Source organism: Mesorhizobium sp. P2_A8 (assembly GCF_056404935.1).
Genome location: NZ_JBFUDB010000001.1, coordinates 112,512 through 166,967, shown reverse-complemented (window position 1 = coordinate 166,967; position 54,456 = coordinate 112,512). Strand labels below are relative to the sequence as shown.

The window sequence follows — 54,456 nt, the reverse complement described above, 5'->3', positions numbered from 1 at the left end:
TTTCAGGCAATTTCCGTTACTTGACCGCACCAAATGTCAGGCCGCGCACCAGCTGCTTCTGGCTGAACCAGCCCATGATCAGGATCGGCGCGATGGCCAGTGTCGAGGCAGCCGAAAGCTTGGCCCAGAACAGGCCTTGCGGGCTGGAGAAGGAACTGATGAAGGCGGTGAGCGGTGCTGCCTCGGTGGTGGTCAGCCGGATCGTCCAGAACGCTTCGTTCCAGGCCAGGATGATGTTCAAGAGCATGGTCGAGGCGATGCCCGGCACCGCCATCGGCGTCAGCACATAAACGATCTCGTTCCACAGCGATGCGCCGTCCATGCGTGCTGCTTCCAGGATCTCGCCCGGGATTTCGCGGAAATAAGTGTAGAGCATCCACACCACGATCGGCAGGTTGATCAGCATCAGCATGACCATCAGACCGATGCGGCTGTCGAGCAGCCCGAGGTTGCGGAAGATCAGGTAGATCGGGAACAGCACGGCGACCGCCGGCATCATCTTGGTGGAGAGCATCCACATCAGGATGTCCTTGGTCCGCTTGGTCGGCGAGAACGCCATCGACCATGCAGCCGGTATGGCAACCAGCAAGGCCAGGATCGTCGAACCGACCGAGAGCAGCACCGAATTCAGGAAGAACTTGAAGTAGCCGCTCTGCGCCTGAACCTCGGTGTAGCTCTCGAACGTCCCGGACGGGATCAGGTTGAAGCCCTGGATGGCTTCCTGCTCCGACTTGAACGAGGTGATGATCGTATAGAGGATCGGGAAGAAGATCAGCAGCGCGACGATCCAGGCGGCAACGGTCGCGATTGTCTTGTGCTGGGTGGTGACTGAGCGTGCCATCGTATCCTCCCTTACTTGTCCAGGTTCTTGCCGACGGCGCGCATGGCGAAGAAGGCAACGATGTTGGCGAGAATGACAGCGATGATGCCGCCGGCGGATGCCTGGCCGATTTTGAACTCCAGCAAGGCCTTCTGGTAGACGAGGAAGGGCAGGTTGGTGGAGGCGTATCCAGGGCCACCGTTGGTGGTGACGAGGATCTCGGCATAGACCGACAAAAGGAAGATCGTCTGGATCAGGATGACGACGGTGATGGCGCGCGACATGTGCGGCAGCGTCAGATAGATGAAGCGGCTGATGAAGCCGGCGCCGTCCATCTCGGCCGCCTCTTTCTGCTCACCATCGAGCGACTGCAGGGCCGTCAGCAGGATGAGCGTCGCGAAAGGCAGCCATTGCCAGGCGACGATGATGATGATCGCCAGCATCGGATGCTGCCCGAACCAGTCGATCGGCTGGGCGCCGAAGAAGCGCGCGATGTCGGCAAAGACCCCGTATTGCGGGTGCATGATCATGTTCTTCCAGACCAATGCTGCCACCGGCGGCATGACGAAGAACGGCGAGATGACGAGGATGCGGACGATGCCTTGTCCCCACATCGGCTGATCGATCAGCAGCGCCAGCAGGATGCCGCCGATCACCGTGATCAGAAGCACACTGACCACAAGGGTGAGGGTGTTGAGGATCGATTGCAGGAATGCCGGGTTGGAATAGAACAGCGCGTAGTTCGAGAAGCCGACGAACCCGTCGCGGATAGGATTGAGCGGGTTGTACTGCTGGAATGAGAACCACAGCGTGAGCGCCAGTGGAATAACCATCCAGACCAGCAGCAGGACGACAGATGGCGCCATCATGAAACGGGCAAGCGAACGGGTCTGCTGAGTAGCCATGACGGTCACCCTTCAATGGTCAGACTGAATTTTCAGAGGCGTTAAAGGCGGCCGCCCGAACTGGGACTCGGGCGGCCGTTGCCGGTCAGGAAGGCGACCGGCATTCGGCACCGGGAGGAGCCTTACTTGATATAACCACCTTCGGTCATCGTTGCGGTGGCGGCGTCCTGTGCCTGCTTCAAGGCGTCGTCGACGCTCGACTGGCCGGCAAGAGCCGCCGAGAAGAGCTGGCCGACAGTGGTGCCAAGCCCCTGGAACTCAGGGATGGCGACGAACTGGACACCGACATAGGGCACCGGCTTGACGGTCGGATGCGTCGGGTCGGCGGCGTTGATCGAGTCCAGCGTCATCTTGGCGAACGGAGCGGCCTTCTGGTACTCGGCATTGGCGTAGAGCGAGGAGCGCGTGCCCGGAGGAACGTTGGCCCAGCCTTCTTTCGAAGCGACCAGTTCAGCGTAGTGCTTGCTGGTTGCCCAGGACACGAACTTCTGTGCCGCGTCAGCCTTCTGCGTGCCGGCGGGAATGGCCAGCGACCACGCCCACAGCCAGTTGCCGCGCTTGCCCAGGCCATTGTCGGGAGCGAGAGCATAACCGACCTTGTCGGCGACGGTGGAGGCCTTCGGGTCAGAGACGAAGGAGGCGGCGACGGTGGCGTCGATCCACATGCCGCACTTGCCCTGCTGGAACAGCGCCAGGTTTTCGTTGAAGCCGTTGGACGATGCACCCTCGGGGCCGTCGGCCTTCATCAGGTCGACATAGAACTGCAGTGTGTTCTTCCATTCAGGCTGGTCGAACTGCGGCTTCCAGTTCTCGTCGAACCAGCGTGCGCCGAAGGAGTTCGACATGGCGGTCAGGAACGCCATGTTCTCGCCCCAGCCGGCCTTGCCGCGCAGGCAGACGCCGTTCACGCCATTGGCGCGGTCGGTCATCTTATCGGCGGCCTGCTTGATGAAGTCCCAGGTCGGCGCGTCGGGCATCTTCAGCCCGGCCTTTTCCATCAGGTCCTTGCGGTACATGACGAAGGAGCTTTCGCCGTAGAAGGGCGCGGCATAGAGCTTGCCGTCAACCGAAAGACCGCCGGCGATGGCCGGGATGATGTCCTTGGCGTCATAGTCGTCGCCGAGCTTGTCGAGCGGCAAAAGCCAGCTCTGCTTGGCCCAGATCGGAACTTCATAGGTGCCGATTGTCATCACGTCATACTGGCCGCCCTTGGTGGCGATGTCGGTGGTGACGCGCTCGCGCAGCACGTTCTCTTCGAGCGTGACCCAGTTGAGCTGGATGTCTGGGTTAGCCTTGGTGAAGTCTTCCGTCAGCTTTTGCATGCGGACCATATCGCCATTGTTGACGGTGGCGATGGTGATGGATTCGGCATGTGCGGCGAACGCAAGAGCGCTGGCCGACAACAAGCCCAGGGTGAGCGTGCGAAGTTTCATCAAATTCCTCCCATAAACCAAGATGAGCATTTGCCTTGGCTATGAGCAATTACTCACTTGGCGTTAATTATGTCAAGCCGGATTCGATGCTGCAGCGCAGCACATCGGTGATGGCGACGGACAATGGGTGCGTGGAAATTGCCAAGACAATCTCGCCGGCCGCCGGGTGTTCAGGCGGCAGGACAGAGGTCGGCAGGAATGGATTGCCGGAGGGGCTCGCCTGTCAGCAGGCGATCTCGGTCAGCAGCCAGTCGCGGAAGGCGCGGATCTTCGGCACGTTGCGGCGCGCTTCCGGATAGACCAGCCAATAGGCGTGGCCATCGTCACCGACCAGATCGAAAGGCTGGATCAGGCGCCCGTCGGCCAGTTCCGCCTTGAACAGCGCCCTGGTCAGGATCGCCACGCCATGACCGGCGATTGCCGCATTGGCCTCGTAGGCCTGCGCTCCCATGCTGCTGCCAGGCCGTTTGGCAAGGTCGTGCGAGTGCACGCCGGCGGCCGAAAACCACTCCGTCCACCAGATGTCGCCGGGATCGAGGATCGGCAGCCGCAAGAGGTCGGCCGGCTCTTTGACGCCGCCGATGCTCGCCGCGAGCTTCGGGCTCAGCATCGGCGTGAAATCGGCATCGAGCAGCTTGAAGGCTTCCAGACCCGGCCATTTGCCGCCGCCCGAGCGGATGGCAAGATCGACATCCTCGCGGGCGAAGTCGGTCAGCCGGCTCGACGTCTCCAGCCGCACGGCAAGGGAGGGATGAGCGATCTGGAACGAGCCCAGATGGTGCGCCAGCCAGTTCGAGGCAAAGGTCAGCACCGTGGTGACGCACAGCAACCCGTCGGCGCCGGCGCGCGCCGCGGCGTAGGCCTGGCCGAGAATGGCGAAGGCCTCGCCGACAGCCGGCGCGAGACGCTGTCCGGCCTCGGTCAGCACGATCTGTCGCGGCCGGCGCAGGAAAAGCGCGGCGCCGACGCGCTCTTCCAGCACCTTGATCTGATAGCTCACCGCTGCCTGTGTCATGGCCAGTTCCTCGGCGGCCTTGGTGAAGGAAAGATGCCGTGCCACCGCGTCGAACACCCTGATCGCTTGCAGCGGGGGGAGCTGGGAAACCTGTCGCGAGCTGAGGTCAGGCATAAGGCCTCCTTATGGGCCATGATCGATGTTCGATTGGCAAAGGCGGCCGGCAAGACCGACATTCAGTGTCAACCCGTCATTGGGGTTTCAGGATAGCGAAGGTTGACGATCATGACCATGGCGCAGCAAAAGTGCACTCCCGCTCCGGACCACCGCTGGATTTCGTGGCTGACGGATGGATTCGGCTGGTTCTCGATAAAAAAGAGGGCGCATCTCGACATCAGGGACCTGTCGCCGCATCTGCAGCGCGACCTCGGTTTTCTCGATGGCAACGACCCTTTCGGGCGGAGCAAATAGCCCGGCTGACTTTATCCCAAATCGGGTGTGGCGTCGGGGTTCGGCTTACAGGCTGGCCAGCAGGGCGGCCGCCGTCCGCTCATCGGTGATGAGGCCGTTGATCAGCCGCCGGTTGGCCGCCGCCAGGATGCCCGGCAGTTTTCGTTCACCCATCGCCAGTGCGATGACCAGCGACTTTTCGCGCGATGGCAGCGAAGCCGACGACACCCGATCATTGGTGATGCCTTCGATCATGCGGCCTTCGCGATCGAACACCCAGCCGACGATTTCGGCGATGCCGCCGGCCTTCTGCAGTGCCTTCAGCTCAATTTCCGAAATGAAGCCGTCCTCGTAGAGCGGCGCCTTGGGACCGAGATCGCCAATGCCGATGAAGGTGACGTCGGCCTCGGCGGCCAGCGCCAGCGTCGGCTGGATCATCGGCTGGTTGAGCAGCATCTCGCGCTCCTCCGGCGAAGAGGCAATGACCGGCAGCGGCATCGGGAAGGACCGCGCCTTGACCCTGTCGGCCATGGTGAAAATGACGTTGTAGAAGGCGGCCGAGCCGTCCGGCGAGATGTTTCCGGTCAAAGACACCACCTTGTGCTGCGGGCATTCCATCGGCGGCAGCTGTTCGATCGCCGCTTTCAGCGTGCGCCCGGTGCCGATCGCCATGACGATCGGCGTCGGTGAGCGCAGCCGCCGCTCGATCTCGGCGGCGGCCGCCTCGGCGATGCCGATGGTGGTGGAGGATGAATTGGGATCGCTCGGCACCACCTCGACCAGGTCGAGCGCGAAACGGGATTTCAGCCGCGCCGCCAGATCGAGGCAATTGGCGATCGGATGGTCGACACGGACCTTGATCAAGCCTTCCGACACCGCCAGCGACACCAGCCGCTGCGCCGTCTGCCGCGAAATGCCGAGCGTGGTTGCGATCTGGTCCTGCGTGTTGCCGGCAACATAATAAAGCCAGCCGGCGCGCGCCGCGTCGTCCAGCCTGTTGCTGCCGCCATCCTGCCGGGTATTCACGTCCTGCCTCCCGAAACCGCCGGTGATGAGAGCGGTCCGCTCCTACTCTTGCAGGGAACGGGCTGCTGCGCAATTGTCAATCTCCAGGGCAATTGCTTGCGCCCGTCGGCATATAGGCGGCTAGGGATTTTCTCCGTCGACGATATCTGCGTCGACAATGAAGCGCCGTTGCGGTTCCGAAAGGCGGCACGTTCTGCGGTCCCGAAGGTTTATCTCCCGGTGCAAACCCTTTAAGGGATCGCAAAAAGGAGTGCTGCATGACACCGAAAGCGGTTTTCTGGGATATGGACGGCACGCTGGTCGACAGCGAACCGCTGCACGAGGCCGCCTTGGTGTCGGCGATGCGCAATGCCGGCCTCGTGCCGCCGGCCGACCTGCATGAGCGGGTGCTCGGTGTCGCTGCCTGGCCGGTCTATGAGATGATGCGCAACGAGTTCGGCCTGGATCTGCCGTTCGACGACTGGATCATCCGCAAATACGAGCATTATCTGCCGCTGGTCGAGAGCTTGCAGCCGCGTCCCGGCGCGATCGAGATATTCAACGAGCTGCGGGCAAGGGGCGTGGCGCAAGCCGTGGTGTCGAATTCGGACCGGATGATCGTCGACGCCAACCTGCGCATGGTCGGCCTGACCTATCCCGGCATGAAGACGATCAGCCGCAATGACGTGCGCGAGGGCAAGCCGCACGCCGAACCGTTCCTGCGCGCCGCGTATCTCGCTGGCGTCGATCCTGCACAATCCGTGGCCATCGACGACAGCTGGCCGGGCGCCATGGCGGGACTGGCGGCGGGCATGAAGACGATCTTCTGGCCGGAAAAGCCGATGCAAGGACCGTCCGGTGCTATCGTCGTCAACAGCGCCGAGGAGTTGCGGGCCGAGCTGATTTAGCTCGCCCTGGCGGCCCACTCGATCTCACCGCGATGCTTTTCGAAATGGGCCCTTGCCGGCTGCAAGTGTGATATTCTAGTACTAGAATATGCTGACCAACGCCGAGTTTGCCCTCATATCCCTGCTCGCCGAAAGACCGCTGCACGGCTACGCCATAGAGCAGATGGTCGAACAGCGCGGGATGCGTCACTGGACGGAGATCGGCTTTTCATCGATCTATTTTCTGCTGAAGAAGCTTGAGGCGCGGGGCCTGGTCGAGACTTTGGAAGCCGCGCCATCCAGCCGCCGAACGCCAAGGACCTACCGGCCCACGGAAGAAGGCGAGCGGGCGCATCGCGAAGAAGCGCGCCGGGCCCTCGCCGAACCCGATCGGCCGTTCTCGGCGCTTCCCCTCGGACTTGCAAATTGGCCGGCGCTGCCGCCGGAGGAGGCCATTGCGGCCTTACACGCGCGGCGTGATGCCCTCGACATCCGGCTGAACGAGCTCAACGCCAGAAGGCAGGCGCAGGAGCCGCTGCCGACCTTCGTGCGCGCCATGTTCGACTACAGCACCACGATGATCGCGGCCGAGCGCAACTGGCTGGCTGAAACCATCCCCCTGCTCGCGGAGACATCCATGGAAAAGATCGATCTCAAGAAACGGTACAAAGTGCTCTACAGCGGCTCTGTCGGAGAGTTCACCGTCATCGACGTGCCCCCGCTCAACTATTTCATGATCGACGGCTTCGGCGATCCCAATGTGGAGCCGCAATACAAGGAGGCCGTCGAGGCGCTTTACGCGGCCTCCTATACACTCAAGTTCATGAGCAGGGATGCCCTGGGCAAGGACTATGTCGTGCCGCCATTGGAAGGATTGTGGTGGGCCGAAGACTACGGCCACTTCCTGTCAGGCCGGAAGGATCGGTGGTCGTGGACGATGATGATCATGGTGCCGGATTTCATTGAACAGGCTATGGCAGGGAAGGCCGTCATCCAGGCACGGGAAAAGAAAGGGCTGCCGGCATTGTCGAAACTGCGCTTCGCGCGGCTCGAGGAAGGAAGGGCCATACAGACCCTGCATATCGGTTCCTATGCCGACGAAGGGCCAATACTTCAAAGGCTGCACGAGGAGTTCATCCCGGCAAACGGCTTGGTCGAAGCCGGGCTTCACCACGAGATCTACCTCGGCGACCCGCGCAAGACACCGGCCGAGAAGCTCAAGACCCTGCTTCGTCAGCCTGTGCGGCCTGCCACCTGACAGAAAGTGAGAGGGTCTGCGAAGCAGACCGGCAAGGGCTGATGTGGCCGGTCGAATTCTCTACCGGAAAATCAGTTGCGGTAGACCGGCTCCTGCTCGTCGAGGATCGCCTTCAACTCGCTGAGATGACGTTCGGCCTGGCCGGGATAGTCGTCCATCTCGCTTGCCGCCTTCTCGGCGATCGCGTCGGACAGCGTGCGCAGCGGGCGGCCGGTCCACAGCGCCTTGATGTATGTCTCGGCGGCGCGCTCGAAATAGAACATGCGGTTGAAGGCGTCGGCGACGCTATCGCCGATGACCAGCACGCCGTGATTGCCCATCACCATCACCTTGACCTTGGGATCGACGAGAAGCTGCGAGCAGCGTTCGCCCTCTTCCTCGAAGGCCAGCCCGCCATAATGGGCGTCGACGACATGGCGGTTGAAGAACATCGCCGAATTCTGATCGATCGGTGGCAAGGTCGAGTCGGCCAGCGACGCCAGCACCGTGGCATGGACCGAATGGACATGCATGACGCAGCGCGCGTGGCGGACATTGCGATGGATGGCTCCGTGCAGCCCCCACGCCGTCGGATCGGGCGCGTCGGGGCCGGAAAGCGTGTCTGGATCGTTGGCGTCGATCAGCAGCAGGTCGCTCGCCTTGATGCGCGAGAAATGCACCTGGTTGGGGTTCATCAGGAACCGGGTGCCGTCGTCGTTGACCGCCAGCGAGAAATGATTGGCCACCGCCTCGTGCATGTTGAGCCGCGCCGTCCAGCGAAAGGCACAAGCGAGATCGACGCGCTCTTCATAGAAGGGCAGGTTGGTCAGCATTTCCTTTTGCAGGCGGGCGATGCTCATCGAGGACACTCCGTGAAAGAGTGGAGAATGCCGCGCCCGGCTTGGGCTCGCAACCGCTTTCGCTTGGTGCAGAGACCGACGCCGGACGCCGAGGTTCTTGCCTACGCCGCCGTGCTGGTAGCGGTGCCGGCCCGCAAGCCGCCATGCTCGACGATGAAATCGATCACCTCCTGCAGCCCCTTGCCGCGCGACAGGTCGGTGAAGCCGAACGGCCGCTTGCCGCGCATGCGGCCGGCGTCGCTCTCCATGACATCGAGATTGACGTTCACATAGGGTGCCAGATCGCTCTTGTTGATGACAAGGAAATCGGAGCGGGTGATCGCCGGCCCGCCCTTGCGCGGGATTTCCTCGCCCTGGCAGACCGAGATGACATAGAGCGTCAGGTCGGCCAGATCAGGCGAGAAGGTAGCGGCGAGGTTGTCGCCACCAGATTCGATGAAGACGATGTCGAGATCCGGGAACTTCTTGTTCATCTCGGCGATCGCCTGCAGGTTGATCGAGGCGTCCTCGCGGATGGCGGTGTGTGGGCAGCCGCCGGTCTCGACACCCATGATGCGATCCTCGGGCAGCGCCTGCAGCCTCGCCAGCATCATGGCGTCTTCCTTGGTGTAGATGTCGTTGGTCACCACGGCGATCGAGAACTCGTTGCGCAGCGCCTTGCACAGCTTTTCGGTCAGCGTCGTCTTGCCGGAACCGACCGGGCCGCCAATGCCGACGCGCAGCGGGCCATTTGTCTGTGTCATGCGGGAAACTCCGTGATGGCGAGGATGGCAAAGCCGAGCCCGATCAGCAGGCACAGCGGCGAGTAATAGCTGAGGTCGAGCCGCGCGAAAGGCTGTTCCGGCGCCAGCCGGCGCCACCATGGCGTGAAGCCGGCAATGCCGCGTCCCAGGAACACCAGCCCGATGAGCAGCGAGGTGGCGGCGAGGCCTTGCCTGGGAAAGGGCGAGGCAAAGACACCTTCCAACGCCAGCGGCCACAGCGTCGCCAGGCACAGGCACGCCGCAACCGCGAAACTGGCAAACGGCGCCGGCATTTCATCGACGCCGCGAAAGCCGACGACGGCGCGTGCACAGGAGGCCGCATCCCGACCCGGCCAGATGCCGCCAATACCCCAATAGACATGCAGCGCGGTGATCAGCAGCAGGACAAAGGATAGCGCAAAGGCGAGAAAAATCATGAACGGAACAATCGCGAATACTGGGTTTCGTGCTTCATCGCCATGACGTCGGAGACAAGGGCGCAGCCGCCGAGATCGTCCAATGTCGAGCGCGCGGCGCGGTCGGCGGTCGACAAGGCCAGCGGCTCGAAGCCGGCAAGCAGCGCGGTCGCTCCGCTCTGACCGACGACGCCGAGCCGGATCGCCGCCTGGACGAGGTTGGAGAAGAACGCCTGCAGGAAGGCGGACTGCGCGTCCTGAAGCGCGATGCCGTTGCCGCCGGCAATGGCGCCGACGGCGACGCAATAGGCGCATTCGGCCGGCAAGCGCTCAAGCACGGAGTTGGGCCAGGCCGCTGCCGCCTTCAGGAAGGCCGCACCTTGCAGCATGGTTTCCGTATGGCGTTCGCGCGATCCGGCCAGAGCCTCGGCGAGCGCCGCAATCTCGTCGAGATCACCGTCGTTGCGCGCGCGGCGCCAGCTCTCGGCGAACAGCACGGCGTCGTTCCAGCCCGAGCCCATCTCGACCAGCGTTTCCAGCCAGTCGGCGAGGGTTTTCGCATCGGTAATCAGCCCGTCATGCACCGCGCGTTCGAGACCATGGCTGTAGGAAAAGCCGCCGACCGGAAAGGCCGGCGACAGCCACGCCATCAGCCGCAAGAGCGCGATGTTCGATGGCTGGTCAATCATGATCGTGGTGGTGGCCAGCGTGACTGTGCGAATGGGAATGCGACTCGCTATGGCTGTGCGCTTCGCCGTGGCCGTGTGCGTGCGCCTCCGCATGGGCGTGACCATGATCGTGGCCGTGCCCACCGCCATGGCCGGAGTAGGCGCCGCGTACCGGCCGGAACGGCTCCGAGACGTCAGTCACCGCAGCGCCGAGCCCTTCCAGCATCGCCTTGATGACATGGTCGCGCAGGATGAGGATGCGCCCGGCCTCGATGCTCGCGGCGAGATGGCGGTTGCCGATGTGCCAGGCGAGTTCGGCCAGATGCACGCCATCACGGGCGCGGATGTCGTAAACTTCTTCCGGCGCGGCGATGATCTCGATATGGCCGCCATCCTCCAGCACCAGGCGATCGCCATCGTTCAGGGAGACAGGCTCGGGCAGGTCGACCAGCACCTTGCTGCCGTCGGCCAGTTCGATCGCCCGGCGGCGCAGATGCCGCTCGTCATGGGCGAGAACGGCACGGCCGGACGGCGCCGTGGCTCCGGCCCTGCCGGCACTCAGCACCGAGACGGCGCGCGGGAATTTGGTGAAGTCGGTGTTGAGGTTGAGCTTCATTTCAGGGAGCCTCCGTTGGCCTGCGCCCTCGCGCGGGCGGGCCGCGCCAGCACGCGGTCGAAATAGGCGCTGACGCGCCCGGATTCGATTGGAAATCGCCCGCCGCGGGCCCAGCCGCCCATATCGCCGAGCAGCACGTCGACCGCCGAAAACCGGTCGCCCAGCGCAAACGGCCGGTCGCCGAGCCGCCGGTCGAGCGCCTTGAGCTCCGAGGCAAAATCATAAGCCGCCGCAGGGCCGACATCGACCCGCACCTCCTTCGGCAGCAGAAAGCGATGGCGCAGCTTGTTCCACAATGGCGCTTCGAATTCCGATTGGGCGAAATGCATCCAGGAATCCATCTCGGCACGCCCGGCGAGACCCGGATCCGCGCCCATGCCCTTGTCCGCGTGCTTGTCGGCGAGATAGACGCAGATCGCCGCCGAATCCGTCACCGTGAGATCGCCATCGATCAGGATCGGCACCTTGCCCGAGGGGTTGAGCGCATAGGCTTCCGGCGAGCGCAGCTTGACCTCGACGAATTCATAGGGCTGCCCGAGTTCCTCGAGCATCCAGAGAACGCGACTGACCCGGGATCCACGCGATCCGACGGCCTTGTACATGCGCAAACCTGCCTTTCTCGGGAAGCCTAGACTATCCCTCACATCATCCCAATGCCGCTCAGACGATCGTGTCGAAGAGCCGCAGGATGAACGATATCTGATAGACGAGCGCCGCCGCGACGAAAGCGATGTGGAAGCGGCGGTCGCGCACCAGGATCGCGGCGATGCAAAGCGCGACGAAGACCGGCGTGCGAAACAGGTACTCGCTGCCGAAGCGGGCGAAATGCTCCGGTCCCTTGAGCAGCGTGTCGACCACGTCGAGCAGATAGGTCGCCGCCAGCAGGCCGAAGAACCAGGCCCGGCGCGAATAGAAGAAATCCTCGTAGCTGGTGTAGTCCAGCATCGAATCCGGAAACAACAGCGCGCAGAGCAGGAACAGCGTGATCGCGTAGAAGATGATGAAAAGGTACTTGCCGAAGGTCCACGACTCGATGGCGTAGAGGCCGAACTCCCACCACCTGAAATGCACCAACATCAGAAGCACCGAGCCGACCCAGGCCAGATGCACGGGATAGAGTTTGTACTGGCCCGGATGCTGAACGATGCGCGCCAGCCCCGACAACAGGCGGGTGACGCCAAGCCCGATCACCATGCCCATGACGATGCGGATATGCGGGAAGATGTCGTGGGCGGAGGCGATCTCGGTGGCCATGCTTGATCACAACGGAGCTGTTCGTCGGCCGCATATTGCTGCGTCCCACCGGGGGCCGCAACGGATATCGCGCCGGTCGGCCCGCTAGCCAATTTCGCATCAGAACAGAAAATACCGCTGCGCCATCGGCAGCACGGTTGCTGGCTCGCAGGTCAGCAGTTCGCCGTCGGCGCGGACCTCGTAGGTCTCGGGATCGATCTCGACATTGGGCATGGCGTCGTTGAGCACCATCGAATGCTTGCCGATGCCGCCGCGGGTGTTTTCGACCGCGACGAACTGCTTGTCGACGCCGAGCCTGCCATGCAGCCCAGACTCGAGCGCCGCCTTGGAGACGAAGGTCACCGACGAGTTGGTCCTGGCCTTGCCATAGGCGCCGAACATCGGCCGGTAGTGCATCGGCTGCGGCGTCGGGATCGAGGCATTGGGATCGCCCATCGGTGCGGCGGCGATCATGCCGCCGATCAGCACCATGTCCGGCTTGACGCCGAAGAAGGCCGGGTTCCACAGCACCAGGTCGGCGCGTTTTCCCACCGCGATCGAGCCGATGTCCTTCGACAGCCCATGCGCGATGGCTGGATTGATGGTGTATTTGGCGATGTAGCGGCGGACGCGGAAATTGTCGTTGTTGCCGGTTTCCTGGGGCAGCGAGCCGCGCTGGCGCTTCATCTTGTCGGCGGTCTGCCAGGTCCGGATCGCCACCTCGCCGACGCGGCCCATGGCCTGAGAGTCCGACGAGATGATCGAGAAGGCGCCGATGTCGTGCAGGATGTCTTCCGCCGCGATGGTCTCCTTGCGGATGCGGCTTTCGGCAAAGGCGATGTCCTCGGGGATCGACGGCGAAAGGTGGTGGCAGACCATCAGCATGTCGAGGTGCTCCGACAGCGTGTTGACCGTGTAGGGCCGTGTCGGATTGGTCGAGGACGGGATGACGTTGGGCAGGCCACAGACCTTGATGATGTCAGGCGCATGGCCGCCGCCGGCGCCCTCAGTGTGGAAGGCGTGAATGGTGCGGCCCTTGATCGCCGCAACCGTGTTTTCGACAAAGCCGGATTCGTTCAGCGTGTCGGTGTGGATCATCACCTGCACATCATACTCGTCGGCGACCGACAGGCAGCAGTCGATAGCCGCCGGCGTGGTGCCCCAGTCCTCGTGCAGCTTCAGCGAACAGGCGCCGCCCAGCACCATTTCTTCCAGCGCGGCCGGCAGCGACGCGTTGCCCTTGCCCGACAGGCCGATGTTCATCGGGAAGGCATCGAAGGACTGGATCATACGGGCCATGTGCCAAGGCCCCGGCGTGCAGGTCGTCGCCAGCGTGCCATGCGCCGGACCGGTACCGCCGCCGAGCATGGTGGTGATGCCGCTCATCAGCGCTTCCTCGATCTGCTGCGGGCAGATGAAGTGGATATGCGCGTCGAAGCCGCCGGCGGTCAGGATCTTGCCTTCGCCGGCGATGATCTCGGTGCCGGGGCCGATGATGATGGTGACGCCATCCTGCATGTCCGGATTGCCGGCCTTGCCGATCGCGGCGATGCGGCCGTCGCTCAGGCCGATATCGGCCTTGAAGATGCCGGCGCTGGCATCGACAACCAGCGCGTTGGTGATGACGGTATCGACCGCGCCTTGCGCGCGTGACACCTGGCTCTGGCCCATGCCGTCGCGGATCACCTTGCCGCCGCCGAATTTCACCTCTTCGCCGTGAATGGTGAGATCCTTCTCGACCTCGATGAACAATTCGGTGTCGGCAAGCCGCACCCTGTCGCCGACCGTCGGGCCATACATCTGCGCATAGGCGGCGCGGGTAATTCTGGCCATCAGCGATTGCTCCCGAAATGCGGCTTGCCAAAATGCGGTTTGCCAAAATGCCGTTGGATTGAAGCCCGGCTGCACATTGTCGCCATCCAATGGTCACGCAATGACCCGCTGGGCGACACCTTCTGATCCCATTTGGCGGTTGAGGTTAGGGGGTCACCCCAACACGACCGTTTGCCAAATCGATGGAAGGAAAATCCATGCGCAAAACAATATTGATTACCGCCGCCGCCACGCTGATGCTGGCGGGCGCCGCCAGTGCCCAGCAGCAGCCCGCTCCGGCCACGCCTGCTCCAGCCGCGCCCCAGGCTCAGCCGGCCGTGCCGACGATCCAGAGCGTCAAGATCGTCGACATCACCGAGCTGCCGAAGGACACCCAGACGCAGGTCAACCAGGTGATCGCCCAGCGCGGCGATGACGGCCTGCAGAAACTGCGCAGCTCGATCGACGCCACGCCCAAGGTCAAGTCGGCGCTCGAAGCCAAGGGGCTCAGCTCGGCGCAGGTCATCGCCGCCAGCATGGAACCCAATGGCGCGCTGACCCTGATCACCAAGAAGGCGAGCTGACAAGGCGCTGCGGCGGGCCGGCGCCCGGTCCCGCCGCATCGGCAAGGGAACCGTGGCAGGGCTGGATTCGTTTGGCTGCGTGAGTGCTGAAACGAATCTCGAAAGTGAGCGATGACCATCACCACCTTGCCCGAAGGCCGATGGCTGCATGCCATTGCGGCGACTGCGTTTCTTGCGGCGAGTCTTCCCCAGGCGCTGAATGCGCAGGGACTTGAAAGCCCGGAGACCGTCAACCGCATCGTCGGCTCGCAGGTCAAGCAGGAAGAGGCCAACGCCACCGCCGAAGCCGGCAACGTCAACAGCGCAATCGACCGGACGCGCCAAAACATCGGCACGGTGCGCAAGACGTCCAAGCTCGACAAGGTCGATATCGTGTTCCTCACCGATGCCGCGCGCAGCGAAGGCGGCCCGCCGCCAGTGATCGAGAGCAAGGTCAAGCAGCATCAGGACGATATCGCGGAACTGCGCAAGGAGATCGAGGCCAACGCCCTGCTGTTCAACGCCATCGAGTCGCGGCGCGTGCTTGCGCAGGATATTCTCGCCGTCGAATTCGATGCTCCTGGAAAGATCGTAATCTACGCCGCGGCCAAGCCGTCGAACTAGAGCAGTTCCAGGAAAGGCGTGGAACGGCTTTCGGTCCGGAATTGCGTCAAAACAGAGAGATAGAACGGCTTGGCGTTTCCGTGAAACGGCGACCCGCCCTAGGCCGAAAGCGCCGCTTGTCGTTGCTTCAAAACCGCTCGACGCTTTTAGGCGACAGGCATGAGACACCATCGATCTCACAGCTTGCCCATCACCTTCTGCTGAAATCCATAGACCTCGCGCTTGCCGCCGAGCGGCACCAGCGTTACGTCACGCTCCTGGCCGGGCTCGAAGCGCATGGCCGTGCCGGCGGCGATGTCGAGGCGCATGCCGTGCGCCCGGTCGCGATCGAATTTCAGCCCCTCATTGGTCTCGATGAAATGGTAGTGGCTGCCGACCTGGATTGGCCGGTCACCACAGTTGGCCACTTTCAGGATGACGGTCGGCAGGCCCTTGTTGAGCTCGATGTCGCCGTCCCTGGTGATGACTTCGCCCGGAATCATCGTGCCTCACACGACGCCGAAGGCGAGGCCGACGCCGATCGCGGCGCAGGCCGCACCGGCGGCCCGGGCCAAGCCACGGAACCTGATGCCGAGGCCAAGGCCGGCGGCGATGCCGACGGCATGCAGCACCGCGGTGGTGATGGCAAAGCCGGCCATGTATTCGAGCCCACCGGCACTCTCAGGCACCTCGGTGCCATGGGCGTGGCCGTGGAACAGCGCGAACAGGCCGATGATGGCGACGCCGGCCGATACGGGCAACTGGACCGCCAGCGCCACCAGCAGCCCAAGTGCCACGACGGAGGCCAGTATGGCCGGTTCGACGAAGGGCAGTGGCATATGCAGCATGCCGAACGCGCCGCCAACCAGCATGACGCCGACGAAAGCCGCCGGCCAGGCCCAGATTGCCTTGCCGCCTTTCAGCGCCGCCCACAGGCCGACCGCGATCATCACTGTCATATGATCGAGGCCGGAGAGCGGGTGCATGAAGCCGGCCATGAAGGAGGAGGTCGTGCCGATACCGACATGGGCATAGGCCGGCATGGCGGCGGCCAGCAGCAGGATCGCCGACAGGCATAGGCGTTTGGCGGACATCATTCTATGTGCCTTTCGTTTGCTGTGTCGTGGTGCTCACGCGGCCTTGCGCGGACCACACCCTTCGACTTTGAGAACACGCTTGGTCGAAGCGGGATATTTCTTCAGCATCGCCGCCGGGCGGATCGGCCGCGCCGAAAAATTGCCGCCGCAATTGGGGCAGGTACCGCCCAACACGTGTTCCACGCAGTCGGCGCAAAAGGTGCACTCGAAGGTACAGATCAGCGCGCCGGCCGCCTCGGGCGGCAGGTCCTTGTCGCAGCATTCGCAATTGGGGCGCAGCTCGAGCATCTTTTTTCTCTCCTCACCTCACCGGACAGGTTCGTGCACGGTCACCAGCTTGGTCCCGTCTGGGAACGTCGCCTCGACCTGCACGTCATGGATCATCTCGGCGATGCCTTCCATGACCTGCGCGCGGGTGACGACATGGGCGCCGGCCTCCATCAGTTCGGCGACCGGGCGACCGTCGCGGGCGCCCTCGACGACGAAATCGCTGATCAGCGCGATCGTTTCCGGATGATTGAGCTTGACGCCGCGTTCGAGCCGCTTGCGCGCCACGACCGCCGCCATGGCGATCAGCAGCTTGTCCTTTTCCCTCGGCGTCAGGTTCATGCGTTTCCCTGGACTGGCATAGACAGACTCACAGTGACCATAATTTAGGCAGCCCCGCCCTTCCGTTGAGCAATTCGACGAGAGGAACCAGCCGTTGGCGCAGCTGATAGCCGTCCCCGGCGTAGAGCCTCGCAAGAAGCTTGCCAGATTGCTTCACGCTCCAGACGCTGGCGCTGCCCTGGTCGCCGACGATCGCCAGAACCGGATCGAGCAGCGCCTCCGCCCGCGGCGACACCAGCAGCAGCGTCGCCATGGCTATCGCGCCACCGGCAACCACCGGGCGGTCGAGCATGGCCGCGATATCGGGTCCGATGCGGAAATCCTCGGCATGAATGAGTTCGCCATCCCTGCGGACACGCCAGCGGTCATGGAAATGGCCCTGTGTGGCGCGTTCGCCCATCGCCAGGCGGCCGAAGACGGTGGCCTCCAGCACCAGCGCCTCGGCGCCGACGGCAAGCTCGACGTCGAGCGTGCGGGCAAACGCTGCCCGGTCGAAGACGATGGTTTCCTGCGGCAACCAGGCGATGCGGCCGTTTTCGCCGACCGACAAATTGACCCGCACTTCGGCCCGGTCGGATGCGGCCTTGTAGATCTTCTCGCAAGCTTGGGTCGTGATCGACGCCGAAGCAGCCTCGCCGACGTCCACCTCCCATCCGAGACGGTCGCCGCCGGTCATCCCGCCGGCGGTGTTGATCAGCACTGCCTCGAGCGGATCGGCCGAGACGGTCGGCATCCTTATTTTGGCGGCACCATCCTGATAGAGGCGCCGCAGGCGCGTGCGACCCTCGCCGACAGCACAGGAAAGCCGCGCCAAGCCCGCAACCCGCTGCGTCGAAATCCTGCCATCTTCGATCGTATCCATGCCAGCACGTTAAGCACTCAGGCGGCTTTGTCGATATATGGCTCGATATAGCTTGTTGCTTGACAACGTTTCGGTTTCTATAGAGGGAACCACCTTGGTACGGTCATGCAGCGCTTGGCGGGGGTATAGAGCGAAGACGGCGGCTTGATGCCAGGAAAAAAAGGGGCGCTGCTCAATTGGCGTCGGGAAACGCGACATAGTGGGGAAGAAACCGAATGGCCGACCAGCTGGCAACGGATATCATCGCGAAGATCAAGGCCCATGCCGAGCCGGGCGGCGAGGAAATCACCGCCAACACTGAATTGACCTCGCTTGGTATCCATTCGCTCGAGCTGACGGAGATCATCTTCGATCTCGAGGAAGAATATGGCATCGAGATCGAGATGAACACGGTCGATGCCTGGAGCAATCTGAAGAATGTCGGCGACATGGTCGAAGCTGTTCGCGCGCTGATCGCGAAAAAAGCTTGAACTGAATGCGGCAGCGCGTCGTCATTACCGGCATGGGTGGCATTTGCGGGCTCGGCACCAACGCGCCCGCGATCTGGAACGAGATGCGCGCCGGCCGCTCGGCGATCGGCCAGATCACCAGTCCACAGCTGCATGACCTGAAGATCAAGGTCGGCTGCGAAATCAAGACGCTCCCCGATCATGGCATCGAGCGCAAGCAATTGGTGTCGATGGACCGCTTCAGCCTGCTGGCGGTGATCGCGGCCAGGGAGGCCATGCAACAGTCCGGTCTGGTCTCGAACGAAGCCACCACCTATCGGATGGGGACTGTCGTCGGTGTTGGCGTCTGCGGCTGGGAGGCGATCGAGGAGAGCTATCGCGCCATCCTGGTCGAGGGCAAGAACCGCGCCGGCATCTTCACCGTGCCAAGGGTAATGCCCAGTGCGGCCTCCGGCCAGGTCAGCATGAGCCTCGGCCTGCGCGGTCCGGTTTTCGGCGTCACGTCGGCCTGCTCATCGTCCAACCACGCCATCGCCTCGGCGGTCGACCAGATCAGGCTCGGCCGCGCCGACGTGATGGTCGCCGGCGGTACCGATGCGCCGCTGGTCTGGGGTATCCTGAAGGGCTGGGAAGCGTTGCGGGTGCTGGCGCCCGATACTTGCCGGCCATTCTCGGCCGATCGCCAGGGCCTGTCGCTCGGTGAAGGCGCCGGCATGGCGGTGCTGGAAAGCTATGAGCATGCCATGGCGCGCGGCGCCACCATCCTTGCCGAAATAGCCGGCGCCGGCCTTTCCGCCGACGCGTCCGACATCGTCGCACCGACCATCGAAGGACCGACTGCCGCCATGCGTGCCTGCCTGGCCGACGCCGGGTTCAATCCCGGGGATGTCGACTACCTCAATGCCCATGGCACCGGCACCAAGGCCAACGATCAGATCGAGACGGCGGCGATCAAGCGCGTTTTCGGTGACCACGCCTACAGGCTGTCGGTGTCATCCACCAAATCGATGCATGCCCATTGCCTGGGCGCATCGGGCGCGCTGGAGATGATCGCCTGCGTGATGGCGATCCGTGAAGGCATTGTGCCGCCGACGGCCAATTTTCGCGAAGCCGACCCCGATTGCGATCTCGACGTCACACCGAATGTCGCGCGTGAACGCAAGGTGCGCGCCGCGATCAGCAATGGTTTCGCCTTCGGCGGCACCAATGCGGTGCTGGCCTTCAAGGCGGTTTGATCCCAAGGCAGGTCTTGACCTGCCCCGGGCGGTTACCAGTTATCGCGAGGGCGGTCGCGCCTGTCTCGAACCGCCCGATTGCATTGACTGTCCGTGCATGGCGAAACTGTCGCCGCCATATTGATCAGAAGCGGCCGCGCCCCTAATCCTTGCGCAACCCGCCAAAACCGCGTCGCCAGGCGCCAATCCCCCCATTCAGGAGTTTTCCATGGCCGACCTGTCCGCCTTTCCGATCGCAACGCGCTGGCCGGCCAGGCATCCGGACCAGATCCAGCTCTATTCGGCCACAACCCCGAACGGGGTGAAGATCTCGATCGCCCTGGAAGAACTCGGCCTTCCCTACGAGCCACATCTGGTCAACATCAGCAAGAACGAGAGCTGGACGCCGGAATTCCTGTCGCTCAACCCCAACGGCAAGATACCGGCGATCATCGATCCGAACGGTCCGGACGGCAAGCCGATCGGCCTGTTCGAATCCGGTGCCATCCTGCTCTACCTCGCCGAAAAGACCGGCCTGCTCATCCCGGCGGACGCGGCGCGGCGCTACGAGACGATCCAATGGGTGTTCTTCCAGATGTCTTCGGTCGGACCGATGTTCGGCCAGGTCGGCTTTTTCCACAAATTCGCCGGCCGCGAAATCGCCGACAAGCGTCCGCTGGAGCGCTACCGCGATGAATCGCGGCGGCTGATCGGTGTGCTCGACGGCAGGCTGAAGGGCCGCAAATGGATCATGGGCAATGACTACACCATCGCCGATATCTCGCTGCTCGGCTGGGTGCGCAACCTGATCGGCTTCTACGAAGCGCGCGAACTGGTCGGCTTCGATGATTTCGCCAATGTCGGAGCGTGGCTGGAACGCGGTTTGGCGCGTCCGGCGGTGCAGAAGGGCCTGACCATCCCGGCGAAGGGCTGAGTTTAAAAACCAGCCAGGCCCTAATACGCGGCTACTTTGCCTTCGCCTTGGCTTTCGAACCGCCCTTGCCCATCATCGAGGCGGCATACGATGCAGCACCCCGCGCTGCCACGACGACGGCGCCGGCTGCTACATTGGCCGTGGCCTTGACCGTGCGCATGGCGCTGCCCGCCAGCGAATCGTTGGCGTTTGCCGGCTTTTTCGGCTTTGCGGTTCTAGGCGCGGCTTTCGCCGCCGCCGACACCACCTTCTTCGGCGGTGACTTGCCGAACGCCGGCTTGGCGTCCTTTGAACGCTCGGCGATCGCCGGACCGGCGCCTGCTTTCGACTGGGTCGCCTTGCCCTTGGCGGGCGCAGGCTTTCTTGCCTTTTGTGCCATCGGGTGGAATCCCTCTTCTGGCAGAATTGCCTTGTCGCGATAACGGCCTGAAAGTCTTAAGGTTCCCCTTGGAGAATCTTTAGAATCAAACGGAATCGCCGATCACCAGGTCGGCGGCCCGGCGGCGGGCAAGCACCCGGTCGATATTGGGCATGTCGTTGGAGGCGATCCAGGCGCGGGCATCCGCGTCGGAGCGGCCATGGCCGTGCCAGCGCTCGAGCAACCGGCGCTCGAGCTCGTCGCGCGGCACGTCGACGAAGATCGAGAAATCGAACAGCGGCGCCAGCCGCGACCACGGCTCCTCGTCGAGCAGCAGGTAATTGCCCTCGACCAGGATGAACTTGGTCTCGGTGGCGACGATCGCGGCGGCGGCGCGCGACAGTTCCATGCCGCGGTCGAAGACCGGGATGGCGATATCGGGTTCACCGGCCCGGATGCGCTTCAACAGGGCCTCAAACCCGGCAAAGTCGAAGGTTTCGGGAGCACCCTTTCGCGCGCGCAGGCCGCGCTGGTTGAGCACGACGTCGTCATAGTGGAAGCCGTCCATCGGCACCACTTCCACCGCACCTTCGGGCAGCAGATCATGCAGGCTCGCCGACAGCGTCGACTTGCCGGCGCCCGGAGGACCAGCGATGGCGACGATGAAGCGCGGCGCCTTGCCGGCGCGCTTGAAGATGGTGGCGGCGAGATGGGCGATTTCGGACATGAGAGCCTCTCTCTGGCAGGAGCTTCAAATCCACCATGTTCCGCATGATGATTTCGGCCACATCTTGGCGGCAGTTGGCGGAAATTTCAAATCCGCATTGATGCCGGGCACTCAGTCTGCAGCAGGCTGGCCGATGCGCAGGAAATCGCTGTCGAAGGGAACGTGCCATGTCGAGCCGCCGGCAGCCAGCCGCATGCGGCCGTTCGCCGTGGTGATCTCCCGCGGCGGCGCGCCGCCGGACAGGGGCATGGCGCCGATGACATGGCGAAAGGAGACGCTGCGGCCTTCGCCGAGCGCAAAGGCGGTCGCCACCCCTTCGCGCTTCAGCCAGTTGTCGCCGATCGACGCGGCATGGCCGACGGAAGCGCGGCCGTCCTCGATGCCGAGCACGCCGCGATGGCGGCCGCTCCAGGGCGCGTAGTCGCGCCCGCCATTGCTGAGCCACAGCATGGTGATCGGCAGTTCGGCCGGGTTCTTCAGCACCAGCACCAGATCGCCTTCGGCCTGGCGCGCCAGTGCCGTCCAGCCCGGTCCGCCATGCTCGGCCTCGACCAGCGTGACGAAATCCTCGCGACGGTCACCCATGCGGTATTCCGTCAGGTCGAGCGTGCCGCCGCCGTTGGCGGGAAAATGGCTGAGATCCGAGGACCGCGCCGGATAGGCCAGCATGAACCGGCCGCGTGAGGGGTCGGGCTCCAGCGGATCGTCCAGCGTCGCGGCAAACCGCTTTGGCGAAAAGGCCAGCCTGCCGCCGCCCGTCATCGCCGTCATTGGGTGATGGGCGACCGAGATCGCACCATGCCCGCCGGAAAACACATGCTCCTGGTAGAGGAAGGGATGGCCGTCGTGCAGCGCCAGGATCTTGTCTACCGTCGCGCCCATCACTCTGTGCCGCAAGCGGAAGACCGCGCGCCAGCCATCGTCTGTCGCAGCACTCTCGACGACATCCCAGGCGCTGTTGGCCGGCCAGCCATGCAGCGGCGCGTCCTCGACATCGCTGCGCGAAAACGGCGCGCAGAGGAAGTCGCCGGACAGGCGGACGGTGCCCTCGGGCAGGTCTTTGGGCAGCGTCTCGCGCGGCTCGTCGATCCAGGGTGCGCGATGCAGTGGCCGCAGCTGGCGCCCGTCGGCGTCGACGACCATGTCGGCGATGTGGCCGACCGTGAGATCGAGCGAGACCGAAATGCCTTTTGCCTTGATCGTGCTGGTATCCATTGCGCTCTCACCGATTCTCGGCGCATGACCCCGAAAATCGGAATCGATTTTCGGAAAGGATCATGCGCAAAATCAAAACGTTACAGCGTCCTTTGCGCGTCCGAAAGGACGCGCGGCGCTGTAATGGCGCAAACAGAACCCGTTCGGCGCCGCTTGCGCAAGCACCGCAATCGGCATTTTGCATCAGGGCTCGCTTCGACCCCGGCCGCGCCTGCTACTGCCGCTTGTATTCCCGCACCGGCGACTTGGTGCCGTCGGTATAGGTGACCTGCACCGACATCGACGTCACGCTGTCGGCGACCTTGAAATAGGGCTGGTAGTCGTAAGGGATGGAATATGGGTCCTTTTTGTCGCAAGGCGGTATCTCGAGCGACTTGTCGAGCGCGGCGCCGTTCAGGCTGTAGTGCACCTCCTTGATGGCGCAGCGGTAGGACAGCATCTGGGTGAAATAGACCAGGCCGTGATTGCCGCTGGCGTCGAAGGCGATCCACGAGGTCCAGAACTGGTCGAGGATCTGCTTGTCGCCCTGCTGCAGCGCGGTCTCGGGATCGAAGCGGATGTCGAACGGCCCGGTCTCGCGGCCCCTGATATCGAGATATTTGACGGCGATGGTGCCGGCCACGGTGCTGCCGGGCATCTCGAAACTCGGATTGGGCATCGGCTTGCCGGTGGTCTGGTCATTGACCGCCAGGAAACCGGTGTCGGTGAACGGGCCGCTGTCGCCCATGCGCCAGGAGATGGCGGTCGCCGGTTCCGGCAGCGAGATCGTCATCGACCAGCCCTGGTTGGAGCGCATCGGCGTCAGCGTCGGCACGAAGCGGGAGGGGTCGAGCACGTCGCCGAGAGCTGCCAGCCGGCTGCGGCTGCGGTCCAGCCAGTCGGCGAGCTGGGTCTGGTCGACGAAATATTTGAGCAGCCCGCCATCCTTCTCGTAGGACAGGAACCTGGTTAGCGCCTTGGCCTCGTTGCGCTTGTCGGCCAGCGTCTGGGCGCCGAGGCGGTCCTCGGAAAACTCCTGCCCAAGCAGGAAATAGGCCGGCGCGAAATCCGCATTGGCCGTGATGAAGGCATTGAGCTTGTCGAGGCGCTGGGCGTCGTCGAACTGCAGGATATGCACCAGCTTGATCGACAGCGCCTTGCCCTTGTCGGAAAGGGCGCCGAACACTTCGCGGGCGCCGGCCTTGCCGTCCTGGACCCTGAGCAGCGTGGCAAAGCGCGTGTAGGGGTCGATGGCGTCGACATCGAAGCCGGCAAAGGCGAGATAGGCGCGCCGCGCATTGAGCATGTCGCCGGACAGCTCGTAGACGCGGGCATTGTGATAGAACTCGTCCGGCCGCTTCGGCTCGGCGATCGCCCCGCCTTGCGCGGCAAGGGCGGCAAACCCCTTGGCGATGGTGTCGATCGAGGCGGCGATCTGTTCGGTCGTCGCCTGCAGTTTTTCGGTCTGGGCCTGCTGCTGCGCCTGGCCGGCGGCCAGTGTCTCGGTTTGTTTCTTCACCTCTTCGGTGGTTTTCTGCACTTGTGCCGTCTGCTGCGTCTGCTGCTGCTGGGTCGACGCGATCTCCTCGGTCTTCTTCGCCACGGTGTCGGTCGACTGCTTGACCTCTTCGACCGTCTTCTGCGTTTGCGTGACCGTCTGCTCGATCCTGGCCACCTTCTCCGAGACGATGCCCATCGACTGCTGCAGGCTGGCCACGGCCGGCACCAGGCTGGCGATCACCCCGTTCTGCGAGTTGGTCTGCTGTTGCAGGCCGTAGACGCCGCCGGCGACGGCCGCCGCGCTGGTGGCGAACACCAGCGCCGGTAGCGCCTTGGCCGCCAGCACCAGCTTGAGCACGATGGCAATGGCGATGATGACCGCCGCAACCGAGGCGACCAGCGCGATATAGGCGGCGAACGGCGCCAGCGGATTGAGGATGTCGGAAGCCGCGCCGCCGACAAAGGCGATGCTGCCGGCCCATTTGCCGGTGCGGCTGAGTGATGCCTTGATAAGCGACGGCGCTGCGCCGCCCGCCCCGATATTCGTCATGCCCAAGCCCCCCAGCTATCAGATACCACGCCCCTTCCCACAGGAAACGCGGCTTTGGCAAGGGAAGACAGGAAACAGGCGATTTCGCGGCGGGGCAAGCCTGGGAAAGCACGACAATCCTGGGTATGACCGCCATTAACCAGTTGGACGCAGCTGGCGGGTTACGTTAGCTTCGCCTCATCTCAGCAACAGCATGACCAGAACAGTCCAGCCCTTGTCCAACCCGCGTCCCCTTCCGCTCATCCAGAAGCTTTTCGCGGCGCTTGCCCTGCTGGTGCTGGCGCTGCTTGCCGGCTGCACGACCGTGACGCCACCCGATGCCGTGCTGGCCGTGCCGGCGGCGCCGCAGAAATATGCCGCGATCGTCGTCGACGCCAAGACCGGCAAGCAGCTGTTCGAGGTGAATTCGACGGCGCAGCGCTATCCGGCGTCGCTGACCAAGATGATGACGCTGTATTTGCTGTTCGAGGCGCTGGAGACCGGCCGCGTCACCAAGGAGACGCAGATCCCGGTGTCCGACCATGCCGCCTCGCAGCCGCCGACCAAGATGCGTTTCCGGCGCGGCGAGACCATCGACGTCGATTCGGCGATCCGCGCCATTGTCGTCAGGTCGGCCAACGACGTGGCGGTGGCGGTCGGCGAATATCTCGGCGGCTCGGAGGAGCAGTTCGCCGGCATGATGACCGCCAAGGCGCGCCAGATCGGCATGACCAGCACCGTGTTCCGCAACGCGTCCGGCCTGCCCGACGCCGACCAGCACACCTCGGCGCGCGACATGGCGGTGCTCGGCATGGCGCTGCATTCCCGCTTCCCGCAGCAGTTCCACTATTTCTCCGAAAGCGATTTCATGTTCCGCGGCAGGCTGGTGCGCGGCCACAACGACATGCTCGGCCGCGTGCGCGGCGTCGACGGCATCAAGACCGGCTACATCAGGGCCTCCGGCTTCAACATCGTCACCTCCTACAATGCCGACGGCCGCCAGCTGATCGTGGTGGTGATGGGCGCCGACAGCGCCCGCCAGCGCAACGACCATGTCGAGGCGCTGATCCAGCGCAGCCTGTCGCCTGATATGGCCGACACCAGGACAAGGCTGATGTTCGCGCAGCAGTGAGGAGTGGTCCGCAGAGCGGACAAAAAGCCAATTGCTTGGCTTTTTGAACGACGAACGCCCTGAGCCTGCGAAGGGCGAGCTGCCTGTGGTAAGGATCGCGCCCGGCTGCCCCTGGCGGATTGCAAAGTGAGGGCAGTTATGCTACTGTTTTAGGCATGGTGCTGATTTGCGCCAGCGACCAGACCGACCCGCCGCAAGGCGGGTTTTTTGCTTCCCTGCCATCCTTCCCCGGGAGCCATCCCGCTTTCTTCGCGGAGGCTTCGGCCAATCTCGAATGTCTCTGATCGTCAGCGGCCCGCGAACCACCACCGGCAGCGGCCCGCCTCTCCCGATTATCACAACCACTTGTACGCGATGCGAAATCCGCCGTGACGGTGGATAAGCTCTGTTCTATTGGCGTATCGTCTCCATCCAGCACCATTGCAGGAGCCCGCACCATGAGCACCGTTCCGAAAGCGCCGCCCGAACAGGCGGCAGACAATCAGCACGATGGCGGCGGCGAATATTTCGAGGCCCCGACCACCGACGAGCTCGAGGCCGAACAGGGTTCGGACGAGCATCTCGAAACGCCCGACGTGCCGGACTCGGAACCATCAGGACCCGGCGGCCACCGTGGCAAGCCGAAGAAAAAACCGTCGGCGATCTCAGGCCGAAAATTCCGCAAGCGCGACCTGGTGCGCATTGACACCTTGCGCCCGAGCCTCGCCGACCGCATCCGCGCCGATCATCCGGACCTGCCGGCCGGCGCCCGCATCAGCCGCGCCGAGCTAGGCCGCTACCGCATGCGCTACATGGAGGAGCTGCTCCAGCAGGAGCACGGCGAATTCTCCGAGCTCGACCGCCAGGTGGTCGAATCGATCGCCAGGCAGGACACCATTTCCGAAAACAGCGAGGAGGAGTTCGAGGAGCACCGCACGTTTGCCGACCGCGTCTCCGACAACATGGCGGCCTTCGGCGGCAGCTGGTGGTTCCTGATCTCGTTCGGCAGCGTGCTTCTGGTGTGGATCGGCATCAACCTGCTCGAGGGCACGGTGAGCGCCTTCGACCCCTATCCCTTCATCCTGCTCAACCTCTTGCTCTCCTGCATTGCCGCCATCCAGGCGCCGATCATCATGATGAGCCAGAAGCGGCAGGAGACCAAGGACCGCCTGCGCTCCTTCAACGACTATCGGGTCAACCTCAAGGCCGAGCTGGAAGTCCGCCATTTGCACGAAAAGCTCGACTACCTCATCTCGCGCCAATGGACGCGGCTCGCCGAAATGCAGCAGATGCAGCTCGACGCCATGCACGAACTGACCGGCGCCAAGAAGCCAAAGCGGGCGCCACGGAGGAGGCAGGCGGGTGAGGCGCGGTCCGCGTAGCGGACGAAAAGCCAATTGCTTGGCTTTTCGAGCAACGAACGGTGAAGCCCCGGTCCGCCTTTGGGCGGATCAGAAGGTCCAGTGGACCTTTTGAAGGGGCTGAACGCCCGAAGGGAAGGGAGCCTGCGAAGGGCCGGATGCGGCGCGACCCTCACAGTCGCTAACCTGGACGCACCGAGCCAGGTCGCACCGCCAATCGCCAATTGCCCGTTGAAGCCCGCCCCGGCTTCCGCTAAGAAGCCGTGACTTGCCGGTTCACCGGCTGGTTCGTTTTCCGGATCACCGGTCCTGAAAGCACCCGTAGCTCAGCTGGATAGAGCGCTGCCCTCCGAAGGCAGAGGTCACAGGTTCGAATCCTGTCGGGTGCGCCAGACCTCCAAGGTCCGTTCCGGGCACATAGTTTACTATACCGCAGACATGGGTAACACTTTTGGCCCAAAGCGGGCGTCGGGCCCAGCGCCCACCTTACCCCTGCATCACCCCCCGCAGCCACCCCACAATCGCCTCGAAATTAATCGCCTTCGTCGTATCAACCTCAAACAGCGGTCCGCGCCGCAGCGGCTCGGCGCGTTTGGCCAGTTCGATCAGTTCGGGGATGTAGGCGGCACCGGGATGGCCGGGGAGGCGCTGGTCGAGGCGGGCGCGGTAGCGTTCGGCCAGGACGTCGCCGGGGGCGTGGCACCAGATCTCGAAGGTCTCTTCGACGCCGGCCCGGCGCAAATGGTCCTCGAGCACCTGGCGCGGCTGGAAGCCGAACCAGGCATCGACGACGAAAATGCTGCCCGAAGGCGCTTCCGCGACGACCGACCAGATGGCCTGGTAGCTGGCGCGGCCGAGCGTGCGGTTGAACGCGCGGTCGCCGCCGCCGAGCACTTCGAGGAACGGGTTCTTGATCGTGTCCAGCGCCAGCAGGGGCCAGCCCATGCGCTCTGTGATGCCGCGCGAGACCGTGCTCTTGCCGCTGGCGGGGATGCCGTTGACGAGCACGGCGCGCCGGCCGCGATCGGGCCGGGGCCGTGCGGATGGCAAGGACACCGGCGACACTTGGGGCGACACCTGCGGCGACACCTGGCTGGCTGGCGCCTGTGCCGCCATCGCCTGCAGGCCGGCGCCGATGACGCCGGCGTCGTCGCCGAGATGCGCCGGCTCCACCGGGCACTGGAACCAGGCAGCGAGAGCGGGGGCCCTGGCAAGCGCCCTGTGCGCCGCCTGGCCAAGTCCGCCGCCGAGCAGCACCAGGTCGGGGGCGAACATGGCGACCGCCGTGTCGATCGCCGCCCTGAGCGGCCTGGCCCAGGCGTCCAGTATGCCGCGCGCGACAGCGTCGCCGCCGGCATCCCGGGCGAAAAGCTGATCGATAGAAACGTCCGGACCGAGGCCGGCGCGGGCGATGTGGCGGCCAAGCGCTGTGCCGGAGCTGGTGGTTTCGACGCAGCCGCGCCGGCCGCAGATGCAAGGCTCGCCATTGACGTCGACGCCGATATGGCCGAGCTGACCCGCCGTCGCCTTGCCGCGCACGATCTTCCGATGCTGGGCGACGGCGCCGCCAATGCCGGTGCCGATGGTGAACATGACGATGTTGTCATGGCCGGCGGCAGCACCGCGCGCCATCTCGGCGACCAGCGCCATGTTGCAGTCATTGTCGATGACGACGGGCTTGCCGGCCATGCCTTCCAGCCGTTGCGCGAGCGCCACCGAAGCGAGGTCGACATAGCCTCCGGACAGCACCGCGCCGCGCCGCGCATCGACGCGTCCCGGCACCCCGACGCCGATGGCCGCCACTTCGCGAGCATCGAGCTGGCGCACCATGTCGGCGATCCGGCCGAGCACCAGCTCCGGGTCGGGCGCGCTCTTCTCAGACAGGCGCCTGAGGATTTCGCCCGTGCTGGAAATGCGGGCGGCGCGCAAATTGGTGCCGCCGATATCGATTCCGATGGCCATCGAACTATCTTGCGGTTTGACCATGATCTTTTCCGAAAACCGGTTCCCACTTTTCGGGATCATGGTCTAGGCATGACGTCCCGTACTTGTCTGGCCTTGCTCCAAGGTATGTTGAGAGTCAGGTCAGGCCGAGTCGAGAATGGTGGCTTCCGAGAACCGGAGCGGAGCGTACTTGTTGTACGTGAGCACCGGAGGCGCAGGAAACCGCCATTCGCAGGCCGGCATCACCTGAATACCGACAACAGCTAGGCCGCCTTGCGGCGATAGTTTCCGATCACCGCTTGAAGCTCGCGCAATCTCGACACGGCGATGGTCCTGAGCTTTTCACGCTGAATGTCCCGGTCGAGCGAGATGCAGTCCTTCCACAGCGAGCGGCCGGCGATGACACCCGAGGCGCCGTTCTTCATCGCGATTTCGACCTGGCCGAGGAACGTCGCGTGGTTGACGCCGGCCGACAGCACCGCCCACGGCACCTCGCCGGCCATGCTGGTGATCCTGGCGCAGGCTTCGGGTGTGCCGGGATAGGGAAGCTTCAGCACCTTTGCCCCGCAGTCCAGGGAAATCCTTGTGCCCTCCTCGACCAGCGACGGAATTTTGGCCGTATAGTCCTCCAGGCTTTCGCCATCGAGCTGATAGGTCAGGAACTCGACGACGAGCAGCAGGTCCTCCTTGCCGAAATCGGCAATGCACTGGCGCAGGATGGCGATGTTGTGCTCGTTCGCCTCGGGCTTGTCGGCCCGCAGATAGACCATGATCTTGCCGCCGGTGCCGCCCAGTTCGCGCACCCGGCGTGCGTCGATGCCGGGGACGAGGCGCGACAGCCGGTAGCCGGCGGGCGAGACGTCGAAGCCGGAGGCGTCGAGGCCGATGAGCAGGGCCGTATCGCGGTTCAGCACCCCTTCATCGACAACGCGCGGCACCGCGCAGAGCGGGTCGAGCAGCACGCAGGACGCCTGGCTGGCGAGGTATCGCGTGATGTCCGCCTTGGTGTCGCCCAGCATGTCGTTGGTGATCCTGGCCTGGTCTTCGGGGTCCGACGCCAGCAAGGTCCGCATGCCGCCGCGCTGGTCACAGGCGATGGCCATCATTGCCCCGTCCTTGCCGCAGATCTGCTGGTAGCCGCGCAACTCCGCAGTCGTCATCTTTGTCATGGTGTTTTGTCCGATGTTGGCGCCCATTCACCCGGGCGCAATTCCGTGGAACAAGAAGGTTCAGTTTTTTACCTGCCGGTCGGCAGGCAGGTCTTGCCGCTTTGATGCGCTATCGAACCGGCAATTCCGGCCCGGCCCACACTGTCTGGCGGGAACGAACCCACGTTGCGAACCTGCCGGATTTGCGCGATAACTCGATCGGTCGCCGACCCTGTAACACATTGCTGAAAGGAATTGCAAGCTGTCTGCCCCTCCCGCAAACGATGCGGCCGCATCGCGCACGATGCTGCATACGGTCGCCAAGATGCACTACGAGGCGGAGATGTCGCAGGTCGATATCGCGCGGCGGCTCGGTGTCTCGACCGCGACCATATCGCGTCTCCTGCAGCGGGCGCGGGCGGAGGGCATCGTGCGGATCGAGGTTCTCGATATTGCAACGCCCGAGGTGATCACCATGCAGCTGATCGACGGGCTCGGGCTTCGCAATGCGGCGGTCATCGAGACGCCGGCAGCCGGCGCCCTGACGGCGCTTGGCGCACCGCTCGGCGCCTTGCTGAGGCAAGCCGAGCTGACCGCCGGCTCGGTCGTCGCCGTCGGCTGGGGCCGCGCCGTCCGCGAGGTGATCCGCGCCGGCCTGCCGCGCATTCCCGGGGTTCTGACCGTCGCCGCCACCGGCGGCATGCAGCAGCAGGCGGCGCATTTCCAGATCAACGAGTTCGTCCGGCTGGCCGCCGAGGAATTCGGCGGCACACCGCATTTCATCCATGCGCCCTACCTGCCATCCACCGAATTGCGCGACGTCTTCCTTGGCGACGCGGCTATTCGTGACAGCGTCGCACTCTGGGACCGGACCGATGTCGCGATCGTCGGCATCGGCCTGCCGCATGCCATCAACCCACCCGAGGCGAGCGCGGCGACGCTGAGCGAGCAGGCGCTGTTTCAAGCGGCCGGCGACGTCCTTCGCCATTATTTCGATGCCGACGGCACCCTCATCGCGTGGGAAGGGGAGAGCCGGATGATCGCCATGTCACCGGCCCAGCTTCGCGCCGTCCCGCTGGTGATCGGTGTTGCCGCCTCGCCGGAGAAGGCGACGGCCATCATCGGCGCCGTCCGCGCCGGGCTCATCAATGCCCTGATAACGGACACCAAGACGGCCCAGGCTATCCTCGAGGCGCTGTCACCTCGATAGTGTGGGGCGCGCCAGCTGGAAAAATCACCCGTTGTGCCATCGGCGGGTTGAGGCGATAGTCCCGCGAGGAGCTCCACAGAGCAGACAGATGTCTGATTTTGAAAAGCGTTTCACCGGGGAAATACCCGGTTGCAATTTCTTTCAGCAAAGTGTTACAACCTTGTACACCGGCCGCATACGCGCCGGGCAGCGCGGTTCCCTTGACCTTGCGGAGGCGAGGAAACGGGACTGCTGATATCAGGCCGGTCGGTTTCGACCGGCTGATCCAACGACTTTTGGGGGCGCCTGGGAGGAGCTGCCCGTACCGCAAGCAGGCGAAACCCGAGTTCCGGCCGTCAGCATATTTGCGATCCGTAGCCTAACGGGTTGACGGCCATTCCGATGTCAATCGCAAGGCAAATCTGCCAACACCATGAGGAGGATGTCATGAGGAAGATTGTTGCCGCGTTCGCGGCTCTCGCCATCAGCGCAACGGTGCTGATCGCGCCGGCACAGGCGCAGGACAAGAAGTACACCATTGCGCTCGTCCCGGGCCTGACCACCGATGGTTTCTACATCACCATGCGCAAGGGCGCCCAGGCCGCGGCCGATGCCCTTGGCGTGAACCTGGTTTTCCAGGGCGCCCCGGATTTCAATCCGGTCACGCAGGTCCCCGTGCTTGACGCGGTCATCGCCAAGAAGCCGGACGCCATCCTGATCGCGCCGACCGACAAGGTTCAATTGGTCGAGCCGCTGCGCAAGGCCAATGACGCCGGCATTCCGGTGATCACCGTCGACACCTTCATCGGCAGCGGCGTCTACCAGACCGGCGCCGGCGATGCGGATTTCCCGCTGGCCTACATTGCGTCGGATAATGTTCTGGGCGGCGAGATCGCCGCACGGGCCTTGGCCACCGCGATTGGCGACAAGGGCAAGGTCTACGTTTCGAACGTCAAGCCTGGCATCTCGACCACCGACCAGCGTGAAGAAGGCTTCAAGAAGGAGATGGCCAAGCATACGGGCATCACCGTGCTCGAGACCCAGTTCAACGACGACGACGCCAACAAGGCAGCCTCGCAGCTGCAGGCCGTGTTCGCGCGCAATCCCGATCTCGTCGGCGTGTTCGGCGCCAACCTGTTCTCCGCTCTCGGTGCCGCCAACGGCGTCAAGCAGGCCGGGCAGAGCGGCACCGTCAAGGTCGTGGCGTTCGACGCGCCGACCAGCATCGTCGACAACATCAACACCGGCCTGGTCGACGTTGCGATCGCCCAGCATCCGGCCGAGATCGGCTATTTCGGCGTCGTTTCGGCCTATGCCCACCTGACCGGTCATTCGATCCCGGTTGCGATCGGCACCGGCTTCACGATCATGGACAAGTCCAACATCGCCGACCCGAACATTTCGAAGTACCTTTATTCCGAATGAGCCCCAAGGGGCTCTATTCCGAATGAGCCCAGCCGACCTGGTCTCCTTCCCGCCTGCCGGGAGGAGACCAGCGCCGGGTGACCCCGGGACCCTGTTTGACGGAGGCCGCGCCGCGGATCGGAACCATTCATGACTTCAACATCCCCAATCCAAGGCGAAACCCATGTCGCCCCTCAGGCGGACCATGGTGATCCGGCCAGGACCTTGCTCGGACGCATTGCCGAAGGCCGCGCCTGGCTGTTCCTCGCCGGCCTGATCATCTGTTTCGAGGTCTGGTCGCGGCTCTCCTTCGGCGCGACCTTCGTGCTCAACCCGTTCAACGTGCAGTCCATCGCGATCTTTGCCGTGGCGCCGCTGCTGCTTGCGACCGGGCAGACATTCGTCATCATTTCAGGAGGCATCGACCTCTCGCTGGGCTTCATCATGGGCCTTGCGGCCGTCATTGCCGCCCACGCCACCAACATGGCGGGCGCCGCGATCCCGCTGCCGCTGGCCATGCTGGCGGGCATTCTGGCCGCCGTGCTTGTCGCCGGCGTGCCGGGCGTCATCAACGGCCTTTTGATCTCGCGGCTCAGAATCCCGCCCTTCATCGGCACGCTTGGCATGTTCGGCGTGGCGCGCGGTGCTGCTTTCCTGCTGGCCGGCGGCACCACGGTGCCGGTGCAGAATTCCTGGTTCGCGCTGCTCGGCAACGGCAAGTTCTACGGCGTGCCCTATCTTGTCATGATCACTGCCGTCTTCGTCATCGTCATGCACTACATCCTGAGCCAGACCCGGTTCGGCCAGCACAATTACGCCATCGGCGCCAACGTGCAGGCGGCGCGTCGCGCCGGCATCGACATCAGGGGGCATATCCTGCGCCTCTACGTGCTTTCCGCGATGTGCGCCGGCCTCGGTGGCGCGCTCTATGCGGCGCGCTTCACCGCCGGTGCCGCCCAGGCCGGCGAGCCCTTGCTGCTCGACAGCGTCGCGGCCGTCGTGATCGGCGGCGCCAGCCTGTTCGGCGGATCCGGCACCATCTTCGGCACGGTCGCCGGTGCCCTGGTGATCGCGGTCATCCAGTACGGGCTGGTCTTCGTCAATGTCGAGCCGTTCTGGCAGTTCATCGCCGTCGGCGTCGTCATCATCATCTCCGTCCTTATCGACCAGGCGCAGCGCCGGTTCAGTGGAGCTCGCCAGGATGAATAATTCGCAACAAGCCACACCGCTTCTCGAAGTCCGCCACCTTTCCAAGCATTTTGGTGCCGTCCAGGCGCTCAACGATTTCTCCATGGTCGTGCGGCCGGGCGAGGTGGTGGCGCTGGCGGGCGACAACGGTGCCGGCAAGACGACGCTGATCAAGGCGATATCGGGGGTGTTTCAGCCGACGGGCGGCGAGATCCTGCTCAGGGGGCAGCCGGTGACCTTCGCGACACCGCAGGAGGCGCGCGAAAAAGGCATCGAGACCATCTACCAGGACCTGGCGCTGGCCGACAATTTGTCCATCGGCGCCAATATCTTCCTCGGCCGTGAACCGATGCGCAAGGCCTTCGGCTTCCTGCCGGTGCTTGACCGCAAGGTCATGGCCGTGGCCGCCAAGCAGACCATGGGGCGGCTGGACTTCCATGTCAGCCGGCTCGATGCCCCGGTCAGCAATTTCTCCGGCGGCCAGCGGCAGGCTGTCGCCATCGGCCGGGCCGTCTACTGGGACGCGCAGATCCTGATCATGGACGAACCGACCGCCGCACTTGGCGTGCCCGAGCAGCGCAAGGTCATTGCGCTCATCCACCAGCTCAAGGCGCAAGGTCGCGGCGTGATCTTCATCTCGCACAATCTGCAGGACATCTTCGCCGTTTCGGACCGCATCGTCGTGCTGCGGCGCGGCGTCCAGGCCGGGGAGCGCAAGATCTCGGAGACGAACCATGACGAAGTCGTCAAGCTGATGGTTGGCGGATAAGGCGCCGGCGCGCGAGCGGACGCTTTTAACCCACCGACGCTTCGCTCGAGGGCACTCCAGCTTGGTGATCGCGCTCGGGTATGCCGCGCGAGACCGGAATGCCGTTGACCAGCACTGCGCGACTGTCGCCATATTATGCCGAGAGGGCGCCGAATATCACTTCTGTCTCGGCGACGAGCGTGCGCATCAACTGCTCTGCCGGAAGCTCCCGGTTCAATGAGGCCGCTTGCCCGTAAAGGTGAAAGCCGAAGTCCCCACGCCCCGTTGCGCGTTCGGCATCGCCGAGTGGGGTGCTGAGCGCGACCATTTGCGGGAAATCCGGAAGCCGCGTCCGGCGCTCTTCCATCTCGAGGACGTAGCGCGTGCGCCTCATCCGCGCCGCGCGGCCGGAAAAGGCATTGCTGACCATTGTGTCCATGTCGGTCGCAGACCGGATCAGGGCGCGGCGCGGCGCATCGGTGCCGGCCTCGTCGCAGGACAGAAAGCCAGTGCCGATCTGGACGCCGCTGGCGCCAAGGGCAAAGGCGGCCGCTATGCCTCGACCGTCGGCAATGCCTCCCGCGGCAATAATTGGAAGATCGATGGCATCCACGACCTGGGGAACCAGCGCCATCGTTCCCACGCCGTCACCTGAACCGTTCGGAACGTGAGAGCCGCGGTGCCCTCCCGCCTCCCATCCCTGGGCGATGACCGCGTCGGCTCCACTCTCGGCAAGCTTGCGCGCCTCGGCAACGGTCGTCGCCGAACTCAAGATCACGATACCGGCCTTCTTCAGTCTGGCGATCGCAGCCTGGTCCGGAATGCCAAAGTGGAAACTGACGACAGGCGGGTGCACCTCCAGCACGAGATCAAGCTTCGCTTCGTCGAAGCCCGGCCCGATCGGTGGAAGCCGCGCAGGCGGCGCGACAAGCGACAGCTCCTCATAGTAGGGCCGCAACCTGTCGATGGTCTGTGCCAGGACGGTGTCACTCGTGTGGGGCTGCGGATAGACGAAGAAATTGAGATTAAACGGATTTTCCGTCCAGCCGCGCAGCTGGCGGACAACGTTGCGCAGAGCATCTGGCAGCATCGATGCGCAGCCGAGCGATCCCAACCCGCCGGCATTGCTCACTGCCGCGGCAAGTTCTGGCGTTGCCGAACCAGCCATCGGGGCCTGGATGATCGGATGCTCGATCTTCAGCAGATCGCATAGGCGACGGTTCGGCCACATGAGCGACGTTCCACTACCCAAGGGAGGATCGCACGAAATCGCAGCATAGGACTAGGTTGGGGTCAGGTCACCGGAATTATGTCGGCGCCACCACCCTTACGCTCTCCCGCTCCACCAGTGGGCACTCCAGCTTGGTGATGGGATACCGCCCCCGCCCCGGAGCCGCCGGCGCCTCCAGCTGTTCGATCGCCCATTGGCCCATCGCCATGTGCGGCAGGATCGAGGTCGTCAGCGGTGGAAAGAGATGGCGGGCGATTTCTTCGTCGTCGTAGCCGACGACGGAAATATCCTGCGGGATGTGCAGGCCGGCTTCCTTCAACGCCTCGTAGCAGCCGATCGCGGTGCGGTCGTTCTGGCAGAAGATGGCGGTCGGCCGGTCCTTCAGCGCCAGCAGCTTGACGGTCGCGGCATAGCCGGCGCTTGCCGACCAGTCGCCTTCGACCACCAGTTCCGGGTCGAACGGGATGTCGGCGGTGGCGAGCGCCCGGCGATAGCCCTTCAGCCGGTCCTGCGCGGCCTGCATCCAGGGTTCGCCGGTGATGGTGGCGATGCGGCGATGGCCGTGACTGATCAGATGGCGGGTGGAGCTCTGGCCGCCGGCGATCTCGCTCGGCACCACGGCCGGGAAGGCGTAGTCCGCCGTGTAGCAGTTGAGCAGGATCACTGGAATGTCGAGGCCGTAGAGATAGTCGGGCGCAACGATCTCGCGGGTGAAGATGGTCATGTAGATCAGCGCCGAAATGCCTCGCTTGGTCAGAGCCGCGATGGCACGTGGCTCCATGACGGAATCGCCTAGCGTCTGCGCCACCAGCAGCACGTTGCCGGCATTCCACGAGGCTTGGCGTGCGCCCTCGATGGCGACCACGGCTTCCGGGCTGGTGGCGAGCTGGTCGACGGCGAAGCCGATCACGCCGTCAAGCCCTTCGAAGGCTGGAAGCGGCTTTTGCAACGCCGAGAAGGCCGGCGGCGAATAGCCGAGCGCACGCGCGGCCTCGATCACCCGTTCGCGCGTCTGCTGCGACAGCTTGATGCCGGGCGAATTGTTGAGCACGAAGGAAACGGTCGCCTGCGAGCAGCCGGCGGCTCTCGCGATGTCGGTCATGGTGACGCGACCCCTGGCGCTCTTCGCCGGCGGCTTGCGCCGCCGCGCCGTATCGAGGGCTTCCGGATCCGTCGTCTCGCTCATGGCATCCCCAATCCTAGGCCTGTCTAGCGGCAGCCGGTCAGGCCGACAAGATGGCCTGACATTATCGATTTATAGGAATCGTCATCGCCATTTATATCTATTAGTGATCTAGTGGTCCATCCACAACGCCGTTACCTCAGTCCGAAACCCAAAAACCACAAGGCTCGGCTTGGATACGGCCAGCGCAGCCGATTGCCGGCCGACATGCCCCGAAACCGCAGTATGCCCTGAAATATCGCCTCGCAACTAATACTGTTTACTAATACAATGATGCGCTGTACCGTCAATCCGTCGCGTCCGGCCCGGTTGGGTCGGGAGCGGAGGGAGTGAGCCTGAATGGCCCGATGGCGAGCGGATCCTATCTCCGCAAGCTTGTCTCGGACATGTGATATGTCAGACAAATCGGACTATTTACGAACGATGGATGAGTCTCTAAGGTCCGTGATCGTGGCTGGAACGCCGCCATTCTTTCGGTGTCGGGAACCCTTTGAGGAGGAGGGCGTCCAAGCTGCAAACGGCAAATCAGGTCAGTGCAAGATCGGTCAGTCGAACGACTGAACCAAACGGGAGGTTGAACATGAAATCCTTGATACGAAATGCATCCGTAGCCACAGCTGTGCTGCTGCTCGGCCTGTCGGCGACGGCAATCGCGCGCGCCGACGACAAGCCGACGCTGGCCTTTGTCGTCAACGGCGCTTCCGATTTCTGGAAGGCCGCCGAAGCCGGCGTCAAGAAGGCGCAAGGCGAGCTGCCGGACTACACCCTGGAGCTTAAATATCCCGAGCAGTCCTCGGTCGCCATCCAGCAGCGGCTGATGGACGATCTGGTGACGGCCGGCGTGAAGGGCATCATGGTCTCGGCGGTCGATCCGAAGACCTCCACCGATGGTCTCAACAAGATCGCCTCGCAAACGGCGCTGTTCACCACCGACAGCGACGCCCCGCAGACCAAGCGCGTCGCCTATATCGGCTCGTCCAATGTCGATGCCGGCAAGCAGGCGGCCGAGATCGCCAAGAAGGCGATGCCCAATGGCGGCAAGTGCCTCGGCTTCGTCGGCCTGCTCGGCGCCGACAATGCCAAGGAGCGCATCCAGGGCATGAAGGATGGGCTGGCCGGGACCAAGATCGAACTCATCGACGTGCGCGGCGACGACATCGACCAGGCCCGCGCCAAGAAGAATGTCGAGGACGCGCTGGTCGCCAGCCCCGACGTCACATGCATGGTCGGCTTCTACTCCTACAACACGCCGCGAATCTATGAAGCGCTGCGCGACGCCGGCAAGCTAGGCTCGATCACCGTCGTCGGCTTCGATGACGATCCGATCACGCTGGGCGGCGTCAAGGAAGGCACCGTTGCCGCCACCGTCGTGCAGCAGCCCTTCGAATGGGCCTATCAGGGCATGAAGCTGATGGCTGCCTATCTCAAGGGCGACAAGTCGGGCATCCCGGAGGGCGGCCTCATCATCATCCCGACCAAGATCATCGGCAAGGATGACGTCGACGCCTATGCCGCCAATCTGAAGGCGATGTCCGGAAACTGAGACCACAGGCAGTTCAGCCGGCTCAAGTTCGCCTTGAGCCGGCTGCTCGCATTGACGAACACCGTGAGGATCGTCAGTCTGAAGATGGACCAAAAACGGCCCACCGGCTGCTGTCAGGCATGATGAATTATTCCGACACATCCTTAACCGCGTCCATCCCGTTCCTCAGCCTCGAGAACGTGCGCAAGACCTATCCGGGCGTCGTCGCGCTCGATGGCTTCTCCATGGAGGTCAGGCCGGGCGAGGTCATCGGCCTCGTCGGCGAGAATGGCGCCGGCAAATCGACATTGATGAAGATCCTCGGCGGCGTCACCAGGCCCGACACCGGCACCGTCACCGTCGACGGCATCGCGCATGATGGGCTTTCCGTCGAAGCCAGTCTCGGTTCCGGCATCGCCTTCGTCCACCAGGAACTCAACCTGTTCGAGAATCTCGACGTTGCCGCCAACATCTTCTTCGGCCGCGAGCCGTTGCGCGCCGGGCCGCTCAAGCTCGTCGACCGCGCCAGGCTGCGCACCATGGTGGCGCCGCTGTTGAAGCGCGTCGGCGCCAATTTCTCCGCCGACACGCCGGTCTCCGCCTTGTCGCTGGCCCAGCAGCAGATGGTCGAGATCGCCAAGGCGCTCTCGATCAAGGCAAGGCTGGTCATCCTCGACGAGCCGACATCGAGCCTGCCTCTCGACGAAACCGACAAACTGCTCGACGTCATCAAGGCGCTGAAGGCCGACGGCATCAGCGTCATCTTCATTTCGCACCGGCTGCACGAGGTCGAGCGTGTCGCCGACCGCGTCGTCGTGCTGCGCGACGGCATGCTCGCCGGTACGCTGCAGAAGAGCGTCATCAACCACGACCAGATGGTCAAGCTGATGATCGGCCGCATGCTGAAGGAGCGCGAGAAGGCTTCCGAGGCAGCGCGGGCGCCGGGCGCCGTCGCACTCTCGGCCAAAGCCATCCGCACCCCCGCCTATCCCGGCCGGCCGGTCGACCTCGATGTCAGGCGCGGCGAAATCCTCGGCCTTGCCGGGCTTGTCGGCTCCGGCCGCACCGAACTGGCGCGAGTGTTCTTCGGCATCGACAGCAGCCTTGGCGGCGCGCTCGAACTCGACGGCAAGCCGCTTGTGCTGGGCTCGGCGGCGGACGCCGTCGCGCACGGCATTTTCCTCGTGCCCGAGGACCGCAAGCTGACCGGCATCCTGCTCGACCTGTCGATCGCCCAGAACATCTCGCTGCCCAATCTTCCGGCGCATGCGCGCCGCTCCCTGGTTTCGGCAAGTGCCGAGACCGCCACCGCCGAGAAGCAGAAGACCAATCTCGGCATCAGGGCGCCGTCGGTGCAGACGCGCACCGGCACGCTATCGGGTGGCAACCAGCAGAAAGTCGTGCTCGGCAAGTGGCTCGCCATGAGCCCGAAGGTGATGATCCTCGACGAGCCGACACGCGGCATCGACATCGGCGCCAAGGCGGAAATCTACGGGCTGATGCGGGCACTCGCCGATGCCGGCGTCGCCGTGCTGATGATCTCCAGCGACATGGAGGAGGTGATCAGCGTATCCGACCGCATCGCCGTCATGCATGAGGGCCAGATCTCGGGCATTCTCGACAAGGAACAGTTCAGCCAGGAAAACGTGCTGCTGCTGGCGGTGGGCAAGCAGCCGAAATAGCTTTGTTCCGCCGCGGTCCGGTCGCGGGAAACACTTTGTAGAACCTGTTCAAGCAGGCGTTTGGGAGAAGACGATGAGCAAGAAAGATCTCGGCCTGCTGATCCTGATCCTGGTGGTCGGTGCCATCGTGGCGATCATCAACCCACGCTTCCTGTTGCCGATCAATCTCGCCAACACCTCGAACCTGATCGGCCTGTTCGGCATCCTGTCGATCGGCCAGGCCTTCGTCATCATCACCGGCGGCATCGAACTGTCGGTCGGCTCGGTGGTCGCGCTGCTGGGAACGCTATTCATCGACTTTATCGCCGTGCGCGATCTGGACTGGCCGCTGGCCTTCGTGCTGATCATCGCGCTCGGCGCCATCATCGGCCTGGTGCATGGCTGGCTGATCACGCGGCTCAAGCTGCAACCCTTCGTCGTCACGCTGTGCGGTCTCTTGATCTATCGCGGCGTCGCCCGTTTCTACACCGCCGACGGCACCGCCGGCTTCGCCTTCGGCCAGAATTTCCCCGAGCTCGAATTCCTGACGGCCGGCCGCTCCTGGGGCGTGCCGAACAGCTTCATCGCGCTGATCGTCATCGCCATCGTCATGTGGGTGGTGCTGCACCGCTCGGTGTTCGGCCGCTACCTCTATGCCATCGGCAAGAATGAGGAGGCGGCAAAATATTCCGGCATCCGCACCGGCCGCGTCGTCATGGCCGCCTATGTCATCTGCGGCGTGCTGACGGCGTTGTCGGCGATCTATTTCGCCATGTACACGCGCTCGATCTCGCCGGCCAGCCACGGCCAGTTCTACGAGCTCTATGCCATTGCCGCGGCGGTGCTCGGCGGCTTCTCGCTGCGTGGCGGCGAGGGCTCGCTGATCGGCGTCATCCTGGGCACGGTGCTGCTGCAGGAACTGCAGAACCTCGTCAATCTGCTCGGCATCCCGTCCTCCCTCAACTTCGCGGTGATGGGCGGCGTCATCCTCATCGGCGTGCTGGTCGACCAGCAATGGGGCGTGTTCCGGGCACGGCGGCTGATGGTCGATGCCTCCCGCAAAAACGTCGCCGGTGCGGCCGCGGAGTAACGTCGGGGTCAAATGCTAGATCAGGCCCGACATGTCTGAGAAGGCCATCGCCTTGCGCAGCACTTCGGCGAAACGCTCGCCGGCCGCCTCGCGCGGGCCGCTGTTGTCGATCGAGGTGACGCCTGGTCCCGACAAGGTCACATTGGCGCTGCGCGCCAGCCGCGCCAGCACCTCGCCGCGCGACTCGCGGCCGCGCATCGCCAGCCGTTCGGCCAGCACCTCCGGCGAGGCGGTGACCTCGACAATGGCCAGATTGGCATAGCGTTCGCGCAGGACCGGGATGATCCCACGCGACACGTTCGCCACCGCGACACGGCCATTGGCGACCGACCAGTCGACATCGGCCGGGATGCCATAGCGCAAGCCATGCGCCTCCCAGGAAATGGCGAAGGCGCCATCGGCTTCGGCTTCGACGAAGGCAGCGTCGGCCAGCGTGTCGTGATCCTCGCTCGCGGCGTCGCTCGGCCTTGTGATGACGCGGCGAACGAACTCCAGCCGGGTCTCGTCGGCAAATCGGGCGCGGGCGTAGCCGATCACCGTATCCTTGCCGGCGCCGCTTGGGCCGACAACGGCGACGAAGACGCCGTCGCGGATCGGAAACGTCTCGGCGGACAATTCACGCTCGATCAACGCCGACACCATCATGCGACCCGGCGTCCCTGCCGCCAGACCGTGCGCACGACCGGAACATGGTCGTCGACACGCACGCGCACCAGGTCGGCGCGGCGGCCCTGCTCGATGATGCCGCGGTCGGTCAGCCCGACCGCTTCGGCCGGGTTCTTCGAGACCATGGCGACTGCCTGCGGCAGGGAAATGCCTTCGACGACGTCGCCGAGGAAGAACGCCGACTGGATCAGGCTGAACGGAATGTAGTCGGACGACAAGATGTCGAGCAGGCCGTCGCTGGCCAGTGTGCGGGCCGAGACATTGCCCGAATGCGAGGCGCCGCGCATGACGTTCGGCGCACCCATCAGGACGCCGAGCCCGGCCGCTTTCGAGGCCCTGGCGGCTTCTTGCGTGGTCGGAAACTCGGCGACGCGCACACCTTGTTCGATCGCCTCGTTGACATGGCCGATCGTGGCGTCGTCATGGCTTGCCAGCACGATGCCGCGCTCATGGCAGGCGGCGGCGATCACCGCCCGATTCGGTGCCGAATTGCGCGCCGATTCTCCCATCCGCTTTTCGCAGAACAGTTTGAAGTCGCGGTCGGTCAGCTTCAGCTTGCGCTGGTAGTAGTAGGCATAGGTTTCGAGGTTGACGAACTGGCGCTGGCCGGGCGCATGGTCCATCAGCGATGCCAGCTTGACGCGCTCGTCGCCGTCGAAATTGGCGAAGGCCTTGAGGCAGTCCGGCGCCGAAACCTCGCAGCGCAGATGGATGAAATGGTCGGCCCGCAGACGATCCTGCTGGACACTGTCCTCGATCGCGTCGGTCAGCTTGCGGATGTCGTCCGATGTCAGGTCGGCGTCCTCGTCCATGCCGACGCGCAAGGCATCCAGCACGGTGGTGATGCCGGCGGTTGCCACCTGCGCGTCGTGGGCAAGCACGGCGGCGATCGGGTTCCAGCGCACCTTCGGCCGCGGCGCGTAGTGGCCTTCGAGATGATCGGTGTGGAGTTCGACCAGCCCGGGGATGATATAGTCGCCGCCCATGTCCTCGCCGGTCATGTTCCCGCCGGTTTGGCCGGTGCCGGCATCGATGCCGGCGATAAAGCCGTCGCGCAGCACCAGCGAGCCCTCGACGATCTCGTCGGCAAGCACGATGCGGGCGTTGGTAAGAACAGTCTCGGCGGTCATTTCAGGCAGTCCTTGCTTGGTTCCGGCAGGGGTTGTTCCGGCAGGGGTTCTTCAGGCAGTTCTTCTGGCCGGGCGGCGCCCGAGCGCGTGATGGGAGAGCACCATGAATGGTGCGCCTGGTTCGGTTTCGACAAACAGCGTCAGCGCATCCACCAGCACCGGCTGTTGCAGCACGTCGGCGAACAGGCTGTCGATTGCTAGGCGAAGACGAGGGCTTTCCTGTGGCCCCGCCCGGCCGGACAGCGTCATGTGGAAGCGAAAGGTCTCGAAGACATAGGGATAGCCCCACTGGCATAGATTGCGGAACTCGGCCGGCTTCAGCGAATCCGGGCTGCGTCGCTCGATTTCCGCCTCGGTCAATGGCGCGCGAAAACGGTCGAAACCGAGCACGACGTCATCGGCGAAGCGGTTGAGAGCAGGCAGCGGTCCTTCCGGCACCAGCGCAAAGAAGCTATCGATCTGGCTGGCGACAAGGCGCGGGATTGCCACCACCGGCGTCGCTTCGGCAAAATGGTCGAGTGCGGCGCGCAGCGAGGCCTCCGTCTCGTTGGCCGCCAGGCGGAACGGTGCTTTCAGCGTCGCGTGAAAACCGTAGCGCCGCGCCGAAGCGGTGTGGAAGGCGACTTCCGCCGCCGATAGATCGGCCACCGCCTCCACCGGCCTTGTCGCGGCCCCAAACGGGTCGCGCCCCAGCCAATTGGCGGCGATCCGCGCCAGCGGCTCGTCCTTCCGGGGGGTGAAATAAATGGCGTAGCGCATGAGAAGTCCTCGTCAGTTCCGCTGCCATAGGTGATTTCCATGACGGATTGACGAAGCTTGAAGGGTTTTCGAGGGCAAATCGACCCGGCGGGGTCCTTAGCCGACGATTTTTCCAAGCTGGACCAATAGCTTCACCCGAAAGGTATGACCGATCAGGCCTTCATCAACCATTCGTGCTCGGGCGCGTTGTGGATTTTCCACGTCCGCTTCGGCCCGGCCATCACGTTGAGATAGTAGAGGTCATAGCCATGGCAGGCGGCGCAGGGGTGATAGCCCTCGGGTACCATCACCACATCGCCATCCTCGATCGCCATCGCCTCGTCCAGTGCGCGATGGCCGTTCTTGTCGGCGTCGGTGTAGACGCGCTGGAAGGCAAAGCCCTGCGGCGGATTGAGGCGATGATAGTAGGTTTCCTCAAGATAGGATTCGGCCGGCAGGTTGTCCTGGTCATGCTTGTGCGGCGGGTAGCTCGACGTGTGGCCGCCGGGCGTGATGACCTCGACCACCAGCAGTGAATCGGCCGGCTTGCCCTCCGGCAGTATGTTTGTGACGTAGCGCGTGTTGGTGCCTTTGCCGCGCACCTCCTGGCCGAGATCGTCCGGTCCGATCACGCGCACCGGCAGACCGCCGCCAAGACCTGGCGCCGAGCAGACCGCGAGTTCCAGTTCGGTGTCGGCCGTTACCGACCAGCCGGAGCCTTCCGGTATATAGACCGACCACGGCTTGCCCTCGAAGGGCGACATGCGCTCGCCGAGCAGGCCGAGGTCCTTGCCGCCGGCGGACGCCGTGCCCTTGCCGGTGACGAACACCAGGCAGACCTCGCGATCGTCCGTTTTTCCCGAGGCGCTCTCGCCAGGCTTCAGCCGATGCAGGTCGAAACCGACATAGGTCCAGCCTGCGATCTGCGGCGTCACATGGGCGACGCGGCCATGGCCCTTGTTGGCCTTCACCAGCAGCTTCGACATCCGGTTCACTCCTTCGGTTCGGGCTCGGCCGCTGCCTTGCTCTCGTCGGCCGGTTTGTAGAGATAGAAGAATTGCCAGACGGCGTAGCCGGCGAAGCCGAGCGCGAGCACGCCCCAGAACGGCGTGCCGGTGGCGAATTCGATGATCGACCAGATGACGCAGACCGCGACGACGGCGACACGCCGCCACAAAGGCCGGAAAAACGGGTGCTCGGAATCTTTCATCCGACCAACCTACAGCAACCCGGCGTCGCCGAGAACCGGCGCGTCTGGCATTGGCAAAGCCCTGGGCATTGGGAAAGCCCTAGGCATTGGGAAAGCCCTGTGTCTCGACCGTATAGCCGGCCGCCGTCATCACCCGCATCAATTCCTTGTGGCCAACCTGCGCCATCCTGAGCGGTGGATTCTTCTTCGGGTCCTGCTCGGCCTCGACCACGAACCAGCCCTCATAGCCATGGTCCGCGAACCGCTGCACGATGGCGCCGAAATCCAGCGAGCCGTCACCCGGCACCGTGAAGGCGCCGAGCGCAACGGCATCGAGGAAGGACTGCTTCGTGCGATCGAGCTTGTCGATCACTTCCATGCGCACGTCCTTCACATGCACATGGCTGATGCGCTTGTGATGGTTGTCGATGGCGCGCAGGACATCGCCGCCGGCAAAGGCCAGGTGCCCGGCATCGAGCAGCAGCGGAATGCCGGCTCCGGAATAATTCATGAAGGCATCGAGTTCCGGCTCGGTCTCGACCACCGCGGCCATGTGGTGGTGATAGGAAAGCGGCATGCCTTGTTCGGCGCACCATTCGCCGAATTCGGTTAGGCGTTTCGCATAGGCCTTCATCTCGTCGTCCGGCAGCTTCGGCTTGGTCGCAAGCGGCTTCGAGCGGTCGCCCTGGATCGAGCGGCCGACCTCGCCATAGACGATGCAAGGCGCGTTCACCGCCTTGAACAGATCGATCATTGGCTGGATGCGATCCTTGTTGTCAGCCATCTCCCCTTCGACCAGCGTGCCAGAGAACCAGCCGCCGCACAGCGTCACGTCGGCTGCCTTCAGGATCGGCAGCATGACATCCGGATGATTGGGAAAGCGCCGGCCCATCTCCATGCCGGTGAAACCGGCCGAGCGCGACTGGCGCAAACACTCCTCCAGCGAGACGTCGTCGCTGAGTTCCGCAAGATCGTCGTTCCACCACGCAATGGGGGACATGCCCAGTTTGGCTTTCAAGTCTTCACTCCGGTTTCAGACCATTCGGACCGGGTTCGCCCGGTCATTTTCAATTCAAGGCAGCGTTGGCATCAATCGCCGATGGTTTGCATCTGCCGCTTCGCTTCATAGGCCTTGCGCGCCGCGTTCACCTGGGCTCGCGTCGACACTTCCGGCACCGCCACATCCCACCAATGGCCGCCGGCGTCGGTGGAAACCAGAGGATCGGTGTCGATGACCAGCACGGTCGTGCGGTTGTTCTTCCTTGCCTTTTCCAGCGCGTTTTCCAGCCCGGCGATCGACGGCACTTTCTCGGCGATCGCGCCCATGCTCGCCGCATGTGCGGCGAAGTCGATATCGGGCAGGACCTCGTGGCGCGAGTCCTTCAGGAGATTGTTGAAGTTGGCGCCGCCGGTCGCCATCTGCAGCCGGTTGATGCAGCCATAGCCACGATTGTCGAGCAGCACGATGGTCAGCTTGAGGCCGAGCATCACCGAGGTGGCGATCTCGGAATTCAGCATCAGGTAGGAGCCGTCGCCGATCATGACGACGACCTCGTCGTTGGGCTTCGCCATCTTGGTGCCGAGCCCGCCGGCAATCTCGTAGCCCATGGTCGAGAAGCCGTATTCGGCGTGGTAGGAGCCGGGCGCGCCCGCTTGCCAGAGCTTGTGCAGTTCGCCGGGCAGACCACCGGCGGCATGCAGCAGCGTCACGCCAGTGCCCATCGCACGCTGCACGGCGCCGATCACTTGCGCGTCGGAAGGATAGGCGGCATTGGTCGACGCCGTCACCTTGGCGGCCTCGGCCTGCCAGGCCGTCTTGCCGGTGGCCGCATTGTCGGTCCAGCTTGCCGGCGCCTTCCAGCCCTTCAGCGCCGCGCCGAGCTCGGCCAGCCCCTCCGCCGCATCGGCGACCAGTGGCAGCGCCCGATGCTTGCCGGCGTCGAACGGCTGCACGTTGAGCCCGATGATGGTCTTGCCGGAGTTCTTGAACAACGCCCACGAGCCGGTGGTAAAATCCTGCAGGCGCGTGCCGATGGCCAGCACGACATCGGCTTCTTCGGCCAGCCGGTTGGCGGCCGAGGTGCCGGTGACGCCGACCGCCGCCATGTTCAGCGGATGATCGTCCGGCAGCGAGGATTTGCCGCCTTGCGTCTCGCAGACCGGAACGCCGGCGCCTTGCGCGAATTTCGCCAGCTCGTCCGACGCCTGGGAATAGAGGACGCCGCCGCCGGCGATCACCAGCGGCTTCTTTGCGCCCTTGAGCGCCGCCACCGCGGCGGCAAGCTCATGGCGGTCCGGGCGCGGCCGGCGCTGGTGCCAGACCCGCTCGGCAAAGAAGCTCTCTGGATAATCATAGGCCTCGGCCTGCACGTCCTGGCACAGCGACAGCGTCACCGGGCCGCAATCGGCCGGATCGGTCAGCACCTGCATCGCGCGGGTCAGCGCCGGGATGATCTGCTCCGGCCGCGTGATCCGGTCGAAATAGCGAGACACCGGACGGAAGCAGTCATTGACCGTCGCCGTGCCGTCGGAGAAATCCTCCGCCTGCTGCAGCACCGGATCGGGGATGCGGTTGGCGAAGACATCGCCGGGCAGAAACAGAACCGGCAGCCGGTTGACGTGGGCCAGTGCCGCCGCCGTCACCATGTTGAGCGCGCCGGGGCCGATCGATGACGTCGCAGCCATGAAGCGGCGGCGGAAATTGGCCTTGGCATAGGCGATCGCCGCATGCGCCATCGCCTGTTCGTTGTGGGCGCGGAAGGTCGGCAACTCGTCGCGCACCTGGTAGAGCGCTTCGCCGATGCCGGCGACATTGCCATGGCCGAAAATCGCCCAGACGCCGCCGAAGATCGGGACTTTCTTGCCGTCGATCTCGGTCATCTGCTTGCTGAGAAAGCGGGTCAGCGCCTGCGCCATCGTCAGGCGGATTGTCTTGCTCATGGTATTTTCCTCCGCAGTCCTATGCCGCGCCTTCTTATGCTGCTTTGCGGCCGCGCGCGGCAAGCCACGCTTCGGTCAGCTGTTCGAAGCGCGACGCCATGTCGGCGATCGCCTCGTCATCCGACATCTTGCCGGCCAGCCATTGTTCGGCCGCGTGGACGAAGATGGTGCGGCCGACGGCAAACCCCTTGACGATGGGCGCCTTGGCGGTGGCGGCGAACGCCGCTTCCAGCTCGTCTTGCGGCGCTTCCAGCCCGAGCAGCACGACGCCGCGGCACCACGGATCGTGCTTCAGGATCACCGCTTCGATCTTGGCCCACGCAGCCGCCGAAGCCTGCGGTTCGAGCTTCCACCAGTCCGGCTTGATGCCGAGCGCGTAGAGTTCCTCCAGCGCGCGCGGAATGGTCGTGTCGTCGAGCTTGCCGTGCTTGCCGGCGATGATCTCGACGAGGAGTTCTCGGCCTACTTTCCGCGCCGCCTCGAACAGCGCGCGCAGCTTCTGCTGCTGCTCTTCCTTGAGCGCCGCCGGATCGTCGGGATGATAGAAGCACAGGCACTTGATGCAGTGGTCGACCGGCCATTCGACAAGCTGCGAGCCGATGTCCTGCGAGAATTCAAAGCGCAGCGGCCGTGAGCCCGGCAATTCGACCGGCCGCCCGAGCCAGGCGAAGGGATGGCGGGCGAATTCGAACATCGCCTCGCGGCCATGCTTCTCGTCGATCAGCATGCCATAGCCGTCGCGGCCGGCAGCGACCTTCGCCGCCGCCTTGACCGCCAGCACCTTGAAGTCGCGGATTCGTGCGGGATCGGCACCGGCCTTCGCCGCCACATCCTCGAGCTGGATGCGGTGGTCGCAGGCGAGCGCCATCAGCGAGGGAACGTCGCGCCGGCGGGTGGTCGCCCAATGAATATGGTTGATCGCCTCGTCCTTGCGCAGCGCCAGGTGCTTGCTGCCGTTCTTGAGGAAGAACTGCAATTCCTCGAAGGTCGGATATTCCGGCGCACAGAGCAGCCGCGACACGGCAAAGGCGCCGCACGCATTGGCCCAGGTCGCCGCCGTGGCATGATCTTCCCCACCCAGCCAGCCGCGCAGGAAGCCGGACATGAAGGCATCGCCAGCGCCCAGCACATTGTAGATCTCGATCGGAAAACCCTTGCCGACGATGCCGTCTTCCAGATCGTCGCTGATCGGCCCGTCATAGACGATGCAGCCCATGGCGCCGCGTTTCAGAACGATGGTCGCCGCAGACAGCGAGCGGATCGTCTTCAATGCGCTTAGGCAGTCGTCGGCGCCCGACGCAATCATGATCTCTTCCTCGGTGCCGACGATCAGGTCGCAATCGGGCAGTACAGTCTTCAACTGGGCCGAGACCCGGTCCGACTTGACATAGCGCTCGAACCCTTCGGCATGGCCGGCCAGACCCCAGAGGTTCGGCCGATAGTCGATGTCGAACACGACCTTGCCGCCCTTGGCCTTGATGATGCGGATGGCCTTGCGCTGGGCGGCATCGCTGTTGGGGCGGGAAAAATGCGTGCCGGTGACGACGATGGAGCGCGCCGAGGCGATGAAGGCCTCGTCGATGTCTTCCGGCGCCAGCGCCATGTCGGCGCAGTCCGAGCGGTAGAAGATCATCGGCGAAACGCCTTCGTCCTCGACCGACAGCAGCACCAGCGCGGTCAACCGCTCCTTGTCGGTCTTCAGCCCGTCGACGTTGACGCCTTCGCGCTTGAGCTGTTCGCGAATGAAGCGGCCCATCTGCTCGTCGCCGACGCGGGTGAGCAGCGCCGAGCGCAGTCCGAGCCTGGCCGTGCCGACCGAGATGTTGGCCGGGCAGCCGCCGACCGACTTGGCGAACGAGGTGATGTCCTCCAGCCGCGAGCCGATCTGCTGGCCATAAAGGTCGACGGAAGCACGCCCGATGGTGATGACGTCGAGCGGCGCCTGTTTCGCGTCCACGGCTTCGCTCATTGGAACCTCCCGTCGGCCTTGTTGTTTTGGGGTACACGCGCGAGCGGCAGCGTGGCGCCGGGGAATATGAAATAATAATTCCAATCCATAGTCAATATGGAATGAGCATTCCTTTGCCTAAAATTGCCTTTGAGGTGGCTGCTAGACCTTGCGTCTCTTACTTGTGCTGCGCCGCTTCTCGCCGACGCCGACGGTCAGCGCCATGGCCAGAGCCATCGTCGCCGACAGCGAGCGGAAGCCGGCGAAATCCGCCTCGGCAACCTCGAACCAGACGCTGGCGAACTGCGCGAGCGGTGAGAACGAGCTGTCGGTGATGGCGACGATCGGCACGCCCTGTTCCGAAATGCTGCGTGCCTCCTCGATGGTGGCCGGCGCGTAGGGCGAGAAGCTTATGGCGATGACGGCATCCGCCGGCGTGGCGAATGCGATCATCTCGGCGTTCAGCCCGGCCGCGGATTCGATCAGCTGGTTGCGGATCTTCAATTTGCCCAGCGCGTAGGCGATGTAGGACGCCACCGGATAGGAACGGCGCTTGGCCAGCACGTAGATGGTCTCCGCCTTTGCCAGCAGGGAAATCGCGTCTTCCAGATGCGCGTCGTCCAAGGTGCGCGAAATGTCGTTGAGCGAGGTGCTGGCGGCGGCGACGAAGCCGTCGAAGATTGCCCGGTGGCCGGCGCCGCCTTCGGCCTTGACGCGCAAGGCCTGCAGGCGTTCGTCATAGGATGAATTGCGCTCGCGCAACCGCTCGCGAAACACCTGCTGCAGGCTGGTGAACCCGTCGAAGCCGAGCTGCTGGGCGAAGCGGATCAAGGTCGACGGCTGCACGCCCGCCGACGCAGCGATGCTGGCGGCGGTGCCGAAGGCGATGTCGTCGGGATTGTCGAGCGCATAGGCGGCGATCTGGGCGATGCGCTTCGGCAGGCTTTCGCGCCGGTCCAGGATGGTGGCGCGCAGCGTCTCGAAATCGCGAGGTACCCGTTCGTCCATCGTCGCTCTGTCCAGGCTCATCTATATGGGTACCCTCTCTGCCCCATCATAGCGAGCCTGCGCAAGAACGCCATAATAAATGAGGCAGACATTCCATTCCAAGGGAAAATGGACTAATTCATCCACGCAACGCTTCAGGCAGTGGAGAAACGGAAAATGGTCGGCGTCGGTCTTATCGGCACGGGTTTCATGGGCAAGTGTCACGCCATCGCATGGAGTGCCGTCGGCGCCGTCTTTCCCGACGTGGCCAAGCCCCGCCTCGTCCATCTTGGCGAGATCAATGAAGACCTCGCCAGCCGCAAGGCGGGCGAGTTCGGCTTCGCCAAGGCGTCCGGCGACTGGCGCGCCGTCGTCAACGACCCGGAAGTCGATATCGTCTCGCTCACCACGCCCAACCAGTTCCATCCGGAGATGGCCATCGCCATCCTCGAGGCCGGCAAGCATCTGTGGTGCGAAAAGCCGATGGCGCCGAGTTTTCCCGAGGCCGAAGCCATGGCGGCTGCGGCGAAAAAGTCAGGGAAGGTCGCCGCACTCGGCTACAACTACATCCAGAGCCCGGCCATCCGTCACATCGGCGCGCTGCTCGACGAGAAGATCATCGGCGAGGTCAACCATCTGCGCATCGAGATGGACGAGGACTTCATGGCCGACCCGGAGGCGCTGTTCTTCTGGAAGCACGAAGCCGCTTCCGGCTATGGCGCGCTCGACGATTTCGCCGTGCATCCGCTGTCGCTGGTCTCAGCCTTGTTCGGCCGCGTTGCCAGCGTCATCTGCGACATGGCCAAGCCCTATGCCGACCGCAAGCTCGCCGCCGGCGGCCGCCGCGCGGTGGAGACCTACGATATCGCCAGCGTACTGATGCATCTGGAGAACGGCATTGCCGGCACGCTGCTGGTCAACCGTTCGGCCTGGGGCCGCAAGGGCCGCATCGCCATCCAGATTTTCGGCTCGAAGGGATCGATCCTGTTCGACCAGGAGCGGATGAACGAAATCCAGCTCTACGTGACGGCTGATCGCCCGACCGAGCAGGGCTATCGCACCATCCTGGTGGCGCCGCATCACAAGCCCTACGACGCCTTCCTGCCGGCGCCCGGCCATGGCCTCGGCTTCAACGATCTCAAGATCATCGAATGCCACGAGCTGCTGACGCGGCTTGCCGGCAAGCCGGCGCGGGTCATCGAGTTTGCCGAGGGGCTCGAAATCGAGCGCACCGTGCACGCAATGGCACGCTCGTTCGAGGAAAAGCGCTGGGTGAATGTACGGTAGTCCCTCGCTTGGCATAGGCCATCCGCCTCGCCAGCTTCAGCCGGCGGCGACCGGGGCGTTCGTCTCCCACCCGTCTACCCAGACCTGCCGCAGCCGATCGCCTTCGCCCTTGAACCGTAGCCCTGTCGCCTGGCAATCCTCGATCCGGTCGCTGCGGAAATTGCGGATCGCCTGGCGCAGCTCGCACCAGGCGACGACGTTGGCGCTTTCGGCGTAGTAGATGAGAGCGATCGGGCGGATCAGCCGCTCGGAGGCGCGGCCGTGTTCGTCGCGGTAGGACAGGTCGAGCTTCTCCTCGTCGCGGATGGCGCGGCGCACCAGCGCCAGATCGACCGCGCCGACCGAGGGTGCGGCGAACCCCCAAGCGTGCAACGCATTGGCGTCGAATGTCTGCCGCAACGGTGGTGGCACCGCGCCGGCGATCTTGGCGCTGACACGCTTGGCCGCCTGCTTCAGCTCGCTGTCCCCCGTGCGCTCCAGCAGCGCGAGCGACAGAACGATCGCCTCCATCTCCTCGATCGAAAACATCAGCGGCGGCAGGTCGAAGCCGGGGCGCAGGATATAGCCGATGCCGCGCCCGCCCTCGATCGGCACGCGCATCGCCTGCAACGCTGCAATGTCGCGATAGACGGAGCGCACCGTTACTTCCAGTCGTTCGGCCATCATGGCCGCCGTCACCGGTTGCCGCGCCAGCCGCACGATCTGGATGATCTCGAACAGGCGTGACGCCTTGCGCATTTCCTCACCCGTTTCGATCGCAACTGACACTACATCGTCAGTAGGGTTGGCCTATACGACTGCCTATCGAGTTGAAAATCAACACATTCCTCAGCGGCTTGGCCGGGCGAGGCGACAGGCAACTGACATGGGCTATGCGGAAAATCTCTGGCTGTTCTTCCTCCTTCTGTTCGGCATCATCATCGTGCCCGGCATGGACATGCTTTTCGTGCTTGCCAATGCGCTGACCGGCGGCGGCAACAGAGGGCTTGCCGCCACCGGCGGCATCATGCTGGGCGGCATGGTGCACACGCTGAACGGCGCAGTCGGCGTCGGCCTCCTGATGCATTTCGTGCCGATCCTCTACAATCCGCTGCTGATTGCCGGCGCCGCCTACATGGCCTTTATCGGCCTGACGCTGATGCGCAGCTCGATCAAGGTCGGCCACGAGGGGCCCGCCGGCAGCCGCTCCGCATGGAAGGCGTTTCGCCAGGGGCTGGTGATCTGCTTGATCAATCCCAAAGCCTACCTCTTCGTCTTTGCGGTCTACCCGCAATTCCTGAAGCCGGCCTTCGGTCCGATCTGGGCGCAGGCGGCCATCATGGGATTGATGACGCTCGCGGTGCAGTTTGCCGTCTATGGCGGGCTCGCCATCACTGCCGGTCGCAGCCGCAATCTGCTGGTCGCCAATCCCCGGGCGACCGCATTTGCCGGCCGGACGGCCGGACTACTGCTGGTTGCGGTGTCGGTGCTGACCGCCTGGCAAGGTTTGAAGGCGGCGTGATCCGCCGCCCTATCCTCGCTGGCATTGCCGGCCTTGTCAGGCGGCGCCCTGCCGGTTGTCCATCATGGCGCGGCGCGCTGAGCGGCGCCACTCGGCGGCGCCGGCAAGGCCGTGCAGCACCGTCTCGGTGGTCGCCCAGTCGATGCAGCCATCGGTGATGCTCTGGCCGTAGACGAGCGGCTTGCCGGGCACCACGTCCTGCCGCCCGGCGACGAGATTGCTCTCGATCATGACGCCGATGATGCGCTCGTCGCCCGCCGCGACCTGGCCCGCGACATCAGCCGCGACCTTCGGCTGGTTCTCGGGCTTCTTCGAGCTGTTGGCGTGGCTGACATCGATCATCAACCGAGGGGCCACGCCGATGCGGGCGAGTTCCACACTCGCAGCCTCGACGCTCGTCGCGTCGTAGTTGGGCGCGATGCCGCCGCGCAGGATGACGTGGCAGTCCTCATTGCCGGTGGTCGTCGCGATGCCGCTGCGTCCGCCCTTTGTCACCGCCATGAAATGATGTGGCTGGGCGGCCGATTTTACCGCCTCGGCGGCGATCCGCAGATTGCCGTCGGTGCCGTTCTTGAAGCCAACCGGGCAGGACAGGCCGGATGCCAGCTCGC

At 64.2% G+C, this 54,456-nt stretch carries 56 protein-coding genes and 1 tRNA gene (1 of these 57 cut by a window edge); 20 read left to right on the top strand and 37 right to left on the bottom strand.

What is annotated here, in order from left to right:
- Window positions 1-16: 16 nt before the first annotated feature.
- The 4 genes from AC1D10_RS00830 to gcvA form a co-directional block, all read right to left on the bottom strand.
- Window positions 17-841, bottom strand: coding sequence for a carbohydrate ABC transporter permease (locus AC1D10_RS00830; RefSeq protein WP_477268244.1), 825 nt, complete (start codon window positions 839-841; stop codon window positions 17-19).
- Between the two features lie 11 nt (window positions 842-852).
- Entirely contained in the window at window positions 853-1,725 is an 873-nt protein-coding gene (locus AC1D10_RS00825; RefSeq protein WP_379104930.1) for a carbohydrate ABC transporter permease, read from the bottom strand.
- 122 nt (window positions 1,726-1,847) lie between these two features.
- Window positions 1,848-3,158 carry an ABC transporter substrate-binding protein gene (locus tag AC1D10_RS00820; protein ID WP_477268242.1) on the bottom strand — a complete coding sequence of 437 codons (1,311 nt, stop codon included), beginning with the start codon at window positions 3,156-3,158 and terminating at the stop codon, window positions 1,848-1,850.
- 223 nt (window positions 3,159-3,381) lie between these two features.
- Window positions 3,382-4,287 carry a transcriptional regulator GcvA gene (gene gcvA / locus AC1D10_RS00815; protein ID WP_477268240.1) on the bottom strand — a complete coding sequence of 302 codons (906 nt, stop codon included), beginning with the start codon at window positions 4,285-4,287 and terminating at the stop codon, window positions 3,382-3,384.
- A 111-nt stretch (window positions 4,288-4,398) separates the two neighbouring features.
- Between gcvA and AC1D10_RS00810 the strand changes: the two genes are divergently transcribed.
- Window positions 4,399-4,584, top strand: coding sequence for a hypothetical protein (locus tag AC1D10_RS00810; protein ID WP_379105195.1), 186 nt, complete (start codon window positions 4,399-4,401; stop codon window positions 4,582-4,584).
- A gap of 45 nt (window positions 4,585-4,629) precedes the next feature.
- Here the strand turns inward: AC1D10_RS00810 and AC1D10_RS00805 are convergent, their stop codons facing one another.
- On the bottom strand, window positions 4,630-5,589 hold the full coding sequence (locus tag AC1D10_RS00805; protein ID WP_477268238.1) for a sugar-binding transcriptional regulator: 960 nt from the start codon (window positions 5,587-5,589) through the stop codon (window positions 4,630-4,632).
- Between the two features lie 257 nt (window positions 5,590-5,846).
- On the opposite strand from AC1D10_RS00805, the gene AC1D10_RS00800 reads away from it, so the two are divergent.
- Together AC1D10_RS00800 and AC1D10_RS00795 are read left to right on the top strand one after the other, a co-directional pair.
- Window positions 5,847-6,476 carry an HAD family hydrolase gene (locus AC1D10_RS00800; protein ID WP_477268236.1) on the top strand — a complete coding sequence of 210 codons (630 nt, stop codon included), beginning with the start codon at window positions 5,847-5,849 and terminating at the stop codon, window positions 6,474-6,476.
- An 88-nt stretch (window positions 6,477-6,564) separates the two neighbouring features.
- Window positions 6,565-7,713, top strand: coding sequence for a GyrI-like domain-containing protein (locus tag AC1D10_RS00795; RefSeq protein WP_477268235.1), 1,149 nt, complete (start codon window positions 6,565-6,567; stop codon window positions 7,711-7,713).
- Window positions 7,714-7,784: 71 nt separating this feature from the next.
- Here the strand turns inward: AC1D10_RS00795 and AC1D10_RS00790 are convergent, their stop codons facing one another.
- The 8 genes from AC1D10_RS00790 to ureC form a co-directional block, all read right to left on the bottom strand.
- Entirely contained in the window at window positions 7,785-8,552 is a 768-nt protein-coding gene (locus AC1D10_RS00790; RefSeq protein WP_477268233.1) for a class II aldolase and adducin N-terminal domain-containing protein, read from the bottom strand.
- Window positions 8,553-8,653: 101 nt separating this feature from the next.
- A complete protein-coding gene (gene ureG, locus AC1D10_RS00785; protein ID WP_477268231.1) occupies window positions 8,654-9,295 on the bottom strand; it encodes an urease accessory protein UreG in 642 nt (213 codons plus the stop codon).
- Window positions 9,292-9,732, bottom strand: coding sequence for a DUF3995 domain-containing protein (locus AC1D10_RS00780; protein ID WP_477268229.1), 441 nt, complete (start codon window positions 9,730-9,732; stop codon window positions 9,292-9,294). Before AC1D10_RS00780 ends, ureG begins: the two co-directional genes overlap by 4 nt.
- A complete protein-coding gene (locus AC1D10_RS00775; protein WP_477268227.1) occupies window positions 9,729-10,400 on the bottom strand; it encodes an urease accessory protein UreF in 672 nt (223 codons plus the stop codon). Before AC1D10_RS00775 ends, AC1D10_RS00780 begins: the two co-directional genes overlap by 4 nt.
- Window positions 10,393-10,995, bottom strand: a complete 603-nt coding sequence (ureE, locus tag AC1D10_RS00770) for an urease accessory protein UreE (protein ID WP_477268225.1) — start codon at window positions 10,993-10,995, stop codon at window positions 10,393-10,395. The genes AC1D10_RS00775 and ureE overlap by 8 nt, the downstream gene beginning before the upstream one ends.
- Window positions 10,992-11,597, bottom strand: coding sequence for a glutathione S-transferase family protein (locus tag AC1D10_RS00765; protein WP_477268223.1), 606 nt, complete (start codon window positions 11,595-11,597; stop codon window positions 10,992-10,994). The genes ureE and AC1D10_RS00765 overlap by 4 nt, the downstream gene beginning before the upstream one ends.
- A gap of 58 nt (window positions 11,598-11,655) precedes the next feature.
- Window positions 11,656-12,249, bottom strand: a complete 594-nt coding sequence (locus tag AC1D10_RS00760; protein WP_477268221.1) for a hypothetical protein — start codon at window positions 12,247-12,249, stop codon at window positions 11,656-11,658.
- A 99-nt stretch (window positions 12,250-12,348) separates the two neighbouring features.
- Window positions 12,349-14,061, bottom strand: a complete 1,713-nt coding sequence (gene ureC, locus AC1D10_RS00755) for an urease subunit alpha (protein ID WP_477268220.1) — start codon at window positions 14,059-14,061, stop codon at window positions 12,349-12,351.
- A gap of 197 nt (window positions 14,062-14,258) precedes the next feature.
- On the opposite strand from ureC, the gene AC1D10_RS00750 reads away from it, so the two are divergent.
- Window positions 14,259-14,624: a hypothetical protein gene (locus tag AC1D10_RS00750; protein WP_477268218.1), complete on the top strand. Its 366-nt coding sequence runs from the start codon at window positions 14,259-14,261 to the stop codon at window positions 14,622-14,624.
- Between the two features lie 111 nt (window positions 14,625-14,735).
- Window positions 14,736-15,227, top strand: coding sequence for a hypothetical protein (locus AC1D10_RS00745; RefSeq protein ID WP_477268216.1), 492 nt, complete (start codon window positions 14,736-14,738; stop codon window positions 15,225-15,227).
- Window positions 15,228-15,403: 176 nt separating this feature from the next.
- Here AC1D10_RS00745 and AC1D10_RS00740 read toward each other — a convergent pair whose 3' ends face one another.
- Genes AC1D10_RS00740 through AC1D10_RS00720 form a run of 5 tightly spaced genes read right to left on the bottom strand, consistent with a single transcriptional unit; the run spans window position 15,404 to window position 17,774 of the window.
- Complete coding sequence (locus AC1D10_RS00740; protein ID WP_477268214.1) at window positions 15,404-15,709, bottom strand: urease subunit beta; 306 nt, start codon at window positions 15,707-15,709, stop codon at window positions 15,404-15,406.
- A gap of 6 nt (window positions 15,710-15,715) precedes the next feature.
- Window positions 15,716-16,303, bottom strand: a complete 588-nt coding sequence (locus tag AC1D10_RS00735) for a HupE/UreJ family protein (RefSeq protein WP_477268212.1) — start codon at window positions 16,301-16,303, stop codon at window positions 15,716-15,718.
- A 33-nt stretch (window positions 16,304-16,336) separates the two neighbouring features.
- Window positions 16,337-16,591, bottom strand: a complete 255-nt coding sequence (locus AC1D10_RS00730; protein ID WP_477268210.1) for a DUF1272 domain-containing protein — start codon at window positions 16,589-16,591, stop codon at window positions 16,337-16,339.
- Window positions 16,592-16,609: 18 nt separating this feature from the next.
- Window positions 16,610-16,912, bottom strand: coding sequence for an urease subunit gamma (locus tag AC1D10_RS00725; protein ID WP_477268208.1), 303 nt, complete (start codon window positions 16,910-16,912; stop codon window positions 16,610-16,612).
- Window positions 16,913-16,940: 28 nt separating this feature from the next.
- The gene (locus AC1D10_RS00720) at window positions 16,941-17,774 is read right to left on the bottom strand and encodes an urease accessory protein UreD (protein WP_477268206.1); all 834 of its coding nucleotides are present in this window, start codon (window positions 17,772-17,774) and stop codon (window positions 16,941-16,943) included.
- 215 nt (window positions 17,775-17,989) lie between these two features.
- Between AC1D10_RS00720 and AC1D10_RS00715 the strand changes: the two genes are divergently transcribed.
- From AC1D10_RS00715 to AC1D10_RS00705, 3 genes are all read left to right on the top strand, one after another.
- Window positions 17,990-18,244: an acyl carrier protein gene (locus AC1D10_RS00715; RefSeq protein WP_224665779.1), complete on the top strand. Its 255-nt coding sequence runs from the start codon at window positions 17,990-17,992 to the stop codon at window positions 18,242-18,244.
- Window positions 18,245-18,249: 5 nt separating this feature from the next.
- Window positions 18,250-19,458, top strand: coding sequence for a beta-ketoacyl-[acyl-carrier-protein] synthase family protein (locus tag AC1D10_RS00710; protein WP_477268203.1), 1,209 nt, complete (start codon window positions 18,250-18,252; stop codon window positions 19,456-19,458).
- A 208-nt stretch (window positions 19,459-19,666) separates the two neighbouring features.
- On the top strand, window positions 19,667-20,371 hold the full coding sequence (locus AC1D10_RS00705; protein WP_477268201.1) for a glutathione S-transferase family protein: 705 nt from the start codon (window positions 19,667-19,669) through the stop codon (window positions 20,369-20,371).
- Window positions 20,372-20,402: 31 nt separating this feature from the next.
- On the opposite strand, the gene AC1D10_RS00700 is transcribed toward AC1D10_RS00705, so the two are convergent.
- From AC1D10_RS00700 to AC1D10_RS00685, 4 genes are all read right to left on the bottom strand, one after another.
- Window positions 20,403-20,750 (bottom strand): hypothetical protein, encoded by a 348-nt coding sequence (locus AC1D10_RS00700; RefSeq protein ID WP_477268199.1) that lies wholly within the window; start codon window positions 20,748-20,750, stop codon window positions 20,403-20,405.
- An 85-nt stretch (window positions 20,751-20,835) separates the two neighbouring features.
- The gene (locus AC1D10_RS00695) at window positions 20,836-21,456 is read right to left on the bottom strand and encodes a nucleoside triphosphate hydrolase (RefSeq protein WP_477268197.1); all 621 of its coding nucleotides are present in this window, start codon (window positions 21,454-21,456) and stop codon (window positions 20,836-20,838) included.
- 111 nt (window positions 21,457-21,567) lie between these two features.
- Window positions 21,568-22,671, bottom strand: a complete 1,104-nt coding sequence (locus AC1D10_RS00690) for a hypothetical protein (RefSeq protein ID WP_477268195.1) — start codon at window positions 22,669-22,671, stop codon at window positions 21,568-21,570.
- Window positions 22,672-22,885: 214 nt separating this feature from the next.
- Window positions 22,886-24,700 (bottom strand): methyl-accepting chemotaxis protein, encoded by a 1,815-nt coding sequence (locus tag AC1D10_RS00685; protein ID WP_477268193.1) that lies wholly within the window; start codon window positions 24,698-24,700, stop codon window positions 22,886-22,888.
- A 193-nt stretch (window positions 24,701-24,893) separates the two neighbouring features.
- Here AC1D10_RS00685 and AC1D10_RS00680 point away from each other — a divergent pair, with 193 nt between their 5' ends.
- From AC1D10_RS00680 to AC1D10_RS00670, 3 genes are all read left to right on the top strand, one after another.
- Window positions 24,894-25,811 carry a D-alanyl-D-alanine carboxypeptidase family protein gene (locus AC1D10_RS00680; RefSeq protein ID WP_477268191.1) on the top strand — a complete coding sequence of 306 codons (918 nt, stop codon included), beginning with the start codon at window positions 24,894-24,896 and terminating at the stop codon, window positions 25,809-25,811.
- Between the two features lie 437 nt (window positions 25,812-26,248).
- Window positions 26,249-27,172: a DUF1003 domain-containing protein gene (locus tag AC1D10_RS00675; RefSeq protein ID WP_477268189.1), complete on the top strand. Its 924-nt coding sequence runs from the start codon at window positions 26,249-26,251 to the stop codon at window positions 27,170-27,172.
- A gap of 294 nt (window positions 27,173-27,466) precedes the next feature.
- Window positions 27,467-27,543 (top strand) — tRNA-Arg (locus AC1D10_RS00670).
- A gap of 94 nt (window positions 27,544-27,637) precedes the next feature.
- On the opposite strand, the gene AC1D10_RS00665 is transcribed toward AC1D10_RS00670, so the two are convergent.
- Both AC1D10_RS00665 and AC1D10_RS00660 read right to left on the bottom strand, forming a co-directional pair.
- The gene (locus tag AC1D10_RS00665; RefSeq protein WP_477268187.1) at window positions 27,638-29,113 is read right to left on the bottom strand and encodes an ROK family protein; all 1,476 of its coding nucleotides are present in this window, start codon (window positions 29,111-29,113) and stop codon (window positions 27,638-27,640) included.
- 245 nt (window positions 29,114-29,358) lie between these two features.
- Window positions 29,359-30,264: a tagatose-bisphosphate aldolase gene (locus AC1D10_RS00660; protein WP_477268185.1), complete on the bottom strand. Its 906-nt coding sequence runs from the start codon at window positions 30,262-30,264 to the stop codon at window positions 29,359-29,361.
- Window positions 30,265-30,547: 283 nt separating this feature from the next.
- Between AC1D10_RS00660 and AC1D10_RS00655 the strand changes: the two genes are divergently transcribed.
- The 4 genes from AC1D10_RS00655 (at window position 30,548) to AC1D10_RS00640 (ending at window position 34,793) form a co-directional block, all read left to right on the top strand.
- Window positions 30,548-31,453, top strand: coding sequence for a sugar-binding transcriptional regulator (locus AC1D10_RS00655; protein ID WP_477268183.1), 906 nt, complete (start codon window positions 30,548-30,550; stop codon window positions 31,451-31,453).
- A 426-nt stretch (window positions 31,454-31,879) separates the two neighbouring features.
- Window positions 31,880-32,857: an ABC transporter substrate-binding protein gene (locus AC1D10_RS00650; protein ID WP_379104711.1), complete on the top strand. Its 978-nt coding sequence runs from the start codon at window positions 31,880-31,882 to the stop codon at window positions 32,855-32,857.
- Between the two features lie 129 nt (window positions 32,858-32,986).
- Window positions 32,987-34,045, top strand: a complete 1,059-nt coding sequence (locus tag AC1D10_RS00645) for an ABC transporter permease subunit (RefSeq protein WP_477268180.1) — start codon at window positions 32,987-32,989, stop codon at window positions 34,043-34,045.
- On the top strand, window positions 34,038-34,793 hold the full coding sequence (locus AC1D10_RS00640; RefSeq protein WP_477268178.1) for an ATP-binding cassette domain-containing protein: 756 nt from the start codon (window positions 34,038-34,040) through the stop codon (window positions 34,791-34,793). Before AC1D10_RS00645 ends, AC1D10_RS00640 begins: the two co-directional genes overlap by 8 nt.
- Before the next feature lie 133 nt (window positions 34,794-34,926).
- Here AC1D10_RS00640 and AC1D10_RS00635 read toward each other — a convergent pair whose 3' ends face one another.
- Both AC1D10_RS00635 and AC1D10_RS00630 read right to left on the bottom strand, forming a co-directional pair.
- Complete coding sequence (locus tag AC1D10_RS00635) at window positions 34,927-36,003, bottom strand: NAD(P)H-dependent flavin oxidoreductase (RefSeq protein ID WP_477268176.1); 1,077 nt, start codon at window positions 36,001-36,003, stop codon at window positions 34,927-34,929.
- 76 nt (window positions 36,004-36,079) lie between these two features.
- Window positions 36,080-37,189: a LacI family DNA-binding transcriptional regulator gene (locus tag AC1D10_RS00630; protein WP_477268174.1), complete on the bottom strand. Its 1,110-nt coding sequence runs from the start codon at window positions 37,187-37,189 to the stop codon at window positions 36,080-36,082.
- 577 nt (window positions 37,190-37,766) lie between these two features.
- Here AC1D10_RS00630 and AC1D10_RS00625 point away from each other — a divergent pair.
- From AC1D10_RS00625 to AC1D10_RS00615, 3 genes are all read left to right on the top strand, one after another.
- On the top strand, window positions 37,767-38,729 hold the full coding sequence (locus tag AC1D10_RS00625; RefSeq protein ID WP_477268172.1) for a sugar-binding protein: 963 nt from the start codon (window positions 37,767-37,769) through the stop codon (window positions 38,727-38,729).
- Between the two features lie 122 nt (window positions 38,730-38,851).
- Window positions 38,852-40,390, top strand: coding sequence for a sugar ABC transporter ATP-binding protein (locus AC1D10_RS00620; protein WP_477269786.1), 1,539 nt, complete (start codon window positions 38,852-38,854; stop codon window positions 40,388-40,390).
- A 73-nt stretch (window positions 40,391-40,463) separates the two neighbouring features.
- Window positions 40,464-41,459, top strand: coding sequence for an ABC transporter permease (locus tag AC1D10_RS00615; RefSeq protein ID WP_379104723.1), 996 nt, complete (start codon window positions 40,464-40,466; stop codon window positions 41,457-41,459).
- A 15-nt stretch (window positions 41,460-41,474) separates the two neighbouring features.
- On the opposite strand, the gene phnN is transcribed toward AC1D10_RS00615, so the two are convergent.
- The 9 genes from phnN to AC1D10_RS00570 form a co-directional block, all read right to left on the bottom strand.
- Window positions 41,475-42,104, bottom strand: coding sequence for a phosphonate metabolism protein/1,5-bisphosphokinase (PRPP-forming) PhnN (phnN, locus tag AC1D10_RS00610; protein ID WP_477268170.1), 630 nt, complete (start codon window positions 42,102-42,104; stop codon window positions 41,475-41,477).
- Complete coding sequence (locus AC1D10_RS00605) at window positions 42,101-43,255, bottom strand: alpha-D-ribose 1-methylphosphonate 5-triphosphate diphosphatase (RefSeq protein ID WP_477268168.1); 1,155 nt, start codon at window positions 43,253-43,255, stop codon at window positions 42,101-42,103. The genes phnN and AC1D10_RS00605 overlap by 4 nt, the downstream gene beginning before the upstream one ends.
- A 51-nt stretch (window positions 43,256-43,306) precedes the next feature.
- Window positions 43,307-44,014: a DUF1045 domain-containing protein gene (locus AC1D10_RS00600; protein ID WP_477268166.1), complete on the bottom strand. Its 708-nt coding sequence runs from the start codon at window positions 44,012-44,014 to the stop codon at window positions 43,307-43,309.
- 152 nt (window positions 44,015-44,166) lie between these two features.
- Window positions 44,167-44,979, bottom strand: a complete 813-nt coding sequence (iolB, locus tag AC1D10_RS00595) for a 5-deoxy-glucuronate isomerase (protein WP_477268164.1) — start codon at window positions 44,977-44,979, stop codon at window positions 44,167-44,169.
- A 5-nt stretch (window positions 44,980-44,984) separates the two neighbouring features.
- Window positions 44,985-45,203, bottom strand: a complete 219-nt coding sequence (locus AC1D10_RS00590; protein WP_477268161.1) for a DUF3329 domain-containing protein — start codon at window positions 45,201-45,203, stop codon at window positions 44,985-44,987.
- 79 nt (window positions 45,204-45,282) lie between these two features.
- A complete protein-coding gene (iolE, locus tag AC1D10_RS00585) occupies window positions 45,283-46,200 on the bottom strand; it encodes a myo-inosose-2 dehydratase (protein WP_477268159.1) in 918 nt (305 codons plus the stop codon).
- A gap of 71 nt (window positions 46,201-46,271) precedes the next feature.
- Complete coding sequence (gene iolD, locus AC1D10_RS00580) at window positions 46,272-48,122, bottom strand: 3D-(3,5/4)-trihydroxycyclohexane-1,2-dione acylhydrolase (decyclizing) (protein WP_477268157.1); 1,851 nt, start codon at window positions 48,120-48,122, stop codon at window positions 46,272-46,274.
- Window positions 48,123-48,156: 34 nt separating this feature from the next.
- Window positions 48,157-50,091 (bottom strand): bifunctional 5-dehydro-2-deoxygluconokinase/5-dehydro-2-deoxyphosphogluconate aldolase, encoded by a 1,935-nt coding sequence (locus AC1D10_RS00575; protein WP_477268154.1) that lies wholly within the window; start codon window positions 50,089-50,091, stop codon window positions 48,157-48,159.
- 141 nt (window positions 50,092-50,232) lie between these two features.
- Window positions 50,233-51,078, bottom strand: coding sequence for a MurR/RpiR family transcriptional regulator (locus tag AC1D10_RS00570; RefSeq protein ID WP_477269784.1), 846 nt, complete (start codon window positions 51,076-51,078; stop codon window positions 50,233-50,235).
- Between the two features lie 156 nt (window positions 51,079-51,234).
- Between AC1D10_RS00570 and AC1D10_RS00565 the strand changes: the two genes are divergently transcribed.
- On the top strand, window positions 51,235-52,344 hold the full coding sequence (locus AC1D10_RS00565; RefSeq protein WP_477268152.1) for a Gfo/Idh/MocA family protein: 1,110 nt from the start codon (window positions 51,235-51,237) through the stop codon (window positions 52,342-52,344).
- Window positions 52,345-52,380: 36 nt separating this feature from the next.
- Here AC1D10_RS00565 and AC1D10_RS00560 read toward each other — a convergent pair whose 3' ends face one another.
- On the bottom strand, window positions 52,381-53,082 hold the full coding sequence (locus tag AC1D10_RS00560; protein ID WP_477269782.1) for a helix-turn-helix transcriptional regulator: 702 nt from the start codon (window positions 53,080-53,082) through the stop codon (window positions 52,381-52,383).
- 127 nt (window positions 53,083-53,209) lie between these two features.
- On the opposite strand from AC1D10_RS00560, the gene AC1D10_RS00555 reads away from it, so the two are divergent.
- Entirely contained in the window at window positions 53,210-53,845 is a 636-nt protein-coding gene (locus tag AC1D10_RS00555) for a LysE family translocator (RefSeq protein WP_477268150.1), read from the top strand.
- Between the two features lie 36 nt (window positions 53,846-53,881).
- Here AC1D10_RS00555 and AC1D10_RS00550 read toward each other — a convergent pair whose 3' ends face one another.
- Window positions 53,882-54,456 carry the 3' portion of a 3-deoxy-7-phosphoheptulonate synthase gene (locus AC1D10_RS00550; RefSeq protein ID WP_477268148.1) on the bottom strand. The gene runs 517 nt beyond the window's last position, so 575 of the gene's 1,092 nt are visible here — the last part of the coding sequence; the start codon falls outside the window, past its right edge — the gene reads right to left on this strand; its stop codon occupies window positions 53,882-53,884.

Coding starts and splice junctions, on each gene's coding strand:
- AC1D10_RS00620 (WP_477269786.1), top strand. CDS start 38,852: ATGAATTATTCCGACACATCCTTAACCGCGTCCATCCCGTTCCTCAGC.
- AC1D10_RS00820 (WP_477268242.1), bottom strand. CDS start 3,158: ATGAAACTTCGCACGCTCACCCTGGGCTTGTTGTCGGCCAGCGCTCTT.
- AC1D10_RS00685 (WP_477268193.1), bottom strand. CDS start 24,700: ATGACGAATATCGGGGCGGGCGGCGCAGCGCCGTCGCTTATCAAGGCA.
- AC1D10_RS00625 (WP_477268172.1), top strand. CDS start 37,767: ATGAAATCCTTGATACGAAATGCATCCGTAGCCACAGCTGTGCTGCTG.
- AC1D10_RS00565 (WP_477268152.1), top strand. CDS start 51,235: ATGGTCGGCGTCGGTCTTATCGGCACGGGTTTCATGGGCAAGTGTCAC.
- AC1D10_RS00560 (WP_477269782.1), bottom strand. CDS start 53,082: ATGCGCAAGGCGTCACGCCTGTTCGAGATCATCCAGATCGTGCGGCTG.
- AC1D10_RS00640 (WP_477268178.1), top strand. CDS start 34,038: ATGAATAATTCGCAACAAGCCACACCGCTTCTCGAAGTCCGCCACCTT.
- AC1D10_RS00570 (WP_477269784.1), bottom strand. CDS start 51,078: ATGGACGAACGGGTACCTCGCGATTTCGAGACGCTGCGCGCCACCATC.
- AC1D10_RS00775 (WP_477268227.1), bottom strand. CDS start 10,400: ATGATTGACCAGCCATCGAACATCGCGCTCTTGCGGCTGATGGCGTGG.
- AC1D10_RS00675 (WP_477268189.1), top strand. CDS start 26,249: ATGAGCACCGTTCCGAAAGCGCCGCCCGAACAGGCGGCAGACAATCAG.
- AC1D10_RS00700 (WP_477268199.1), bottom strand. CDS start 20,750: ATGGCACAAAAGGCAAGAAAGCCTGCGCCCGCCAAGGGCAAGGCGACC.
- phnN (WP_477268170.1), bottom strand. CDS start 42,104: ATGATGGTGTCGGCGTTGATCGAGCGTGAATTGTCCGCCGAGACGTTT.
- AC1D10_RS00690 (WP_477268195.1), bottom strand. CDS start 22,671: ATGGATACCAGCACGATCAAGGCAAAAGGCATTTCGGTCTCGCTCGAT.
- AC1D10_RS00590 (WP_477268161.1), bottom strand. CDS start 45,203: ATGAAAGATTCCGAGCACCCGTTTTTCCGGCCTTTGTGGCGGCGTGTC.
- ureC (WP_477268220.1), bottom strand. CDS start 14,061: ATGGCCAGAATTACCCGCGCCGCCTATGCGCAGATGTATGGCCCGACG.
- AC1D10_RS00660 (WP_477268185.1), bottom strand. CDS start 30,264: ATGACAAAGATGACGACTGCGGAGTTGCGCGGCTACCAGCAGATCTGC.
- AC1D10_RS00575 (WP_477268154.1), bottom strand. CDS start 50,091: ATGAGCGAAGCCGTGGACGCGAAACAGGCGCCGCTCGACGTCATCACC.
- AC1D10_RS00655 (WP_477268183.1), top strand. CDS start 30,548: ATGCTGCATACGGTCGCCAAGATGCACTACGAGGCGGAGATGTCGCAG.
- AC1D10_RS00740 (WP_477268214.1), bottom strand. CDS start 15,709: ATGATTCCGGGCGAAGTCATCACCAGGGACGGCGACATCGAGCTCAAC.
- ureG (WP_477268231.1), bottom strand. CDS start 9,295: ATGACACAGACAAATGGCCCGCTGCGCGTCGGCATTGGCGGCCCGGTC.
- AC1D10_RS00825 (WP_379104930.1), bottom strand. CDS start 1,725: ATGGCTACTCAGCAGACCCGTTCGCTTGCCCGTTTCATGATGGCGCCA.
- AC1D10_RS00725 (WP_477268208.1), bottom strand. CDS start 16,912: ATGAACCTGACGCCGAGGGAAAAGGACAAGCTGCTGATCGCCATGGCG.
- AC1D10_RS00780 (WP_477268229.1), bottom strand. CDS start 9,732: ATGATTTTTCTCGCCTTTGCGCTATCCTTTGTCCTGCTGCTGATCACC.
- AC1D10_RS00730 (WP_477268210.1), bottom strand. CDS start 16,591: ATGCTCGAGCTGCGCCCCAATTGCGAATGCTGCGACAAGGACCTGCCG.
- AC1D10_RS00645 (WP_477268180.1), top strand. CDS start 32,987: ATGACTTCAACATCCCCAATCCAAGGCGAAACCCATGTCGCCCCTCAG.
- AC1D10_RS00810 (WP_379105195.1), top strand. CDS start 4,399: ATGACCATGGCGCAGCAAAAGTGCACTCCCGCTCCGGACCACCGCTGG.
- AC1D10_RS00635 (WP_477268176.1), bottom strand. CDS start 36,003: ATGTGGCCGAACCGTCGCCTATGCGATCTGCTGAAGATCGAGCATCCG.
- AC1D10_RS00650 (WP_379104711.1), top strand. CDS start 31,880: ATGAGGAAGATTGTTGCCGCGTTCGCGGCTCTCGCCATCAGCGCAACG.
- AC1D10_RS00750 (WP_477268218.1), top strand. CDS start 14,259: ATGCGCAAAACAATATTGATTACCGCCGCCGCCACGCTGATGCTGGCG.
- AC1D10_RS00695 (WP_477268197.1), bottom strand. CDS start 21,456: ATGTCCGAAATCGCCCATCTCGCCGCCACCATCTTCAAGCGCGCCGGC.
- AC1D10_RS00555 (WP_477268150.1), top strand. CDS start 53,210: ATGGGCTATGCGGAAAATCTCTGGCTGTTCTTCCTCCTTCTGTTCGGC.
- AC1D10_RS00630 (WP_477268174.1), bottom strand. CDS start 37,189: ATGAGCGAGACGACGGATCCGGAAGCCCTCGATACGGCGCGGCGGCGC.
- AC1D10_RS00665 (WP_477268187.1), bottom strand. CDS start 29,113: ATGGCCATCGGAATCGATATCGGCGGCACCAATTTGCGCGCCGCCCGC.
- iolB (WP_477268164.1), bottom strand. CDS start 44,979: ATGTCGAAGCTGCTGGTGAAGGCCAACAAGGGCCATGGCCGCGTCGCC.
- AC1D10_RS00680 (WP_477268191.1), top strand. CDS start 24,894: ATGACCAGAACAGTCCAGCCCTTGTCCAACCCGCGTCCCCTTCCGCTC.
- AC1D10_RS00710 (WP_477268203.1), top strand. CDS start 18,250: ATGCGGCAGCGCGTCGTCATTACCGGCATGGGTGGCATTTGCGGGCTC.
- AC1D10_RS00735 (WP_477268212.1), bottom strand. CDS start 16,303: ATGATGTCCGCCAAACGCCTATGCCTGTCGGCGATCCTGCTGCTGGCC.
- AC1D10_RS00830 (WP_477268244.1), bottom strand. CDS start 841: ATGGCACGCTCAGTCACCACCCAGCACAAGACAATCGCGACCGTTGCC.
- AC1D10_RS00790 (WP_477268233.1), bottom strand. CDS start 8,552: ATGAGCATCGCCCGCCTGCAAAAGGAAATGCTGACCAACCTGCCCTTC.
- AC1D10_RS00795 (WP_477268235.1), top strand. CDS start 6,565: ATGCTGACCAACGCCGAGTTTGCCCTCATATCCCTGCTCGCCGAAAGA.
- AC1D10_RS00715 (WP_224665779.1), top strand. CDS start 17,990: ATGGCCGACCAGCTGGCAACGGATATCATCGCGAAGATCAAGGCCCAT.
- AC1D10_RS00765 (WP_477268223.1), bottom strand. CDS start 11,597: ATGTACAAGGCCGTCGGATCGCGTGGATCCCGGGTCAGTCGCGTTCTC.
- iolD (WP_477268157.1), bottom strand. CDS start 48,122: ATGAGCAAGACAATCCGCCTGACGATGGCGCAGGCGCTGACCCGCTTT.
- AC1D10_RS00605 (WP_477268168.1), bottom strand. CDS start 43,255: ATGACCGCCGAGACTGTTCTTACCAACGCCCGCATCGTGCTTGCCGAC.
- AC1D10_RS00760 (WP_477268221.1), bottom strand. CDS start 12,249: ATGGCCACCGAGATCGCCTCCGCCCACGACATCTTCCCGCATATCCGC.
- AC1D10_RS00745 (WP_477268216.1), top strand. CDS start 14,736: ATGACCATCACCACCTTGCCCGAAGGCCGATGGCTGCATGCCATTGCG.
- AC1D10_RS00705 (WP_477268201.1), top strand. CDS start 19,667: ATGGCCGACCTGTCCGCCTTTCCGATCGCAACGCGCTGGCCGGCCAGG.
- AC1D10_RS00600 (WP_477268166.1), bottom strand. CDS start 44,014: ATGCGCTACGCCATTTATTTCACCCCCCGGAAGGACGAGCCGCTGGCG.
- AC1D10_RS00800 (WP_477268236.1), top strand. CDS start 5,847: ATGACACCGAAAGCGGTTTTCTGGGATATGGACGGCACGCTGGTCGAC.
- ureE (WP_477268225.1), bottom strand. CDS start 10,995: ATGAAGCTCAACCTCAACACCGACTTCACCAAATTCCCGCGCGCCGTC.
- AC1D10_RS00615 (WP_379104723.1), top strand. CDS start 40,464: ATGAGCAAGAAAGATCTCGGCCTGCTGATCCTGATCCTGGTGGTCGGT.
- gcvA (WP_477268240.1), bottom strand. CDS start 4,287: ATGCCTGACCTCAGCTCGCGACAGGTTTCCCAGCTCCCCCCGCTGCAA.
- AC1D10_RS00720 (WP_477268206.1), bottom strand. CDS start 17,774: ATGGATACGATCGAAGATGGCAGGATTTCGACGCAGCGGGTTGCGGGC.